This is a genomic window from Blastococcus sp. CT_GayMR16 (genome assembly GCF_004570875.1).
Taxonomy (GTDB): Bacteria; Actinomycetota; Actinomycetes; order Mycobacteriales; family Geodermatophilaceae; genus Blastococcus_B.
In genome coordinates, this window is record NZ_SPQK01000012.1 from 1 (window position 1) to 54,130 (window position 54,130).

The 54,130-nt window shown below is 73.1% G+C and carries 62 protein-coding genes (1 of these 62 cut by a window edge); 31 read left to right on the plus strand and 31 right to left on the minus strand.

Annotated elements, in window-relative coordinates; genetic code table 11:
• On the plus strand, positions 1 to 784 hold a 784-nt coding region (locus E4P38_RS13590), incomplete at its 5' end, for an ATP-binding cassette domain-containing protein (RefSeq protein WP_135132352.1).
• 16 nt (positions 785 to 800) lie between these two features.
• On the opposite strand, the gene E4P38_RS13595 is transcribed toward E4P38_RS13590, so the two are convergent.
• A complete protein-coding gene (locus E4P38_RS13595) occupies positions 801 to 1,235 on the minus strand; it encodes a response regulator transcription factor (RefSeq protein ID WP_135132353.1) in 435 nt (144 codons plus the stop codon).
• A gap of 153 nt (positions 1,236 to 1,388) precedes the next feature.
• Here E4P38_RS13595 and E4P38_RS13600 point away from each other — a divergent pair, with 153 nt between their 5' ends.
• The 8 genes from E4P38_RS13600 (at position 1,389) to E4P38_RS13630 (ending at position 7,302) form a co-directional block, all read left to right on the plus strand.
• On the plus strand, positions 1,389 to 1,685 hold the full coding sequence (locus tag E4P38_RS13600) for a hypothetical protein (RefSeq protein WP_135132354.1): 297 nt from the start codon (positions 1,389 to 1,391) through the stop codon (positions 1,683 to 1,685).
• Complete coding sequence (locus E4P38_RS13605; protein WP_245161029.1) at positions 1,682 to 1,978, plus strand: SDR family oxidoreductase; 297 nt, start codon at positions 1,682 to 1,684, stop codon at positions 1,976 to 1,978. Before E4P38_RS13600 ends, E4P38_RS13605 begins: the two co-directional genes overlap by 4 nt.
• Before the next feature lie 10 nt (positions 1,979 to 1,988).
• Entirely contained in the window at positions 1,989 to 2,615 is a 627-nt protein-coding gene (locus tag E4P38_RS13610; protein WP_209309096.1) for an SDR family NAD(P)-dependent oxidoreductase, read from the plus strand.
• A 52-nt stretch (positions 2,616 to 2,667) separates the two neighbouring features.
• A complete protein-coding gene (locus E4P38_RS23875) occupies positions 2,668 to 2,817 on the plus strand; it encodes an SDR family oxidoreductase (RefSeq protein ID WP_280791084.1) in 150 nt (49 codons plus the stop codon).
• A 78-nt stretch (positions 2,818 to 2,895) separates the two neighbouring features.
• Positions 2,896 to 4,110, plus strand: coding sequence for an amidohydrolase family protein (locus tag E4P38_RS13615; protein WP_135132356.1), 1,215 nt, complete (start codon positions 2,896 to 2,898; stop codon positions 4,108 to 4,110).
• Positions 4,107 to 4,352, plus strand: a complete 246-nt coding sequence (locus E4P38_RS13620) for a hypothetical protein (RefSeq protein ID WP_135132357.1) — start codon at positions 4,107 to 4,109, stop codon at positions 4,350 to 4,352. The genes E4P38_RS13615 and E4P38_RS13620 overlap by 4 nt, the downstream gene beginning before the upstream one ends.
• Before the next feature lie 50 nt (positions 4,353 to 4,402).
• Complete coding sequence (locus E4P38_RS13625) at positions 4,403 to 6,709, plus strand: CoA transferase (protein ID WP_135132358.1); 2,307 nt, start codon at positions 4,403 to 4,405, stop codon at positions 6,707 to 6,709.
• A gap of 32 nt (positions 6,710 to 6,741) precedes the next feature.
• Positions 6,742 to 7,302 (plus strand): dihydrofolate reductase family protein, encoded by a 561-nt coding sequence (locus E4P38_RS13630; protein ID WP_135132359.1) that lies wholly within the window; start codon positions 6,742 to 6,744, stop codon positions 7,300 to 7,302.
• A gap of 9 nt (positions 7,303 to 7,311) precedes the next feature.
• Here the strand turns inward: E4P38_RS13630 and E4P38_RS13635 are convergent, their stop codons facing one another.
• Positions 7,312 to 7,944, minus strand: coding sequence for a hypothetical protein (locus E4P38_RS13635; protein WP_135132360.1), 633 nt, complete (start codon positions 7,942 to 7,944; stop codon positions 7,312 to 7,314).
• A gap of 34 nt (positions 7,945 to 7,978) precedes the next feature.
• Between E4P38_RS13635 and E4P38_RS13640 the strand changes: the two genes are divergently transcribed.
• Complete coding sequence (locus E4P38_RS13640) at positions 7,979 to 8,215, plus strand: hypothetical protein (RefSeq protein WP_209309098.1); 237 nt, start codon at positions 7,979 to 7,981, stop codon at positions 8,213 to 8,215.
• A 12-nt stretch (positions 8,216 to 8,227) separates the two neighbouring features.
• Here E4P38_RS13640 and E4P38_RS13645 read toward each other — a convergent pair whose 3' ends face one another.
• Both E4P38_RS13645 and E4P38_RS13650 read right to left on the minus strand, forming a co-directional pair.
• Positions 8,228 to 8,623 (minus strand): universal stress protein, encoded by a 396-nt coding sequence (locus E4P38_RS13645; protein ID WP_135132362.1) that lies wholly within the window; start codon positions 8,621 to 8,623, stop codon positions 8,228 to 8,230.
• Between the two features lie 43 nt (positions 8,624 to 8,666).
• On the minus strand, positions 8,667 to 11,327 hold the full coding sequence (locus tag E4P38_RS13650; protein WP_135132363.1) for a hypothetical protein: 2,661 nt from the start codon (positions 11,325 to 11,327) through the stop codon (positions 8,667 to 8,669).
• 161 nt (positions 11,328 to 11,488) lie between these two features.
• On the opposite strand from E4P38_RS13650, the gene E4P38_RS13655 reads away from it, so the two are divergent.
• Complete coding sequence (locus tag E4P38_RS13655; protein ID WP_135132364.1) at positions 11,489 to 12,241, plus strand: gamma-glutamyl-gamma-aminobutyrate hydrolase family protein; 753 nt, start codon at positions 11,489 to 11,491, stop codon at positions 12,239 to 12,241.
• Here the strand turns inward: E4P38_RS13655 and E4P38_RS13660 are convergent.
• Positions 12,184 to 13,719, minus strand: coding sequence for an amino acid permease (locus E4P38_RS13660; RefSeq protein ID WP_135132365.1), 1,536 nt, complete (start codon positions 13,717 to 13,719; stop codon positions 12,184 to 12,186). The two genes, E4P38_RS13655 and E4P38_RS13660, sit on opposite strands and share 58 nt — an antisense overlap.
• Before the next feature lie 201 nt (positions 13,720 to 13,920).
• On the opposite strand from E4P38_RS13660, the gene E4P38_RS13665 reads away from it, so the two are divergent.
• From E4P38_RS13665 to E4P38_RS13675, 3 genes are read left to right on the plus strand one after another with little or no spacing between them, the layout of a single operon-like run.
• Positions 13,921 to 15,294, plus strand: a complete 1,374-nt coding sequence (locus tag E4P38_RS13665; protein WP_245161014.1) for a glutamine synthetase family protein — start codon at positions 13,921 to 13,923, stop codon at positions 15,292 to 15,294.
• Positions 15,295 to 15,299: 5 nt separating this feature from the next.
• Positions 15,300 to 16,679 (plus strand): aldehyde dehydrogenase family protein, encoded by a 1,380-nt coding sequence (locus E4P38_RS13670; RefSeq protein ID WP_135132366.1) that lies wholly within the window; start codon positions 15,300 to 15,302, stop codon positions 16,677 to 16,679.
• A gap of 32 nt (positions 16,680 to 16,711) precedes the next feature.
• A complete protein-coding gene (locus E4P38_RS13675) occupies positions 16,712 to 17,479 on the plus strand; it encodes a 3-oxoacyl-ACP reductase (RefSeq protein ID WP_209309107.1) in 768 nt (255 codons plus the stop codon).
• A gap of 4 nt (positions 17,480 to 17,483) precedes the next feature.
• Here the strand turns inward: E4P38_RS13675 and E4P38_RS13680 are convergent, their stop codons facing one another.
• The 3 genes from E4P38_RS13680 to E4P38_RS13690 form a co-directional block, all read right to left on the minus strand.
• Entirely contained in the window at positions 17,484 to 18,836 is a 1,353-nt protein-coding gene (locus E4P38_RS13680) for an MFS transporter (RefSeq protein WP_209309099.1), read from the minus strand.
• Between the two features lie 176 nt (positions 18,837 to 19,012).
• Positions 19,013 to 19,912, minus strand: a complete 900-nt coding sequence (locus tag E4P38_RS13685) for an SDR family NAD(P)-dependent oxidoreductase (protein ID WP_135132367.1) — start codon at positions 19,910 to 19,912, stop codon at positions 19,013 to 19,015.
• A gap of 102 nt (positions 19,913 to 20,014) precedes the next feature.
• Entirely contained in the window at positions 20,015 to 20,428 is a 414-nt protein-coding gene (locus tag E4P38_RS13690; RefSeq protein ID WP_135132368.1) for a hypothetical protein, read from the minus strand.
• Between the two features lie 145 nt (positions 20,429 to 20,573).
• Between E4P38_RS13690 and E4P38_RS13695 the strand changes: the two genes are divergently transcribed.
• From E4P38_RS13695 to E4P38_RS13720, 6 genes are all read left to right on the plus strand, one after another.
• Positions 20,574 to 21,206 (plus strand): hypothetical protein, encoded by a 633-nt coding sequence (locus tag E4P38_RS13695; protein ID WP_135132369.1) that lies wholly within the window; start codon positions 20,574 to 20,576, stop codon positions 21,204 to 21,206.
• A gap of 84 nt (positions 21,207 to 21,290) precedes the next feature.
• Positions 21,291 to 21,560 carry a DUF2277 domain-containing protein gene (locus E4P38_RS13700; protein WP_135132370.1) on the plus strand — a complete coding sequence of 90 codons (270 nt, stop codon included), beginning with the start codon at positions 21,291 to 21,293 and terminating at the stop codon, positions 21,558 to 21,560.
• Between the two features lie 92 nt (positions 21,561 to 21,652).
• Complete coding sequence (locus tag E4P38_RS13705; RefSeq protein WP_135132371.1) at positions 21,653 to 22,231, plus strand: hypothetical protein; 579 nt, start codon at positions 21,653 to 21,655, stop codon at positions 22,229 to 22,231.
• Entirely contained in the window at positions 22,228 to 22,701 is a 474-nt protein-coding gene (locus E4P38_RS13710; RefSeq protein WP_135132372.1) for a PGPGW domain-containing protein, read from the plus strand. The genes E4P38_RS13705 and E4P38_RS13710 overlap by 4 nt, the downstream gene beginning before the upstream one ends.
• A gap of 103 nt (positions 22,702 to 22,804) precedes the next feature.
• The gene (locus E4P38_RS13715; RefSeq protein ID WP_135132373.1) at positions 22,805 to 23,317 is read left to right on the plus strand and encodes a DUF6328 family protein; all 513 of its coding nucleotides are present in this window, start codon (positions 22,805 to 22,807) and stop codon (positions 23,315 to 23,317) included.
• Positions 23,318 to 23,359: 42 nt separating this feature from the next.
• Complete coding sequence (locus E4P38_RS13720; protein ID WP_135132374.1) at positions 23,360 to 24,799, plus strand: glycosyltransferase family 39 protein; 1,440 nt, start codon at positions 23,360 to 23,362, stop codon at positions 24,797 to 24,799.
• A 2-nt stretch (positions 24,800 to 24,801) separates the two neighbouring features.
• On the opposite strand, the gene E4P38_RS13725 is transcribed toward E4P38_RS13720, so the two are convergent.
• The 6 genes from E4P38_RS13725 to E4P38_RS13750 all read right to left on the minus strand — a co-directional run bounded on the left by E4P38_RS13725 (position 24,802) and on the right by E4P38_RS13750 (position 30,862).
• A complete protein-coding gene (locus E4P38_RS13725) occupies positions 24,802 to 25,479 on the minus strand; it encodes a glycosyltransferase (protein ID WP_245161016.1) in 678 nt (225 codons plus the stop codon).
• Entirely contained in the window at positions 25,476 to 26,327 is an 852-nt protein-coding gene (locus tag E4P38_RS13730; RefSeq protein ID WP_135132375.1) for an NAD(P)-dependent oxidoreductase, read from the minus strand. The genes E4P38_RS13725 and E4P38_RS13730 overlap by 4 nt, the downstream gene beginning before the upstream one ends.
• Positions 26,324 to 27,118 (minus strand): aldolase, encoded by a 795-nt coding sequence (locus E4P38_RS13735; RefSeq protein WP_135132376.1) that lies wholly within the window; start codon positions 27,116 to 27,118, stop codon positions 26,324 to 26,326. Before E4P38_RS13735 ends, E4P38_RS13730 begins: the two co-directional genes overlap by 4 nt.
• Positions 27,119 to 27,174: 56 nt before the next feature.
• Positions 27,175 to 28,257 carry an ABC transporter ATP-binding protein gene (locus tag E4P38_RS13740; RefSeq protein WP_135132377.1) on the minus strand — a complete coding sequence of 361 codons (1,083 nt, stop codon included), beginning with the start codon at positions 28,255 to 28,257 and terminating at the stop codon, positions 27,175 to 27,177.
• Entirely contained in the window at positions 28,254 to 29,756 is a 1,503-nt protein-coding gene (locus E4P38_RS13745) for an iron ABC transporter permease (RefSeq protein WP_135132378.1), read from the minus strand. Before E4P38_RS13745 ends, E4P38_RS13740 begins: the two co-directional genes overlap by 4 nt.
• A 92-nt stretch (positions 29,757 to 29,848) precedes the next feature.
• Entirely contained in the window at positions 29,849 to 30,862 is a 1,014-nt protein-coding gene (locus E4P38_RS13750; RefSeq protein WP_135132379.1) for an iron ABC transporter substrate-binding protein, read from the minus strand.
• A 104-nt stretch (positions 30,863 to 30,966) separates the two neighbouring features.
• Between E4P38_RS13750 and E4P38_RS13755 the strand changes: the two genes are divergently transcribed.
• Positions 30,967 to 31,422, plus strand: a complete 456-nt coding sequence (locus tag E4P38_RS13755) for a GNAT family N-acetyltransferase (protein ID WP_209309100.1) — start codon at positions 30,967 to 30,969, stop codon at positions 31,420 to 31,422.
• Here E4P38_RS13755 and E4P38_RS13760 read toward each other — a convergent pair.
• Positions 31,412 to 32,626: a hypothetical protein gene (locus E4P38_RS13760; protein ID WP_135132380.1), complete on the minus strand. Its 1,215-nt coding sequence runs from the start codon at positions 32,624 to 32,626 to the stop codon at positions 31,412 to 31,414. The two genes, E4P38_RS13755 and E4P38_RS13760, sit on opposite strands and share 11 nt — an antisense overlap.
• 96 nt (positions 32,627 to 32,722) lie before the next feature.
• Between E4P38_RS13760 and E4P38_RS13765 the strand changes: the two genes are divergently transcribed.
• From E4P38_RS13765 to E4P38_RS13785, 5 genes are all read left to right on the plus strand, one after another.
• The gene (locus tag E4P38_RS13765) at positions 32,723 to 33,025 is read left to right on the plus strand and encodes a hypothetical protein (protein ID WP_135132381.1); all 303 of its coding nucleotides are present in this window, start codon (positions 32,723 to 32,725) and stop codon (positions 33,023 to 33,025) included.
• A gap of 164 nt (positions 33,026 to 33,189) precedes the next feature.
• Complete coding sequence (locus tag E4P38_RS13770) at positions 33,190 to 33,618, plus strand: MarR family transcriptional regulator (RefSeq protein ID WP_135132382.1); 429 nt, start codon at positions 33,190 to 33,192, stop codon at positions 33,616 to 33,618.
• 53 nt (positions 33,619 to 33,671) lie between these two features.
• On the plus strand, positions 33,672 to 34,295 hold the full coding sequence (locus E4P38_RS13775) for a TetR/AcrR family transcriptional regulator (RefSeq protein ID WP_280791085.1): 624 nt from the start codon (positions 33,672 to 33,674) through the stop codon (positions 34,293 to 34,295).
• A 9-nt stretch (positions 34,296 to 34,304) separates the two neighbouring features.
• Positions 34,305 to 34,805 (plus strand): SRPBCC family protein, encoded by a 501-nt coding sequence (locus E4P38_RS13780; RefSeq protein WP_135132384.1) that lies wholly within the window; start codon positions 34,305 to 34,307, stop codon positions 34,803 to 34,805.
• Between the two features lie 49 nt (positions 34,806 to 34,854).
• A complete protein-coding gene (locus E4P38_RS13785) occupies positions 34,855 to 35,238 on the plus strand; it encodes a hypothetical protein (RefSeq protein WP_135132385.1) in 384 nt (127 codons plus the stop codon).
• Between the two features lie 3 nt (positions 35,239 to 35,241).
• Here E4P38_RS13785 and E4P38_RS13790 read toward each other — a convergent pair whose 3' ends face one another.
• The 3 genes from E4P38_RS13790 to E4P38_RS13800 all read right to left on the minus strand — a co-directional run bounded on the left by E4P38_RS13790 (position 35,242) and on the right by E4P38_RS13800 (position 37,596).
• Entirely contained in the window at positions 35,242 to 36,534 is a 1,293-nt protein-coding gene (locus E4P38_RS13790) for an RNA polymerase sigma factor (RefSeq protein ID WP_135132386.1), read from the minus strand.
• Entirely contained in the window at positions 36,534 to 36,959 is a 426-nt protein-coding gene (locus E4P38_RS13795) for a YciI family protein (protein ID WP_135132387.1), read from the minus strand. Before E4P38_RS13795 ends, E4P38_RS13790 begins: the two co-directional genes overlap by 1 nt.
• A gap of 199 nt (positions 36,960 to 37,158) precedes the next feature.
• Entirely contained in the window at positions 37,159 to 37,596 is a 438-nt protein-coding gene (locus tag E4P38_RS13800) for a hypothetical protein (protein WP_135132388.1), read from the minus strand.
• Positions 37,597 to 37,787: 191 nt separating this feature from the next.
• Between E4P38_RS13800 and E4P38_RS13805 the strand changes: the two genes are divergently transcribed.
• The gene (locus tag E4P38_RS13805; RefSeq protein WP_135132389.1) at positions 37,788 to 38,171 is read left to right on the plus strand and encodes a PaaI family thioesterase; all 384 of its coding nucleotides are present in this window, start codon (positions 37,788 to 37,790) and stop codon (positions 38,169 to 38,171) included.
• Between the two features lie 526 nt (positions 38,172 to 38,697).
• Positions 38,698 to 38,979, plus strand: coding sequence for a DUF427 domain-containing protein (locus tag E4P38_RS13810; protein WP_135132390.1), 282 nt, complete (start codon positions 38,698 to 38,700; stop codon positions 38,977 to 38,979).
• A 12-nt stretch (positions 38,980 to 38,991) separates the two neighbouring features.
• On the opposite strand, the gene E4P38_RS13815 is transcribed toward E4P38_RS13810, so the two are convergent.
• From E4P38_RS13815 to E4P38_RS13825, 3 genes are all read right to left on the minus strand, one after another.
• A complete protein-coding gene (locus E4P38_RS13815; protein WP_135132391.1) occupies positions 38,992 to 39,396 on the minus strand; it encodes a hypothetical protein in 405 nt (134 codons plus the stop codon).
• 196 nt (positions 39,397 to 39,592) lie between these two features.
• Positions 39,593 to 40,564 (minus strand): ferritin-like domain-containing protein, encoded by a 972-nt coding sequence (locus E4P38_RS13820; protein ID WP_135132392.1) that lies wholly within the window; start codon positions 40,562 to 40,564, stop codon positions 39,593 to 39,595.
• Between the two features lie 67 nt (positions 40,565 to 40,631).
• On the minus strand, positions 40,632 to 41,390 hold the full coding sequence (locus tag E4P38_RS13825) for a TetR/AcrR family transcriptional regulator (RefSeq protein ID WP_209309101.1): 759 nt from the start codon (positions 41,388 to 41,390) through the stop codon (positions 40,632 to 40,634).
• A gap of 114 nt (positions 41,391 to 41,504) precedes the next feature.
• Here E4P38_RS13825 and E4P38_RS13830 point away from each other — a divergent pair, with 114 nt between their 5' ends.
• Complete coding sequence (locus E4P38_RS13830; RefSeq protein WP_135132393.1) at positions 41,505 to 43,697, plus strand: MMPL family transporter; 2,193 nt, start codon at positions 41,505 to 41,507, stop codon at positions 43,695 to 43,697.
• Positions 43,698 to 43,706: 9 nt separating this feature from the next.
• On the opposite strand, the gene E4P38_RS13835 is transcribed toward E4P38_RS13830, so the two are convergent.
• The 3 genes from E4P38_RS13835 to E4P38_RS13845 all read right to left on the minus strand — a co-directional run bounded on the left by E4P38_RS13835 (position 43,707) and on the right by E4P38_RS13845 (position 45,149).
• Positions 43,707 to 43,919: a hypothetical protein gene (locus tag E4P38_RS13835; protein WP_135132394.1), complete on the minus strand. Its 213-nt coding sequence runs from the start codon at positions 43,917 to 43,919 to the stop codon at positions 43,707 to 43,709.
• Between the two features lie 116 nt (positions 43,920 to 44,035).
• Entirely contained in the window at positions 44,036 to 44,506 is a 471-nt protein-coding gene (locus E4P38_RS13840) for an NUDIX domain-containing protein (RefSeq protein WP_135132395.1), read from the minus strand.
• 43 nt (positions 44,507 to 44,549) lie between these two features.
• Positions 44,550 to 45,149 (minus strand): DUF4234 domain-containing protein, encoded by a 600-nt coding sequence (locus E4P38_RS13845; protein WP_245161017.1) that lies wholly within the window; start codon positions 45,147 to 45,149, stop codon positions 44,550 to 44,552.
• A gap of 195 nt (positions 45,150 to 45,344) precedes the next feature.
• Here E4P38_RS13845 and E4P38_RS22935 point away from each other — a divergent pair, with 195 nt between their 5' ends.
• Positions 45,345 to 45,521, plus strand: a complete 177-nt coding sequence (locus E4P38_RS22935) for a hypothetical protein (RefSeq protein ID WP_167760554.1) — start codon at positions 45,345 to 45,347, stop codon at positions 45,519 to 45,521.
• A 3-nt stretch (positions 45,522 to 45,524) separates the two neighbouring features.
• Here the strand turns inward: E4P38_RS22935 and E4P38_RS13850 are convergent, their stop codons facing one another.
• The 7 genes from E4P38_RS13850 to E4P38_RS13885 form a co-directional block, all read right to left on the minus strand.
• The gene (locus tag E4P38_RS13850) at positions 45,525 to 46,310 is read right to left on the minus strand and encodes an enoyl-CoA hydratase/isomerase family protein (RefSeq protein ID WP_135132396.1); all 786 of its coding nucleotides are present in this window, start codon (positions 46,308 to 46,310) and stop codon (positions 45,525 to 45,527) included.
• Positions 46,311 to 46,333: 23 nt separating this feature from the next.
• Positions 46,334 to 46,801 (minus strand): DUF1707 domain-containing protein, encoded by a 468-nt coding sequence (locus tag E4P38_RS13855; protein WP_135132397.1) that lies wholly within the window; start codon positions 46,799 to 46,801, stop codon positions 46,334 to 46,336.
• A complete protein-coding gene (locus E4P38_RS23570) occupies positions 46,802 to 47,422 on the minus strand; it encodes a DUF1707 domain-containing protein (RefSeq protein WP_245161018.1) in 621 nt (206 codons plus the stop codon). It abuts the gene before it with no gap.
• A 55-nt stretch (positions 47,423 to 47,477) separates the two neighbouring features.
• A complete protein-coding gene (locus E4P38_RS13870) occupies positions 47,478 to 48,770 on the minus strand; it encodes an exonuclease domain-containing protein (protein ID WP_167760555.1) in 1,293 nt (430 codons plus the stop codon).
• Positions 48,771 to 48,876: 106 nt separating this feature from the next.
• Complete coding sequence (locus E4P38_RS13875; RefSeq protein WP_135132399.1) at positions 48,877 to 49,653, minus strand: DUF6884 domain-containing protein; 777 nt, start codon at positions 49,651 to 49,653, stop codon at positions 48,877 to 48,879.
• A 115-nt stretch (positions 49,654 to 49,768) separates the two neighbouring features.
• On the minus strand, positions 49,769 to 50,164 hold the full coding sequence (locus E4P38_RS13880; protein WP_135132400.1) for a type II toxin-antitoxin system VapC family toxin: 396 nt from the start codon (positions 50,162 to 50,164) through the stop codon (positions 49,769 to 49,771).
• The gene (locus E4P38_RS13885; protein WP_135132401.1) at positions 50,161 to 50,397 is read right to left on the minus strand and encodes a hypothetical protein; all 237 of its coding nucleotides are present in this window, start codon (positions 50,395 to 50,397) and stop codon (positions 50,161 to 50,163) included. Before E4P38_RS13885 ends, E4P38_RS13880 begins: the two co-directional genes overlap by 4 nt.
• A 187-nt stretch (positions 50,398 to 50,584) precedes the next feature.
• On the opposite strand from E4P38_RS13885, the gene E4P38_RS13890 reads away from it, so the two are divergent.
• Positions 50,585 to 54,130, plus strand: partial view of a DUF4011 domain-containing protein gene (locus tag E4P38_RS13890; RefSeq protein ID WP_135132402.1) — the 5' portion only. It continues 2,385 nt past the right edge of the window; 3,546 of the gene's 5,931 nt are visible here — the first part of the coding sequence; its start codon is at positions 50,585 to 50,587; its stop codon lies beyond the right edge, outside the window.

Consider the following 54,130-nt stretch of genomic DNA (forward strand, 5'->3'; position numbering starts at 1 on the left):
ACTCCAGCGGCGGGGTGCGCTGGCCGACGCGCAGAGCCGCCTCGACGCGGTCCTGACCGCTCCCGTGCCGGCCGACCCGGTGGAACCGCGGACGGCGCCGGCGCCGGTCACCCGCCTGGACACCGACGGCCTCACGGCCGGCTGGCCGGGCCACGCCGACGTGCTCCGCGGCCTCACGACCAGGGCGGGGGCCGGATCCGGCTGGTTGGTGGTGCGCGGGCCCTCGGGCTCGGGCAAGTCGACGTTCCTCGCCGTCCTGATGGCGTCGCTGCGGCCGCGGGCCGGGACCTACGCCCTGGACGACGTGCCGACCCAGCAGCTCACCGGGGACGACCTCCGGGCGCGGCTGGCCTGGCTGCCGCAGGAGGCACACGTGTTCGCGTCGACGATCCGGGCGAACCTCGCGCTCGCTGCCCCGCGGGGGGAGCTGACGGGTCCGGCCGGCCAGGCGCGGATGTGCGCCGCCCTGGTCGCGGCCGGGCTCGGCGGCCTCCTCGCCGCGCTGCCCGACGGCCTGGACACGCCGGTCGGCGCCGCGGGCACGTCGCTCTCGGGCGGGGAACGCCGCCGGCTGGCCGCCGCCCGCGCGCTCCTGGCCGACCGGGACGTCGTCCTCCTCGACGAGCCGACCGCCCATCTCGATCCCCCGACGGCCGAGGCACTGGTGCGCGACCTGCGCACCGCACTCGCCGGCCGGCTCGTCGTCTGCGTGACCCACGACGACCTGGACCGGCCCGGCGACACCGTCGTCCGCCTCGGCACTCCGGCCGTCCGCGTGGCCTAGCCGACGCCGGGAACGCTCAGAAGCAGTAGGGACAGCAGTCGCAGCCGGAGACGACCGTGCGGAGGCAGTCCAGCAGGGCGTTCGCCCGCGTGCCCTTCGGCACGAGCGCGTCGGCGCCGGCCGCCTGGACTGCGGTCCGGGCGCCCGCGCCTTCCCCGGTCAGCATGACGATCCGGGGCTCGCGCCGGACGGCGCGCAGTGCCTCGGTGGCCGCGAGACCGTTCATCCCCGGCATGGCGAGGTCCATGAGGACCACGTCGGGGTGCAGGCGTGCCGAGGCCTCGACGACCTGCGAGCCGTCCTCGCACTCGCCGACCACCGTGAGGCCGTCCTCGTCGGACAACAGCTCCGCCAAGGTCGTGCGGACCAGCGGATGGTCGTCGACGACGAGCACCCGGATGTCGCCCGATGCTCGGGTGACCGGCTGCCCGCACGCACAGCTGCGGGTCATCGTGCTGCCTCCTCACCGCTGGTGGTTCAACGGATCGAAGGAGTATGCAGGCAACGGCGACGCCCCAGGAGCCGATCGGCCCGCAGCGCTATGTTGCGCGGAACCGCGTCACCGCCACCCGGTGGCCGGCGCCCGGACGAGGAGCGGCAGCCCATGGATCTCGGTCTCGGCGGACGTACCGTCCTGCTCGTCGGCGAGGACGATCCCGTGCGGGCCGCGCTGGCCGCCGTCTTCTCCGAGGAGGGCGGCCGGGTACTCACCACCGGCATGGCGCCCGGTGACGACTCCCGGGCGCGGGCACTCCAGGAGCCGATCGACGTCGTCGTCGTGCTCGAGGCGAGCCCGGACCCCCGGCCGGTCGACTGGCTCGTCGATCCCGAGGCCGTCGACCGGGCGTGGGATCCCGTCGTCGGGGCGGTCGGCCTTACCAGGAGGTCGTGGCGTCGATGAGCGGGCGCGGGTTCGGCCGGCTGATCTACGTCGGCAGCGCCAACTCCCGCGACGTGCAGGAGCTCGGCTCGGACCTCGGGCTCGTCGCGGGCCTGGGGATGCGGGCACTGCACAAGGTGGTGGCCGACGAGTGCGGCGCCGACGGCATCACGACGACCGCGGTCCTGCGCGGACGCATTGCCACCGACGAGGACGTCGCCGCGTGTGCGGTCTGGCTCGCCTCCGACGTCGCCGGCTATCTGACCGGCGTCACCATCAGCATCGACGGCGGCCTCGCGTCGCCGGTCTTCTGAGGAGCGGGGAATGGATCTCGGGATCCGCGGCCGGGTGGCGGTCGTGTCCGGCGGCAGCCGGGGCATCGGCGCCGCGACCGCCCGGGCGCTGGCGGCCGAGGGGTGCCGCGTGGCGATCACCTCCCGGAGTGCCGAGGACATCGAGAAGACCGCGGCGACGATCGCTGCCGAGACCGGCAGCGAGGTGCTGGGGGTGAGCGGTGACATGACGGTGGAGGACGACGTCGTCCGCGTCGTCCGCACCGCGGTCGAGCACTTCGGTCCCGTCGACATCGCCGTCAGCAACGTGATCGGCCACGTCATCGACGCGGAGAAGGAGGGCAGCGGTCCGGGAGCCGGGCGTTTCGCCACCATGCCCGCATCGGCGTTCCGGGAGGAGTACGACCGACTGCTGCGCTCGGCCTGGCTGCTGGGCCGCGAGGTCGTGCCGGACATGCGGCGGCGGCGCTGGGGCCGGCTGGTGAACATCGGCTCCGGGGTGGCCCGCGAGCCGGCGACCCACCTGCCGCACGTGCTGCCCAACACGGTGCAGGCGCCCGTCGCCGGGCTCCTGCGCGCCTACGCGCACCGGCTGGCCCCGTACGGCGTCACCGCCAACAACGCGCTCACCGGCTCGATCCTCACCGAGCGGAACTAGGCGTACTGGACCTGGCTCGCCAAGGACACCGGCCGCCCCCCGGGACGAGCTCCTGGCCGAGGTGACTGCGGGGATCCCGCTGCGGCGCATGGGCCAGCCGCGCGAGCAGGCGGGGGTCATCGCGTTCCTGTGCTCCGAGCAGGCGCGGCACATCACCGGCCAGTCGATCCCGATCGACGGGGGCATCCACCGGCACCTCTGAGGCCCTTGTCCCTCGGGTGTGATCCACGTTACGGTCTGGCTTCCGGTAAGCCTTGCCTCCCACGAGAGCTGGTGCGCAGTGCCCCTGCAGCCCTGGATGAAGCTCCTCTCCACCGACGACCACGTCATCGAGCATCCGAAGGTCTGGTCCGACCGCCTCCCCGCGAAGTACCAGGACGCGGGTCCGCGGATCATCGAGAAGGACGCCAAGGACGCGAACCTGGGCATCACGGTCGGTGGGAACACCCTGGGCGGCACGCTCACCGCCGCCGCCGCCGCCAAGAAGGTCCAGCTGTGGTCGTACGAGGGCCGCGAGTACCCGAACATCGCCCTCAACGCGGTCGCCGGCCGGGACAGGGCCGACTACGGCGTCGACCCGGTCCGCTTCGACGAGATGCTGCCCGGTTGCTACGACCCGGTGGCGCGTCTCGCCGACATGGACATCGACGGTGTCTGGGCCGCGCTGTGCTTCCCGAGCTTCGCCCGGTTCGCCTGCACGGTGTTCCTGGACGGCAAGGACAAGGACCTGGCGCTGCTGGGCGTCCAGGCCTACAACGACTTCATCCTCGACGAGTGGTGCGCGACCGACCCGGACCGCTACATCCCCCTGGTCGGTCTCCCGTTGTGGGACGAGGAGCTCTGCATCCAGGAACTCCAGCGGACCGCAGCCAAGGGCGCCAAGGCGGCCATGTTCCCGGAGATGCCGCACAACCTCGGGCTGCCCGGCTTCTACAGCGACGGCTGGGACCGCTTCTTCTCCGCCGTGGAGGAGACCGACATGCCGCTGGCCATGCACTTCGGCAGCGGCGGGAGCGCTCCCACCATGGCGCCCGGCGCCCCCCTCGCCACCATGATCACGATGTTCTCGACCAACTCGATGGGCACCCTGACCGATCTCATGTTCTCCCCGGTCTTCCACCGGCACCCGAGCCTGAAGGTGGGTCTGTCGGAGGGCGGCATCGGCTGGATCCCCTACATCATCGAGCGAGCCGACTACGTGTGGGAGCGTCACCGCTTCTACCAGAACGTGGACCAGACCACGCGGCCCTCCGACCTGTACCGCCGGCACATCCACGGGTGCTTCATCAGCGACGAGCACGGCGTCGCCAGCCGGCATGCGATCGGCATCGACAACATCACCTGGGAGTCGGACTACCCGCACTCGGACTCGAACTGGCCGCACAGCCGGAAGATGGCCGAGGAGGTCTTCCGGGACGTCCCGGACGACGAGGTGCACAGGATGGCCGAGCTCAACGTGCGTCGCCTCTACAACTTCCCCGACACCAGCGCGTGAGCTCCCCCCTGGCCGGGGACGGCGCACCCGGGGGCCTGTTCCCGGAGAACCGGCCCGACATCCCGACCGACGACTGGGACGACCAGGACCTGCTGACCAAGGACGAGGCGGCGCTGCGCCTGGAGCACAGCGCCGCCCTGCTCCGCGGTCAGCTCGCCGAGACCTCCGACCCCACGGCAGTCGCGGACCTGGAGGAGCAGATCGCGCGCATCGAGCGCGTGCTGGCCAACATCCGTCGCTGACCCCTGTCCACCGATCGCGCACCGCTGCGCGGGAGGAGCCTCGCTGCCCCATGTCCGTCCTCGACGGTGTCCGGATCCTGGATCTCACCTGGGGGGTCGCCGGACCTGCCGGCGTCCTCCTGCTCGCCGAGCACGGCGCCGACGTCGTCAAGATCGAACCCCCGGGTGGCGACCCCTACCGCGACTATCCGGGCTACCGGGTCTGGAACCGCAGCCGTCGCTCGGTCGCCCTCGACCTGAAGTCCGCCGAGGGCAAGGCCCAGTTCCTGGAGCTGGTGAGCACGGCCGACGTGCTCGTGGAGAGCTTCAGCCCCGGAGTCATGGCCCGGCTCGGGCTGGACTACGACTCGCTGTCGGCACAGTTCCCGCACCTCGTCTACTGCGCGGTGCCGGCCTATCCGTCCGACAGCCGCCACGCCGGACGGCCGGGGTGGGACGCCCTCGTGCAGGCGCGGTCGGGCATGCAGTACGAGCAGCAGGCCTGGCGGCCCGGCCCGGCCTTCCTCGCCGCCCCGCTGCCGAGCGTCGCGGCCATGTACATGGTGCCGACGGCGATCCTCGCCGCCCTGCACGCCCGGGAGGAGACCGGGCGCGGTCAGCGGGTGGAGACGTCGCTGTACCAGGGCGTGCTGGCGTTCACGACCATGCTCTGGGCCAACACCGAGTTCCACAACGACACGTACCAGTCGCTGATGACCAAGACCTATCCGCCGGGCGTGCACCAGCCCGAGGTCATCATGACCGCCAGCGGATGGATCCAGTCGCTGGCCTTCTCGACCCAGAAGAAGGGCGCGACGATCAACGCCGTCTTCGGGCTGCCCCCGGACCTGCCGCCGGCGCAGATCTACCCGGAGCTGAACCGCATCTACCAGGACTGGAAGCGGGAGGACCTGCTCGACGTCCTGCAGGGTGAGCTCTTCCAGACCGCGGAGCTGATCCCCACGCGGGAGGCGTTCGCCCATCCGCAGGTCGTGTTCAACGAGATGGCCGTGCAGGTCGACGACCCCGAGGTCGGGCCGACCATCCAGGCCGGGATGCCGTTCCGGCTCACCCTGAACCCGCCCGACGCCCCCCGGCCGCGGCCTGCGGTCGGCCAGCACAACGCCGAGGTGTTCGCCGAGACCCGCGCCACGCCGTCCGTCGAGCCGCGGAACCCCGGTCTCCGCTCCCCGCTCGAGGGCATCCGCGTCCTCGACTTCGGCCGGGCCTTCGCCGGGCCGTTCGCCCCGATGCTGCTCGCACAGCTCGGCGCCGACGTCATCAAGGTCGCCACCCCGCAGGCCGATCCCCAGCAGCAGCTGCTGCAGACGAGCACCGTCCTGCTGGGCTGCGAGCAGGGCAAGCGCTCCCTCCTGGTCGACGTGAAGACCGAGGAGGGCGCCGCGATCGTCCGCAAGCTGGTCGCCCGGTCCGACGTCGTCCACCACAACATGGTCACCGGCGTCGCCGCGCGCCTCGGCATCGACTACGACAGCCTGCGGGCGATCAAGCCGGACATCATCTCGTGCAACACCTACATGTACGGGCCCGAGGGCCCGCTGTCCCATCTGGGCGGGAACGACTCGCTCTCCCAGGCGCTCACCGGCTGGGAATGGGACCAGGGCCCCGCCGACGAGGGCAACACCCCGCTCTACAACCGCTTCGGCCACACCGACACGACGAACGCCATGGCGTCCGTCGTCGCCGTCCTCCTGGCGCTGGCGCACCGCGATCGCACCGGTGAAGGCCAGGAGGTGTGGACGTCGCTGCTGAACGCCGCCCTGTACGCGAAGTCCGACGTCTACCTGACCGAGGACGGCGCGGCGTCGGAGCCGCCCCGGATGAACAAGAGCCAGACCGGGACCGGCGCCCTCTACCGCCTCTACGAGACCGCCGAGGGATGGATCCAGGTCGCGGGGGTCAGGGAGCACCACTGGACCGCCTTCTGCGGCGTCGTCGGCCGGCCGGAGCTCGAGACCGACGCTCGCTTCGGCACCGCCGTGTCGCGGCAGGAGAACCGCCTCGAGCTGGAGGCACTGGTCGAGCCGATCTTCCGGACCCAGACAGCCCTGCAGTGGCGGCGACGACTCGACGCCGCGGGCGTGCCGGCGGAGATCTCGGTGGACACCGTCGACGGCGAGAGCGTGCTCTTCGACGAGGAGAACGTGCGGCTGGGCGTGGTGGCCGACCTCCGGCACCCGACCGCCGGGCGCCTGCGTCAGGCCGGGACGTTCATGCGGTTCAGCGACACCCCGAGCGGCGTGCAGCGGCCCCCGTGGACGCCGGGCCAGCACACGCTGGAGATCGCCCGCTGGCTCGGCTACGAGGAGTCCGCGATCGAGGACTACGTCGCGCGCGGCATCCTCGCCACCGGCTGAAACCGTCCCCCCGCTGCGGCAGGGTGTCGCACATGACTGGGTCCTTCACCGCGTCGGTCTTCCTCGGCATGAGCGTCGACGGGTTCATCGCCCGCCTGGACGGTGATCTCTCGTGGCTCACCGGTGGCGAGGAGGCGGGCGGCCCACCCGACGACGGCGTCGGGGGTGACTTCGGGTTCGCCGAGTTCGTGTCCGGCATCGACGCGCTGGTCATGGGCCGCGCCACCTACGAGGTCATCGCCCCGATGGACGAGTGGCCCTACCTGGGCAAGCCGATCCACGTGCTGAGCACGACGCTGGCAGCAGGCGGCGATCCGCGCATCACCGTGCACCGTTCCTTCGAGGAGGCGCTGGCGGCCGTGGACGCGGCCGGCTACCGGCGGGTGTACGTCGACGGGGGCCGCACGGTGCACCAGTTCCTCGCCGCGGGCCTGGTCGCCGACCTGACCCTCTCCCGCGTGCCGGTGCTGATCGGTACCGGCCACACGCCGTTCGGCGAGCTGCCGGCGGACGTGCCGCTCGAGCACGTCCGGACGCGGACGTTCCCGGGCGGCATGGTGCAGACCACCTACCGGGTCCTCCCCCGGAGCTGACCCGCGGGATCAGTCGGCGAGCGGGACGTCCACCGGGATCTCGGGCCCGAGGCGCGCCCCCTGGAGGAGCTCGAGGTCGTCGCCGGACCAGAAGCTGCCCGGGTCGTAGGCGTTGAGCGGCCGATCGCCGGGCAGCAGCTCCATCGCCGTGTAGGTGGCGGCCACGAGCTCGGCGCAGAAGACCGTCTCCGCGGCCGTGCTGCGCCGCAGCCGGCCGTTGACCCAGCCGCGGACCAGCCCGCGCGTGGTCGGGAAGGGCTTGCCGTCCAGGCGCGCGATGGTCCGCAGGACGGCGTCCTCCATCTCCGGGGTCACCCCGCCGTCCTCGGTCGGACCGACCAGCTGCCGCAGCCAGGCGCGCTGCCCGTACCGGCGGCGCCAGGTGACGACGGCGTCGTTCAGGTCGTGCAGCTGGACGCCGCGCTGGTGCTCACCGGTCCACGCGTCGGGCAGCGATCGCCCGAGCTCGGCGTGCCACAGCAGCGGCGGCATGTCCTCGAGGACGACGGCCATGCCCACGTGGTTGACCGGGGCGTTGGTGACGGCGCGGATCGCGCGGTCGGCGAGCGAGGGGCCGCGGAAGACCCACACGTCACCGGTGCGCGTGAGTTCGACCGCCTTGTCCAGTGCGAGCTCGGCCATGTGCAGCAGGTTACGGCGGGCTAGGTTTCCTCCCGTGCGCCTCTGGAAGCTCCTGGGACTGGCCGGCCTCACCGGCGTAGCGGCGACCGGTGTCGTGCTGGCGCGCCACGAGCGGCAGCGCCGTGCCTACACGCCGGACGACGTCCGCGCCCGGCTGCACGAGCGGCACGCCGGCTTGGCGGCCGTTCCCGAGCCGGCGCCCCCGACGGCGGCCGAGCTCACCGCCGGCCGAGGGCACCGGCTCGCCCGGGTGCTCCGCCGCCGGGCCTGAACCCGCCGGCGACTAGGACGCCTTGACCGCCAGCACCGGGCAGTTGGCGTCGAGCAGGATCTGCTGCGCCTGACTGCCGAACAGCAGCTTGCCCGTGGGCGAGCGACGCCGGAGGCCGATGACGATCATGCTCGCGCCCAGCCGGTCGGCGGCGTCGACGAGCTCCTCCGACGCCTCCGGGCCACGGACCAGCTGCTCGATCTCGTAGGGGACACCGCTCTGGTCGAGCAGGGCCCGAATCTTGTCGAGGTCGCTCTCCGACGCGTACCGGGAGTCGGTGGTGACGTCGCCGCTGCGCGCGCGGTTGATGACGTGCACGATCTCCTTGCGGTGCCGGGCCTCACTGATGGCGGCGGTCAGCGCCGCCTCGCCCTCTGGGGTGGGCACGTAGCCCACGACGATGGTCATGCGGACATCATCACCTACCGCGGCGGGCACCCGAGCGCGACGCTCACGATCGGGGCGGTGCCGCCGGGGTCGGCACCGCTGTCGGCCGGACGGTCAGCAGCTCCCCGAGTTCCGCCGCGGTCGGCGGCCGAAGCTCCCGCTTCTTCGCCGACGCGAGCACGCGGCCCGGCAGGGCAGGAACGGGCGGGTCTCCGGTCGTCTCCGCACAGGCCGCAGCGAGGTCGCGTTCAGACCGGATGCCGACGTCGAGCAGCAGGCACAGCTCGCGGGTGTCCAGCCAGCGACTGCGCCCGGGCCACTGCTCCGCGAGGCAGGCGAACTCCCGCCACCGACCGACGACCGTGCCCGAGACCTTGAGCGCCGCCGCCAGTGCCTGTCCGCCGTCGTCGGTCACCGCGAGGACGTCGCGAGGACCGTGGATGCCGAGCGCGGCCAGGACCTGACCCTGGTCGCCGAACGGGGCGAGCGAGGTGAAGTCGGGGTCCGGCTTCCCGACGAGGGCCCAGAAGCGCGTCGACCGCGCACCGGCCACCTCGGGGTCCCGCAGCGAGGCGAAGGCCGGGTCCTGCCGCGCGAGCGCCTTGTACCGCCCCATGCCGGTCGCCAGGACCAGCTGCCTCAGGGCCGCGTCCCAGGCCGCCGGGTCCGTCGCCCCGCCGACCGCGAGGGTGCACGCCTGGTCGTAGTGGAAGAACAGGGACGCCGGCGCCGACGTCACCGGGACCTCGACGGGCGGCGACGTGGTGCGGGGCGGGCAGGCATCGAGCCCGTTCCGGAGCGGCGGGATGACGTCCCTGATCTCGGTGACGAAGGACGTCCGGCCGACGACGTCCGGCGGGCTGGCCAGCAGCGCCTCCAGGTCGGCGAGCGAGCCGGCGGACCGCCACCAGGACGCCTGCCAGTCCTTCTGCTCCGCGAGCTGCTGCAGGCACACGTTCAGCCAGGCCGCCGTCAGCGTGTGCGTGAGCCGCAGGCGCAGCGCGAAGTAACCCTGCTCGTCCCCGACGCACAGCCGGTCCACCTGCACCTTGAGCGTGCGCAGCCGGCGGGCGTCGTCCGCCATGTCCTCCGACGTGACGGCGTCGTCGCCGAGGGCCTGCAGATAGGCCGCCCAGGCGAGGGTGTTGAGGGGGTCACGCTGCACGGCGTAGGCCAGCAGCTCGCGCCGGACCTCCGCGTCCTCGCCGGGCTTCCGCGGTCGCGTGGCCACCACCTGCGCGGCGACGCTCTCCCAGCGCGACGCGCCGCACAGCCCGGACCTGAGCGTGGTGTGCCGCTCGGCCAGCAGGGTGAGGATGACGGCCGCCGCGGCAGTGAGCAGTCCCTCGTCGTCCTGGGACGGCGTCCCGAGGGCCGCGGCCGGCGTGGACCCCGCGGAACGGTGCGCCGCCGGCCGGAACCGGGTGCCGTCGACGATCACGGTGTCGGCCACCTGCCCGTTTCGCGTGACGGTGACGACGAGGCGGCCGGGGTCACCGCCCTCCACCGTCGCCCGCCACGGCACCGACGGGAGCACCAGGTTCAGCGCCGAGCTCAGGGCGGAGGCCAGCTTCCCCGCGGGCAACGAGGAGAGCGCCGTGCTCGGCAGGTCGGTGACGTCCACCTGCTGCGGGGACTTGAGACCACGCGGTGGTGCCGTGCCGAGCTCCTGGAGCTGGCCGAGGATGAACGCCGTCCCCGCGGGGTCCGCCGTCTCACCGTTCTTGACCTGGACCTGCAACCGCAGGGCGTGCCCCCGGCCGCACGCGTGCAGGGCCACACCCAGCAGCACGACCGACAGGGTCAGCACCAGGATCCAGGCGTCGGAGGGCAGCAGGAGGCCGACGCCGATCAGGACGAGGCACGCGGCCACGACGGCGACGAGGCCGCGGGTCCGCGCGACGAACCCGTGCGCCTTCGGCACGACCGTGGACAGGGCCCGCCCCGACCAGAGCGCCGCGCTGGCGCCGGCCAGCAGAGCGATCAGGATGAAGCCGCGGAACCAGCCGAGCCCGCCGTCCAGCCTCGGCGCCCAGGACAGGGCTCCGGTCCACTCGAGGGCGACGAGGGTCAGCAGGGCCAGGCCAGCCCACCAGGCCGTCCGCCGCGCGGGCTCGGGCCACGCCGTCGCGGCCGCCGGAGCCGCGACGGGGGTCAGCAGCCGGGCGCCCACCAGGAGCACGGCGAGCACCGCGAGCACCGCGAGCACGGCCAGCAGCGCCCGGCCGGCCGGCTCCAGCCAGTGGTCATAGACGTCGTCGAACCTCGACGCGGCGGACTCGGCCGCGGTCGGGCCGTCCGGGGGCTCGGCGTCCCGCCCGGCGAGGGCGGTGGCGTTGTCCGCGTCGAGGGCGAGCGCGCGCCCGAAACAGGCACCGGCACGCGGGGCGCCCTCGGTGCGCATCCGCACGGCGGAGTCCGCGATCCGTTCCGCCTCGGCCCGGGCGGCCTGCACGTAGGCGAGCCCGGCCCCGGCGCGGGCGTCGGGGTCCTCGCCGTCCAGGGCGATGTCGAAGAGGCGCTCGGCGGCATCGAGCCGGCCGACGGCGGCGAGGTCGGTGGCCTCCTCGATGAGGTCGTCCCGGGGACCGCGGTCGTCGCCGGGCAGCTGCGGGAGATCGCCCTGCGCCGCGCAGATCGACGGGGCGGCCGCGGCAGGTGTCCCGGTGGCGACGAGCACGCCGGCCAGCACGGCGAGCACGAGCGACAGGTGACGACGGCTCACAGCGCCTCCCCTGCGGCCCGGCGAGGAGGCGGACGCTAGACCCCGCGGTTCCGCTGGGACAGAGGTCGGGACGCGGCTGAGCCGAGGACGGCGCCCGCCGTCGGCCGGCAAGCCCGGGGCAGACTGACCCGCAGGAACCACGACGGGGGGCGGGAGGTCCGATGCGGCCGTTGATCGGCATCAGCACGTACCGCGAGCAGGCGACGTGGGGGTTCTGGGACGTGCCGGCCGTGCTGCTCCCGGCCGCGTACGCCGACGCCGTCGCCGCGGCCGGTGGTGAGCCGGTCCTGCTCCCGACCGGATCGGTCAGCGGCGACGTCGTCGCGCGGCTCGACGGGCTGGTGCTGGCCGGCGGAGCAGACGTCGATCCCGCCCGCTACGGAGAGGAGACCGGGCCGCACACCGCGACGCGCCCCGAGCGGGATGCCTCCGAGATCGCGCTGCTCGAGGCGGCCCTGGAGCGCGACCTGCCGCTGCTCGCGGTCTGCCGGGGCATGCAGCTGCTGAACGCCGTTCTCGGCGGCACCCTCCTGCAGCACCTGCCCGACGTCCCGGGCACCGAGCCGCACCAACTGGGTCTGGGCCGGTACGCCGAGCGCACGGTCCGCACGGCCTCCGGCAGCCGGCTCGGCACGCTCCTCGGGCCGGCGGCGACGGTCAACTGCCACCACCACCAGGCGCTGGACCGCATCGCGCCCGCCCTCACTGCCTCGGCGTGGGCGGAGGACGGCGTCGTCGAGGGCGTCGAGGACGCGGCCCGCCGCTTCTGCCTCGCTGTCCAATGGCATCCCGAGGAGGGCGAGGACCTCCGCCTGTTCAAGGAACTGGTCGCTGCGTCCTCGGATCCGGAGCCGCGTCAGGTGGACTCGGAGCGCGCCTTCGGGTCGAGGTCGTCGACGTCCACCGCGCCGTAGCCCTCGGCCTGCGGATCGCCGTGCAGCCCGCCGCTCATCGCGTACTCCTCCTCCGGTGAGAGCACCAGACGGTGCCGGCCGAAGGCCGCGAAGACGACGAGCGCGACGACGTAGATGACCGCGATGGCGATGATCGCCTCCCGGTAGTCCTCGTTGAGCATGACGCCGACGAAGATCAGCGCCGCGATCGCGCCGGCGAACACGGCGCCGCCGACGCCGAACGGGCTGCGGTAGGGCCGGCTGGCGGTGGGGAACTTCCGGCGCAGCAGCACGAACGACACCATCTGCAGGAGATAGGCGAGGACCGCCCCCCAGACGGCGATGTTGAGGACGATCGCACCGGCCGTGTCGCCGCCGGTGTCGACGAGGACGAGCGCGACGATGCCGATGACCGCGCCGACGACGAGGGCGATCCACGGCGTCTTGCGCGTGCCGGTCAGCGACAGGACCTTCGGGTAGTAGCCGGCCCGGCTGAGCGAGAAGATGTTGCGCCCGTAGGCGTACATGATCCCCTGCAGCGAGGCGAACAGGCCGATCAGCGCGAACAGCGACAGGATCGCCGCGACGTCGCTGTTGGGCAGGATCGCCCGGAACCCGTCGAGCAGCGGCTCACCCGAGTCGCCGATCGCCGCGGCGCCGACGACGGCCGGGTTGAGCAGCAGCACCAGGCCGCCGCTGACGATCAGCGTGGCCAGGCCCCACATGCCGGCCCGCGGGATGTCGCGGGCCGGCATGTGCGACTCCTCGGCGGCGAGCGGGAGCTCCTCGATGCCCAGGTAGAGCCACATCGCGAACGGCATCGCCAGTACGACCTGCCACCAGCCGTGCGGCAGGAAGGTGCTGTTGCCGGCGTCGGGCTCGATGTCGAAGAGCGAGCCGAAGTCCAGGGCGTTCGAGAACAGGGCCATGACGGCGAACAGCGCGATGACGGCCAGCGAGAGGACGGCGACGACGACGGCGAACCGGAAGGACACCTCCGCGCCGGCGATGTTCAGGAGCAGGAAGACCGCGTAGAGGATCACCCACCACACCCAGCCCGGCAGGGACAGGCCGAAGAGCTCGTCGGTGATGCTGTCGGCGTACGAAGCGGAGAAGTAGACGATCACCGCCGTCGTCGCCACGTACTCGATCGTCTCGGCGAGGCCGGTGACGAACCCGCCCCACGGGCCCATCGCCGATCGGGCGAACGAGTAGGCGCCGCCGGTGTGCGGCATGGCCGCCGACATCTCGCCGATGCTGCCGATCATCGTGACGTACATGAGGGTCACGATCACCGTGGCGATGAGGAACCCACCCCAGCCTGCGCCGCCGATGCCGAAGTTCCAGCCCGAGAAGTCACCGGAGATGACCGCGGCGACCCCGAGCCCCCAGAGTCCCCAGAAGCCGGCGGTCCGGGTCAGCCCCCGCTTGTCGAAGTAGCCGTCTGCCGCGTGGGTGTACGTGACGCCCGAGGCGCCGCGGGACTGGGGTGCGGACATGCGCGTCCTCCTGAGGACCGGTGAGGCGGGTCAGGGTGGGGGGTGTTCCACCGCAGGTCAAGAGGCTGCCGCGTCGGTGCGCCTGCTGTTGCAGGACTGTTCCCTGGACGTCACCTGATCGGGGGCCGGTGAGGGAAACGGGCAGGTGACGCCGACGGTCATGGGTTGTGGGGCGGAACGACCGGCCCCTAGGGTCCGGCCGTGTCCGAACCCCACCGCCCCGCGCTGACCGTCGAGGATCTCCGTCGTCAGGTCGAGTCGGGCGAGATCGACACCGTCCTCGTCGCGTTCACCGACATGCAGGGCCGGCTGCAGGGCAAGCGCCTGCACGCCCGGTACTTCCTCGACGTCGTCCTGGAGCACGCCACCGAGGGGTGCAACTACCTGCTCGCCGTCGACGTCGAGATGAACACCGTCGAGGGCTACGCGATGTCGTCGTGGTCCAGCGGCTACGGCGACTTCGTGATGCAGCCGGATCTCGCCACGCTGCGGCGCGTGCCCTGGAACCCCGGCACGGCGATGGTGCTGGCCGACCTCCGCTGGGAGGACGGCAGCCCGGTGGTCGCCTCGCCGCGCCAGGTGCTCGCCCGGCAGACGGCCCGCCTCGCCGAGGCCGGGATGACCGCCCACGTCGGCACCGAACTCGAGTTCCTGGTCTTCAAGAACACCTACGAGCAGGCCTGGGACGCCGGCTACCGCGACCTGACGCCCGCCAACCAGTACAACGTCGACTACTCCGTGCTGGGCACCGCGCGGGTCGAGCCGCTGCTGCGGCGCATCCGGAACGACATGACCGGAGCCGGACTGGTCGTCGAGTCGGCCAAGGGCGAGTGCAACCTGGGCCAGCACGAGATCGCCTTCCTGTACGACGAGGCGTCCCGGGCCTGCGACGGCCACGTCATCTACAAGAACGGGGCCAAGGAGATCGCCGCGCAGGAGGGCATGGCGCTCACCTTCATGGCGAAGTTCGACGCGCGCGAGGGCAACTCGTGCCACGTCCACTGCAGCTTCCGGGGCTCGGACGGCGGGCTCGTCCTGGCCGACGACGGTGCCCCCCACGGCCTCTCCGACGTCGGCCGGTCGTTCGCCGCCGGGCAGCTCCGGTACATGCGCGAGCTCACCCTCCTGCTCGCGCCCAACATCAACTCCTACAAGCGGTACGTCGAGGGCTCCTTCGCCCCGACGGCCCTGCGCTGGGGGCGGGACAACCGCACCTGCGCCTTCCGCCTGGTCGGCCACGGTGCGTCGCTGCGGCTGGAGAACCGGATCCCCGGCGGCGACGTCAACCCCTACCTCGCGACGGCGGCGATCGTCGCGGCCGGCCTCGCCGGCATCGAGGAGCGGCTGGAGCTGGGGCCGGCGTTCGAGGGGAACGCCTACGAGGACCCGGACGCCGAGCACGTGCCGACGAGCCTGGCCGAGGCCCTGGACCTGTGGCGCGGCAGCGATTTCGCCCGCCGTACATTCGGCGACGACGTGGTGGACCACTACGCCAACATGGCCGTCGTCGAGCTGGCGGCCTTCGGGCGGGCGGTCACCGACTGGGAGCGTTTCCGGGGGTTCGAGCGGTTGTGAGCAGAATGACGTCCTCTGACGGGACGTCCTACGACGTCGTCGACCCGGCCACGGAGCAGGTCGTCACGACCGTCCCCCTCGCGGGCGTTCCCGAGACCGACGCCGCCGTGGCACGGGCGCGACGGGCGTTCGACACCTGGCGGCACGTCGCCCCGGCCGACCGCGGCCGTCTCCTCCGCCGGTTCGCCGAGGTCGTCGACGCGCACGTCGAGGAACTGGCCCGGCTGGAGGTGCGCAACTCCGGCCACACCATCGGCAACGCGCGCTGGGAGGCCGGGAACGTCCGCGACGTCCTCACCTACTACAGCGCTGCGCCGGAACGGCTCTTCGGCCGGCAGATCCCGGTGGCCGGCGGCGTCGACATCACCTTCCACGAACCCCTCGGGGTCGTCGGCGTCATCGTCCCGTGGAACTTCCCGATGCCCATCGCCGGCTGGGCGTTCGCCCCGGCGCTGGCCGCGGGGAACACCGTGGTGCTCAAGCCGGCGGAGCTCACGCCGCTGACCGCGATCCGGCTGGGCGAGCTGGCGCTCGAGGCGGGACTGCCCGAGGACGTCTTCACCGTCCTGCCCGGCAAGGGCTCGGTCGTGGGCCGGCGCCTCGTCGAGCACCCGGACGTCCGCAAGATCGTCTTCACCGGTTCCACCGAGGTGGGCAAGGGCGTGATGGCCGGCTGCGCCGCTCAGGTCAAGCGGGTGACCCTCGAGCTCGGCGGCAAGAGCGCCAACGTCGTCTTCGCCGACGCCGACCTCGAGAAGGCGGCGGCGAGCGCGCCGTCGGCCGTCTTCGACAACGCGGGCCAGGACTGCTGCGCGCGGTCCCGGATCCTGGTGCAGCGCTCGGCCTACGACCGCTTCATGGAACTGCTGGAGCCGGCCGTGACGGGGTTCCGCGTCGAGGACCCGTCCCTGGACACGGCGCAGATGGGCCCGCTGATCAGCCGCGCCCAGTGGGACCGCGTCGCCTCCTACGTGCCGGACGGCGCGCCCGTGGCCTTCCGCGGCACCGCTCCCGACGGGCCCGGGTTCTGGTTCCCCCCGACGGTCCTCGCGCCGGTCGACCCCCGGGACCGGGCGGTCACCGAGGAGATCTTCGGGCCCGTCGTCGCGGTCGTCCCGTTCGAGGACGAGGACGACGCCGTCCGGATCGCCAACCAGGGCGAGTACGGACTGTCCGGCTCCATCTGGACCCGGGACCTGGGCCGGGCGCTGCGCGTCTCCCGCGGGATCGAGGCCGGGAACCTCTCGGTCAACAGCAACTCGTCGGTGCGCTACTCGACGCCGTTCGGCGGCTTCAAGCAGTCGGGGCTGGGCCGCGAGCTCGGGCCGGACGCGCTGCACTCGTTCACCGACGAGAAGAACGTGTTCCTGGCGACGGAAGGCTGAGGGTGTCCGAGCAGAGGGTGTCCGAGCAGGCAGTGGTGCGGCGGTTGGTCGACCGCGTGGCGGTCGTGACCGGCGGGGCCAGCGGCATCGGGCTGGCGACGGCCCGTCGATTCGCCTCGGAGGGTGCGCACGTCGTCGTCGGCGACGTCGACCCGCAGAGCGGCACGGCCGCGGCCGAGGAGGTCGGGGGCCTGTTCGTCCAGGTGGACGTCACGTCGCCGGGGGAGGTGACCGCGCTGTTCGACGCCGCGGTCGAGACCTACGGCGGGCTGGACATCGCGTTCAACAACGCCGGCATCTCGCCCCCGGACGACGACTCGATCCTGGTCACCGGACTCGACGCCTGGCGCCGGGTCCAGGAGGTGAACCTGACGTCGGTCTACCTCTGCTGCAAGGCCGCGATCCCGCACATGCAGGCGCGGGGGCGCGGCTCGATCATCAACACCGCGTCGTTCGTGGCCCGCATGGGGGCGGCGACCTCGCAGATCTCCTACACGGCATCGAAGGGCGGCGTGCTGGCGATGTCGCGCGAGCTCGGGGTCCAGTTCGCGCGGGAGGGCATCCGGGTCAACGCGCTGTCGCCGGGACCGGTGAACACACCCCTGCTGCAGGAACTGTTCGCGAAGGACCCGGAGCGGGCCGCTCGCCGGCTGGTGCACATCCCGATGGGCAGGTTCGCCGAGCCCGCGGAGATCGCCGCCGCCGTCGCCTTCCTCGCCTCGGACGACTCCTCGTTCATCACGGCGTCGGAGTTCCTGGTCGACGGCGGGATCAGCGGGGCCTACGTCACGCCGCTCTGAACCGTCAGCGGGCCAGCAGCACCTCGAGGTCGCGGACGTAGACGGCGGTGCCGTGCCCGAAGCCGGACACCACCGGCTGGATCCGGCCGCCCACGGTCGCGACGGCGCGGTCGAGCAGGGTGCGCGGGCGTGGCAGCCGGACCCGCTCGCCCGAGACGGTGAGCACGAGGACGGCGGCGACGACCGCCAGCACCGCCACCGAGGCCAGCGCGACGGGCAGTCCCGCGAGCTCGGCGAGCAGTCCGATCGCGGGCGGGCCACCGAGCAGGCCCGTGTAGCCCACCGTGGTGGCCAACGCGATGCCCCGCGCACCGCCGAGCAGCCCGGCTCGCGCGATCGCCAGCGGGAAGACGTTGGCCAGCCCGAGGCCTACGAGGGCGAAGCCGCCGAGCGCGACCGCCAGGGAGCCGGTCGTCACCGCGGCGACGGCGCCCGACGCGGCCAGCAGAGCGCCGCCCACGAGCAGCCGCCGCTCCCCCAGCGCCAGCAGCAGGCGTCCGCCGAGCAGCCGACCGCAGGCCATGGCGAGGGCGAACCCGGCGTACCCCGCGGCCGCGACGGTGGCCGGGGCACCGAGGTGCTCCCGCAGCAGCAACGCTCCCCAGTCGGTCAGTGCCCCCTCGCCGAACGCGGTGCAGCCGGCGATCGCACCGAGGACGACGAGCACCGCGGTCGGCCTGCGGAACTCCCCGCCGGGCCGCCGCCGCGCCGGCCGGCTCTCGGTGCCACGGCCGGCGCCGACGAGGGCCGGCAGCGCCCAGCCGCTGACGAAGAGTCCGGCCGCCGCGACCAGTGCCAGGTGCGCGCCCACGCCGAGGAGCGCGGCGACGGCACCGCCGAGCAGCGCTCCGCCCAGCCCGCCGATGCTGAAGCCGGCGTGCAACCCGGACAGGATCGGCCGGCCCACGCTCGCCTCCACCTGCACCCCGACGGCGTTGGCCGCGACGTTCACCATGCCGGTCGCGGCACCGAAGACGAACAGCGCGATGCACAACGCCGGGACCGAATAGACCAGGCCCGGCAGGACCGCCGACGCCGACACCGCGACCGCGGCCACGGCGCTGACCGGCCCCGCGCCGAAGCGGGTGCACCAGGCGCCGGTGAAGCGCATGCAGACGAGGGCACCGAGGGACAGGCAGAGCAGCGCGATCCCCAGCGTTCGGTGGTCCGCGCCGACGCGGGTGGCGACGTCGGGCACGCGGGCCGCCCAGCTGCCGAAGACGGCGCCGTCGAGGACGAACAGACCAGTGACGGCGGCCCGGAGGCGCCCGACGGAGGGCGGGGGCACGCGGGCGACCGACCGTACGAGCCCGGCGACGGGCATGCGGGCGCGCGGAAGGACGGAATGGGTGGGCACGGGTACCTCTCAGGGAAGACGCCGGCGCCTCGCGTCTTCGAGAGGTGGCCACGGGGACGGGATGGAGCACACGACCTCGGGCACCCGATCTCCACGGTGACAGCGATCGAGCCATCCCGCTGTCCCACGCGCCCGTTGGGGGGCGTGAGTGTGCCCACTCCCCTCCCGAGCGAGGCTCAGATGCTGCGCCAGCGCCCTTCGGTGGCGTTGCCCTCGGGCTGGGACCGGAACACGTTGCCCTCCGTGGGCGGCACGTCGTCGTTCGCGATGGCGAGCGCCCTGATCATCGGCCCGACGAGGGCGTCGAAGATGCCCGGCACGAGCCGGAAGCCGGCCATGACCAGCGGGTTGAGAAAGCCCGCCTGCACCATGCGCCGGGGGCGGTCCAGCGTCGCCACCACGATCCGCGCCACTCGCTGCGGGGAGTACACCGGCGGCGGCGGCCGACCCGTGCTGCCGATCCACGAGGCAGCCTGGAAGTAGATCGGGGTGTCGACGCCACCCGGCTGGATGCCCGAGATCGAGATCCCCGGCTCGTCGCGGGTCTCCTGCTGGAGCACCCGGATGAGCCCCAGCTGCCCCCACTTGGCCGAGACGTAGCTGCCGAGCAGCGGCGTCGCCACCGAGCCCAGCAGCGAGTTGACGATGGCGAGGTGCCCGGCGCCCTGCTGCCGGAAGACCGGCAGGACGACGCGGGCCACGACCGCCGTGCCGTGCACGGCGGTGTTCACCACCGTCTCGAAGACCTCGCGGGGAACGTCCTCGATCTTGCCGTAGGCCATGACCTGCGCCGCGTGGACGACGGCGTCCAGCCGGCCGAACTGCTGGACGGCCGCATCCACCGCCGCCTGCATCGCGTCCTCGTCGAGGATGTCGGCGGGACACACCAGCACTTCCGCCGCGCCGGCCGCCCGGGCCTCGGCAGCAGCCTCCTCGAGCGTTTCCTCGGCGCGGGCCACGAGGACGAGGCGGGCGCCCCGGCCGGCCAGCTCGATCGCGGTGGCCCGCCCGATGCCGCTGGAGGCACCGGTGATCAGGACGGTCTCGGGGGATCCCGGGTGGGACGGTGTCGGCACGGCTCAGCTCCTCGGGGCGGGACGGGAACGGCCTCGATGATGGAGCTGGGCCGGCCCGCCTCCGCTCGGCGTCCCGTCGGGCCTACCCGGGGCGTCGTGCGGTCATGCCGGTGGTGCGCAACCGATCCGGTCGAGCTCGGCCAGCAGCCACCCGGGACCGGCGACCGCGGTGCCCGGCTGCAGCCGGGAACGCAGGCCACGGTCGGCGGTCACCACGAGCAGCGGGACGCCGTCGACGGCCAGTTCCTCCGCGCTCGCCACGATCGCGTCGTCGCCGCTGCCCGGGGCGCGCACCACCCGGACGCCGTCCGGCGCGGCCGCCTCGCGCGCCTTGCCCTCGACCACCGCGACCACCTCGGTGCAGGTCACCGGGCCGCCGTCCGGGCCGGTCAGGGTCGTCCCCGGCACCGCGGCCAGCCGCCCGAGCAGTCGCTCCGCGGCTCCCGCCCGGTCCCGCCACCAGCCGTCGGGCCGCGAGCCGACGACGTTCGCGGCGTCCACGATCAGCACGCTCATCAGCGCCTCCTCTGCCGTCGCCCTCTGCCGTCGCCCGACCGGGCGAATCGCGATCATCGCCCGTTTGCGCCCCGGTGCACCGGGCATGCAGCACGCCGACTGCTGGGGGATGACCGCAGCCCACCTGCACGAAGGAGGCCCATCCATGGCCGGCACGGATCACACGCAGCACGATCACACGCACAGCGACACAGTCCGCACCGACGGCGCATCCGTCACCCGGGGCGCCGGCCGCGACGCCGTGGCCGCCCAGCACGACCGCTTCGGCGGGATCAAGTGGGGCGCCGCCTTCTTCGGCTGGCTGTCGGCCAACGGCCTCGCCGTCATCCTGGTCGCCCTCCTGTCGGCAGGAGGCCTCGCCCTCGGGCTGGCCCAGGGCGTGGACTCCGCCGACGAGGCAGCCGACCAGGCCAACGAGATCGGCATCGGCGGCGGGATCGCGATCCTCGTCGTCCTCTTCCTGGCCTACCTGGCCGGTGGTTACGTCGCCGGCCGGATGGCCCGCTTCGACGGCGCCCGCCAGGGCCTGGCCGTCTGGCTGGTCGGCCTGATCGTCGTCATCGTGCTGGCCGCCGCGGGCGCCATCCTCGGCTCGAAGTACAACGTGCTGCAGGACCTCAACCTGCCGCGCATCCCGGTCGACGAGGGCACCGCGACGACCGCCGGGATCATCACGCTGGTGGCGATCCTGCTGGTCACGCTGCTGGGCGCCGTCCTGGGCGGCAAGCTCGGCGACCGCTACCACCGCAAGGTGGACCGGGCCGGCTTCGGCGTCTAGCCCGACCCGCACGCACCCGGCCCCGCACAGCCTTCGCTGCGCGGGGCCGTGTCATGGGCGGGCCCGGCTCCTAGGCTGTCTGCCATGTGCCGGAACATCCGCCCGCTCTCCAACTTCGAGCCGCCGGCGACCGACGACGAGGTCCAGGCCGCCGCGCTGCAGTACGTCCGCAAGATCAGCGGCAGCACCAAGCCGTCCCGGGCCAACGCCGAGGCGTTCGACCGGGCCGTCGCCGAGGTTGCCGCAGCCTCGACGCGGCTGCTGGACGCGCTCGTGACCACCGCACCGCCGAAGGACCGGGAGGTCGAAGCGGTCAAGGCCCGTGAACGGGCCGCGCTCCGCTACGGCACGTGACCGGCGCGACCATTTGTATTGCGCACAACCGGCATGACGTCGGGAGTGCGGGGTAGGGCTCATGCACCCCCCGCTCGACCGAGGAGATCGTCATGGCTCGCAACACCCTCTCGCGCACGCTGCACGACCTCGGCCTGTCGGCCTGGTTCGGCGGAACCCTCGCCAACGCGGTCGCGTTGAACGCCGCTGCTGCCGAAGCCGGCAGCGACACGGACACCGGTCGCGTGGCGAACGCGGGCTGGGACCGGTGGACGCCCGTCAACGCCCTCGCCATCGGCGCGCATCTGGTCGGCAGCGTCGGACAGCTCAAGGCGAACAAGCAGCGCGTGGCTCACCAGGACGGCGTCGCCGCGATGTCGACGCTCAAGACGCTGCTCACCGCCGCTGCGCTGGGCGCCACTGCCTACAGCCGGATCCTCGGCCAGAAGGTCTCCGCCGCGGAGAACCCGCCGTCGAAGCGCGGCACCAAGCCCAGCAAGCGCACCAAGGCACTGCAGCCCGATCTCGCCGCCGCCCAGCAGCAGTTGGACACCCTGCAGTGGGTCATCCCCGCACTCACCGGGGCGCTCGTCGCGGTCAGCTCCTACGCCGGGGAGCAGCAGCGCCCCAGCGAGGTGGCTCGCGGCCTCGCCGGTAAGGACGCTGCGGCCTCGGGTGTCGTTCCCACGTGACGGCTCACCATGCACCGACCACCCTGGCCCGCGACGAGAGCCATGGCGGCGGCGCCACGCGCTGCCCTGATTGCACGGACGGCCTCGGCAAGCCCCGGCCGGTGAAGCCGGGCTCGCTGCGCGAGCGCATGCACAGCTCGCCGGGCCTGCTGCTGCCGTGGCGGGTCGCCGTCTTCGTCGCGGGCCTGCTGTTCGTGGTGCTCGGCATCGCGCTGACCGCGCTGCCGGGCCCGCTCACCATCCCGCCGGTTCTCGTCGGGCTCTGGGTCTGGTCGACCGAGTTCGAGTGGGCTGCCCGGTTCTTCGCGGCGTTCAAGCGCAAGGCGCAGGACGCCTGGAACCACGCCAAGCAGCACCCGGTCAGCTCGGCGGCGGTCACCCTCGGCGGCCTGGCGGCCGCCGGCGTCGCCTTCTGGGCGGTGGGGCACTACCAGCTCGTCGACCAGGCGAAGCTGGCTCTCGGCCTCTGAGGAATCCACTCGTCGACGAGTCGACAGGACGACATGTCGACGAGTCCCCTGATCGCGTGCCGCGAGGTGCGACAAGGCCTCCCGCGGGCATATACAAGCCGGTATGGGCGAGCGATCAGGGAGCGGCGACGGCACCGACGGCGAGACACGCCAGGAGCGCGTCAATCGCGAGCTCATGGAGCTGCTCAACGAGCTGCGGGTCGCCCTCCCCGGCGTGCAGTTCCTGCTCGCCTTCCTGCTGATCGTCCCCTTCCAGCAGACCATCGACCGGATCACCGACTTCCAGAAGGGCGTCTACTTCGTCGCGCTGGCGTCCGCCGCGCTCGCCACGGCGCTGCTCATCGCACCGGCCGCCCAGCACCGCGTGCTCTTCCGCCAGCAGGACAAGGAGGGGCTGCTCCGGCGCAGCAACCGGTCCGCCGTCGCCGGGCTCGTGGCGCTCGGGGTGGCCACCTGCGCGGCGCTGCTCCTCGTCGTCAATGTCCTCTTCTCGCTGACCCTGGCATGGGTGACCGCGGGGGCCCTGGCCGCGTTCCTGATCTGGTGGTGGCTCGCCGTGCCGTTCTGGCAGCGCGCCCACAATCCGCAGGCCGTCCCGGACGACACCGACGGGTAGGCGTGCCGGGCACCGGGCGAACGCTCGCCTAGCCTCCGAGGCGTGGCTACAGCGACGACGGAACGGGTCCCCCCGTCCCGGACCGTCGACGCGCCGGTCCTGCACTGGTCGCCAGCCGAGCTGCTCCCGCCGGCACTGGTCCTGCTGCTGGGGATCCTCCTGCTGCTGCCCGGGCACGGCCTCTGGTTCGACGAGCTGTTCACCGCCGAGGTGGCCCGCCTGCCGCTGCGCGATCTCCTCTCCGCCGTCGCCGACGGCCGCGGCACCGCCGGCTACCTGAACGGCGTCCCGCCGTCCTACAACGCGCCGTACTACGTCGTCGTCCACGCCTGGATGTCGCTGCCGTGGCTGGGTGGGGACACCTCCCTGCGCGTCCTCTCGCTCCTGGCGACGGCGGGCGGGCTGGCCCTGGTCACCCGGGCGGTCGGCCGGCTCGGAGGGCGGCCGACCGGGGTGCTGGCCGGGCTGGTGCTGGCGTGCAGCCCCCTGGTGCTGGAGCAGGCCGTCGAGGCGCGCAGCTATGGGCTCGCCGTCCTCGCCACCGGCGGTGCCGTCCTGGGCCTCGTCCGCTGGCTGCAGGAGCCGCCGCGCGGCCTCGTCCTCTTCGGTCTGGCCGGCGCGGGCATGGGGCTCGCCCACTGGTACGCCGTCACCGTCCTTGCCGCGTTCGTCACGGCCGCCCTGCTGCTGCGCGGCCGCCGGGCGCTGCCGGTCCTGCTGACCGGGGCTGTCGCCGCGTTGCCCGCCGTCGGAATGGTCGGGGTCAACCTGCTCAACGGCACCGGGGCGCGCAATGCCGAGCACCTGCACGACACCGCAGGCGGGCTGACCGGTCTCGCGGTCGAGGCGTGGGCCGGGGGCCGGACGCCGCTGCTGTACCTGACCGTGGCGCTCGGGCTGATCGGCGCGCTGCGTGCCCGGGGCACCCGCGTGGTCACCGGGGCGTGGGTGGTCGTGCCACTGTTCCTGCTGGTCCTGGCCGAGTTCGTCCGCCCGGTGTACCTGCCGCGGTACCTTCTCCTCGGGCTGCTCGGCCTCGGGGTGGCCGCCGCGGCGGGGGCGTTCGCACTCCCCCGCGCCGCCCGCGTGCCGGTCGGCGCGCTGCTCGTCGCCTGTTCCTTGCTGGCCAGTGCACCGCTGGCCACGCGGGAGCCGCGGGAACGGGGTGACGACGTCGTGCGGCTGCTCGCCGACCTCCACCGGCCCGGGGAGCCGGTCGTCGCCGCCGACCAGCGCTCCGCAACCGCCCTGGACCACTACGTCCGCATCCTCGAGCCCCGGCTCCGGCCGGACGTGATCCTGCCGCCCGACGATGCGCCGGCCGGCGCCGACCGGGTGTGGATGGTGCGCCGGATCATCGACGGGGCGCCGGAGCCCACGGACGACGACGAGATCCTGCGGGCGGCCGGCCTGACGATGAGCCGCGAGGACGCGTTCCCCGGCGGCAAGACCGACTTCGTGCTGCAGCTCTGGGAACGCTGACCTCAGCGGCGACGACGCGCGGCCCACGCCAGCGAGCGCACCGACTGGCGCAGGCGGGCGCGGCCCGTCCACGCCGACCGGCCCTCCGGCCGCCGGTCGCGCGCCACCGGCACGCTGGCGACCGGCTCCCCCGCTCGGGCCACCGCGAGGACGACGCTCGGCGCGCCTTCCTCCCCCATCGCCGTCAGGACGGCGCGGCGCACTCCTGCCCCCATCGCGAGGAAGGCCCCGGCGTCCGGGGGCAGCCCCGTGAGCCGGGCGGCCAGCAGCCGGTGCAGGTCACCCGTCCGGCGCCGCAACCAGGACTCATAGGCACCGCGCCGGCCCGCGAACACGGCCGCGACGTCCCCCTGGGCCAGCCGGTCGAGCAGCAGGGGCACCGCCTCCGGAGGGTCCTGGAGATCGGCGTCCAGGCAGACCCAGGCCTCGGCGGCCGGAACGTCTGCGAGCCCGCGGGCGAGGGCGGCGTGCTGGCCGACGTTGACGTCGAGGCGGGTGACCGAGATGCGCGGATCCCCGGCGGCGAGGGCGGCCGCCACCGCGGCACTGTCGTCGGGCGACGCGTCGATGACCAGCCGCAGGCGCCAGTCCCGGCCGGTCAGCGCGGCGGCCAGCCGCTCGGCGAGGGGCCGCAGGGTGGCCGCGTTGCCGTAGACCGGCACGACGACGGCAACTCTCACGACCCCGCCCAGGTCCTCGCAAGCCCCTCGGCCAGGTCCACCGTCGGCGTCCAGCCGAGCAGCTCCCCGGCGGCGGTGGGATCGCACACCCAGTCGGCGGTGTCCCACTCGCGGCCCGGATGGAGGCCCGCGGCCGTGGCGATCGGCCGGCCGGTCACCCGCTCGGCCGTGGCGACGAGCTCCTCGGTGCTGGTCTGCACGCCGGTGCCGACGTTGACCACGACGCCGGGAGGCAGGCCGTCGTCCCGGGCGGCGCGCACGCACGCCTCGACGACGTCGCCCACCCACACCCAGTCGCGCCGGCTGAGCTGGGCCGGCAGCGGCACGGTCGCTCCCGTGCGCGCGGCGTCGAGCACCACGGGCACCAGCCGGGTCGGATGGTCGCCCGGCCCGTACACCTGGAACGCCCGCAGCACGGCCGCGCGGACCCCCCGCTCGGCCGCGGCCGCCTGCAGCAGCAGCGAGCCCGCGGCCTTGGTGGCGCCGAAGAAGCCGCGCGGCTCCAGAGCCGCGTCCTCCGCGAGGGGTGCGGGCGAGGCCGCGTACTCCGTCGAGGACCCGAGGCGGACCACGGTCCGGCAGCGGTCGGGCAGGGCGTCCACGAGCCAGGGGCTGGTGTTGACGGCGACCGTGGCGGCGCGCTCGGTGAGCGTCGCCTTCGCCCGCCCGGCGGCCAGGGAGAACACCACGTCCGGGTCAGCGGCCCGCACCGCGGCGGCCGACGCGACCGGGTCCGCGAGGTCGACCTGGGCCCGGGTCAGCCCTCCGACGTCCCAGCCGTCAGCGACCAGCCGGGCGACCAGGTGCCGCCCGACGAAGCCGCCCGCGCCGGTGACGAGCGCTCTCACGCGGGCAGCGCCGCGGGCAGCCGTTCCCGTCCGGTCACGGCCGCGACGAACCGGTCTCGACGGCCGGCCGCCCCGATCGGCTCCGCACGCCGCAGGGAAGCAAGGGACTGCAGCAGCCGCGGCACCTCGGTGGCGGGGTCCCGGCCGGCCATGTCGGCCGTGAACGACCGGCGCAGGAAAGTGAAGTCGGCGCCCAACCGCACGAGCTCGGCGGCCAGGAGATCGCTCGGCACGGGCGACCCGCCGCCGGGCAGCGTCAGGCCGCCGACGCCGAAGGGCTGGGCCACCTCGGCGCGGACGGCGTCCACCGACCCGTCGACCAGCGGCCGGAAGAGCTCGTCGGACCCACGGTCGATGCGCAGGTCGTTGAGCCCCACGTAGATGCGCGACAGCGGACGGCTGGCCAGGACGGCGGCGCGCTCGACGGCGTCCTGGGTCTCTATCAGGATGCCGAGCCCGCACCGCCCGGCGACCAGGTCCAGCGTCCGGTCGACCTCGTCGGTCGTGCGGACCATCGGCAGCAGCAGTTCGTCGGCGCCGCGCGCGATCGCCTCGTCCACTTCGGCGCCGGTCCAGGGCCCGGAGCCGTTGATCCGGCACAGCAGCCGCCCGTCGGTGGCGGCGCGCATGCGGGTGAGGTCCTCGGCGGTGTCGGCGTTGATCTGGGTGCCCTCGCCGAGCTGCCGGCGTTCCTTGCCGCGGCGTTCCCAGTCCACGACGATCCCGGCCGCGCCGGCGTCGACCACCGCGGAGCCCCAGCGGGGGTCGACGGTGAAGAGGAACAGTTCCACGCCCGCAGCTTAGGCTTCCCTAACCGGAAACCTGGAAGCCCCCTGGGAGCGGGCCGTCAGGCCGAGCGGGCCGCTGCCGGCTGCGCGGTGAGGTCCTGCGGGAAGGCGAGCGCCGCGCCCAGAACCGAGACCGACACGTCTTCCCCTGCCGACGGCAGGTCCGCGCCCTCGAGCCGCGCGCTGACCAAGCGGCCGTCGGGCAGGTCCAGCCAGACGCGGGAGTCGTGGCCGTAGAAGTCCACGGCCCGCACGCGGGCGACGGGCAGGTCCGGCCGTGGCGCGGACAGCCGGAGCTGCTCCGGGCGCAGCAGCACTCTCGCGCTGCCGTCCGGGACGGCGGCGTCGCCGGCCGGCTCGAGGGGCAGGGCGCCGAGGACACAGTGCGCCACCCCGGCCCGGACGTCGGCGTCGAGCACGACGGCCTCGCCGACGAACGTCGCGACGTCGAGGTCGGTCGGCCGCCGGTAGAGCGTGCGCGGGTCGGTGAGCTGCACCAGCCGCCCCCCGCGGAGCACGGCGACCTGGTCGGCCATCGACAGCGCCTCGGCCTGGTCGTGGGTGACCAGCACCGCGGTCGCGCCGATCGCCCGCAGCGCTGCCGCGACGGCTACCCGGGTCTCCTCGCGCAGCCCGGCGTCGAGTGAGGAGAACGGCTCGTCGAGCAGCACCAGGGAGGGCCCGGGCGCCAGAGCCCGGGCGAGGGCCACCCGCTGCTGCTGCCCACCGGAGAGCTGGTGCGGGGGCCGGTCGGCCAGATCGGCATCGAGGCCGACGAGCGCCAGGAGCTCGCGGACCCGTCCGCCGTCGCGCCGCTGCTGCCGGGGCAGGCCGAAGCTGATGTTTCCGGCGACGGTCAGGTGCGGGAACAGCCCGCCCTCCTGCGGCACGAACCCGATCCCGCGCCGGCGGGCGGCCACGCTGCGCCCGGCGCCGGTGACCACCCGGTCGCCCACGACGACGGTGCCGGAGTCGGGGTCGTCGAAGCCGGCGATCAGCCGCAGGAGGGTCGTCTTGCCGCAGCCCGAGGGGCCGAGCAGTGCGGTGAGGCTGCCGGCCGGCACGTGCAGGTCCACCCCGGTCAGGACCGGGGTGCCGGGAGTGAAGGACTTGGTCAGGTCCGTCACTGTCAGTGAGCTCATGGGGTCAGACCTCGTCGGGGGTCGCGGGACAGCAGCACGGTAGCGGGCGCTGACAGCAGCACCATGACCACGGCATACGGGGCGGCAGCGCCGTACTCCAGCGCGCTGCTCGCCGACCAGAACGCGGTGGCCAGCGTGGTCGTTCCCGTGGGCGCGAGCAGCAGGGTCGCGGTCAGCTCGGTGACGACGGCGAGGAAGACGAGCGCGGCCCCGGCGCCGATCCCCGGGGCGAGCAGCGGGAGGGTGACCCGCCGGAGCCGGTCGGGCGCCGAGGAACCCAGCGAGGCGGCGACGTCGTCGTAGAGCGGCGTGGACTGCTCGACCGCGGCGCGCACGGTCACGATCGCCCGGGGCAGGAACAGGATCGCGTAGGCGGCCAGCAGCACCGGCACGGTCTGGTAGAGCCACGGCGTCGCCCGGATGCTGATCGTCACGAGCGCGAGGGCGACGACGATGCCAGGTACGGCGCTGCCGAGGTAGGTGCTGCGCTCGAGCAGGGTGGAGAGCCGGCCGCGGGCCCGGACGGCCAGCCACCCGGTGGGCAGCGCCATCGCCGTCGTGGCGACCGCAGCGGTACCGGCCAGCGCGAGCGTCGTGCCGGTCGTGGCCGCCAGGCTGTTCCAGTCGAGGGCGGTCGACGCCCCCCGGGCCATCCACCAGCCCAGGCTGGCGAGCGGCACGAGCAGCGCCAGACCGACGAGCGCTCCGAGCCCGGCCAGGGCGGGGACGGTCAGTGCCCGCAGGGCCACCGGACGGCCGGGCCGCGCGGCACCGCGGCCGCTGCGTGCATAGCCCCGCCGCCCGCGCAGCCGGAGTTCGGCCAGCAGCAGCGCCAGGCAGAGCAGCACGAGGACGCCGGCCAGCATCGTCGCGCCGGGGCCATTGAAGGTGGCCCGGTACTGGTCGTAGATCGCGGTGGTGAAGGTCGGGTATCGCAGCATCTGCAGCGCGCCGAACTCGGCCATCAGGTGCAGGGCGACCAGCAGGCTGCCGCCGAGGAACGCGACGCGCAGCTGCGGCAGGTGCACCCGGAAGAACACCGCCCAGCTGGACAGCCCGAGACCGCGGGCGGTCTCCTCCAGCGCCGGGTCCAGCCCGCGGAAGGCCGCGGCCACAGGCAGGTACACGAACGGGAAGTAGGACAGCGTCACGACGAGCAGGGCGCCGGCGTAGGTGTCCAGGCCCGGCAGGAGCGAGATCCACGCGTAGCTGTTGACGAACGCCGGGACCGCGAGCGGGGCCACCAGCAGGACGTGCCACACCCGCCGCGCCGGCACCGAGGACCGTTCGACCAGCCAGGCCGCGCCCACCCCGAGGACGCCGCAGCACAGCACCGTGCCCAGCACCAGGCGCGCGGTGTTCCAGAGCAGCTCGGCGACCCGCGGCCGGAACACCAGCTCGCGCACCCCGGACCAGCCGACGTCGACGGTGTAGACCGCGATGTAGCCCAGCGGGAGGAGCGCCAGCGCGGCCACGCAGACCGCCAGGGCCACCGTCACCGGCGAGCGCCGCAGCCGCCGTCCACCCGTCGACGTGCGCCGTCGCCGGTCCGCAGGGGGCGGCGCACCGGTGCCCGGGACGGCGACGGTGGTCAGAGCAGCCCCACGTCCTGCATCAGCTCGGTGACCGTCGTCGAGCTGAGCGAACCGGGGTCGACGACGGGGGCGCCGAGCCCGTCCAGCGGCGGCAGCGCGTCCGCCGAGGCGACCCCGGTGCCGACGGCGTACTCGAGCGCGTCGCTCTCGGCGAGACGCCGCTGCGCCTCCGGGCTGGTGAGGAACTCGACGAGGCGCTGGGCCTCCTCGGGCTGGTCGGAGGAGGCGAGGACGCCGGCGCCGGAGACACTGACGAAGGCGCCCGGGTCCTGGTTGCCGAAGAAGTGCAGCCGCGCGTCGTCCCCGACGAGGCCACCCTCGGCCTGGTCGCGGTACCAGTAGTAGTGGTACATCACGCCGACGTCGACCTCGCTCTCGTCGACGGCCTTCATCACCGCGGTGTTGCTGGCGTAGACCTCGGCGTTGCTCTCCAGGCCGGTCAGCCACGCGCGGGTGGCGTCCTCACCCTCGAGCGCGAGGACGGCGCTGACGATGGCCTGGAAGTCCGCGCCCCCGGCCGCGATCCCCACCCGGCCCGCCCACTCGGGGTTCGCGAGGTCGAGGATCGACGCGGGCAGCTCGGCCTCGGCGACGTCCTGGGGGTTGTAGGCCAGCACGGTGGAACGGGCGGCGAAGCCGACCCAGGTGCCCGACGACGGCCGGTACTGCTCGCCGACCTGGTCGAGGGTCGCCTGGTCCAGCGGCTCGAGGAGCCCGGCGTCGTCCACCACGTCGATGGCCGGGCTGTTCTCGGTCAGGAACACGTCGGCCGGGGAGGCGTCGTCCTCTTGGACGATCTGGTTGGCGAGCTCTGAGTCGTTGGCGTCGCGGAACTCCAGCTCGATCCCCGTCTCCTCGGTGAACTCGGTGAGCATCGCCCGGACCAGGCTCTCGTGCTGCGCGCTGTACACGGTCAGCGTCGCCTGGTCCGCCGAGCCGCACGCCGCGAGCACGGTGCCGGCGGCGAGGGTGGCGGCGATGCCTGCGGTCGCCCGCACGAGCCTGGTCACGCGTCGTTCTCCTTCAGCTAGGCAAGGCACACCTAATCACGACGACGGGTGACCACGGCGACCGCCCGCCGCGCGGCTCCCCGGACGTGAGCTACAACAAGTCGGTGACCTCTCCTTCGCTCCACCTGCGCACGGCTGCGTTCGCCGACCTCACCCCGTTCGAGGTGTACGACCTGTGCCGGCTGCGGGTGGACGTCTTCGTCGTCGAGCAGGAGTGCCCGTACCCGGAGCTGGACGGCCGGGACGTCGAGCCGGCGACCGTGCACCTGTGGCTGGAGTCCGACGGCGAGGTCGCCGCGACCATCCGGGTCCTGGACGACGGGGCGAGCCGGGCGATCGGGCGGGTGGCGACCGCCGCGGGCTTCCGCGGGCAGGGGCTGGCCGCGCGGCTGATGGCGGAGGGCATCGCGCTCTGCGGCGACGTCCCGATCACGCTCGGCGCGCAGGCCCACCTCGAGGGCTGGTACGAGCGCTTCGGCTTCCGCCGCAGCGGCCCCGGCTACATCGAGGACGGCATCCCCCACGTGCCCATGCGGCGCGAGCCGGCTCTCAGCGCGTGACGCCGGTGTGCCCGAGGGAGTACCGCCCCGGCTGGGGCCAGACGCAGAGCCCGTGCGGCCCGTCGCCCACCGGGATGCGCGCGAGCAGGCTCCCGTCGGCCGTGGAGATCACGTAGACCTCCCTGTTGTAGCGGCCGGACAGCCACAGCTGGGTGCCGTCCGCCGTCACGCCGCCCATGTCCGGGCTGCCGCCCGGGACCGGCCAGGTCGCCTTCACCTCGCCCGTGACGGGATCCAGGACGCTGACGGTGCCGGCGATCCGGCTGGTCACGTAGAGCACGGCGGCGTCGCGGCTGGGGTAGATGCCGTGCGTCCCGGCGCCCAGGGGGATCTGTCCGATGACCTGGGTCGCGGCCCCGTCGAGCACCCAGAGGCCGCCCTGGTCGGAGTCGGCGATGTAGAAGCGCTGGCCGTCGGGCGAGAGCTTGATGTCCTGCGGTCCCATGTGGGTGTTGCGGACGGGCATGTCGATGATCCGCAGCAGCGTCCTGGAGGCGACGTCGACGACGGCAACCCGGCCGGCGAACTCGCAGGTGAACACCGCCGTCCGCCCGTCGGCGGTGAAGTCGGCGTGGTCGATGCCGCCGCACTCGGGGATCGCCAGCTGTCCCTGCTCGGCCCAGGTGTGCGGGTCGTAGAACACGAGCATCCTGCGGGCCTCGGCGACGGAGACGGCCGAGCTCCCGTCGGGCCAGAAGTACATGTTGTACGGGTCGATCACCGGGATCCGGTCACCGTGCGCCCCGGTCTTCGGGTCGATCGGCGTGATCGTGTTCCCGATGTCGTCGGTCGCGTAGAGCATCTGCATGTCGTAGGAGGGGACGACGTGCTGGACCTCGATCCCGGCCTCGAACCGGTCGATCTCCTGGAAGGTGGCGGGGTCGATGACCCGGACCTCGCCGGACCCGCTGTGCGGCACGTAGACCAGCGGCCGGGCCGCCGCGGCGGCGGGGCTGAGCTCACCCGCGCCGGCCTCGGAGTACAGGTTGGCGGGGTCGACCACGGCCGGCATGCCCGGCAGCACGTCGACGGCGGGAGTGGTCGGCGCGGCACTGGTCGTCGGGCTCGGGCTCGGGGACGACGCCGACGCCGCGGAGTGGCTCGCGTGGGGCTCCGCCTCGCCGCCGTCCGCGGCCGACGTGCATCCGGTGAGCACGGCCAGCGCGAGCGGCACGGCCGCGAACCGGGAACGCCTGCCTGCCATGCCGGCCCCCTCGCCGTCGACCGCCCGGGACCCGGTCACCCTGCCAGCCCGGTAGCCACCGCGGGCCGTCCTCCTGCGTCGCGGGAGGATCTGCCCATGGACGACCGCGCGCTCCTCCGGACGACGGCCGACCGCCTCGACCGGCTCGCCGCCCGCACCACGGCGGGCGACTGGCGGACCGGCGGACTGCTGGCCAGCCGCCCCGAGGTGATCGCCCACAGCCATGGCGCCACCGAGCACGTGGCCGAGGCCCGGGCCGGCTCGGCCGGGTGGATCATCGCCCTGTCCCCCGCCGTCGGCCCGCCGCTGGCCGCCTGGCTGCGCGCAGCGGCCGAGGCACCGGCGGTCGAGCCCGCGGCGACGGCGGTGGCGCGGGTCCTGCTGGAGCGGCTGCCCTGACTCAGGCGGCGCGGATCCGGCCGCACGGTGCCCAGAAGGCCACCGATGCGCCGATATGGGTGGTGAGCAGGAGCTTCCGCCAGCGCGGAGCGAGGCGGCGGGTGGCGGTACCGGCCATGCCGACGACGATAGACGTCTAACGTTTCGACGTCTATCGTTCTCTCGTGCGCCCCGTTGAGATCCCGATCGGACTCCTGGTCAGCTCCACCGCCAAGGTGCTGAGCAGGGAGTTCGACGCCGCGCTGGCCGCCGTCGGTGGCTCGCGGCCCACCTGGCTGGTGCTCCTGTCACTGAAGACCGCGGGGCACCGCACCCAGGGCGAACTGGCCGACGCCGTGGGCATCCGCCAGCCCACGCTCAGCCATCACCTGGACGGGCTCGAGCGCGAGGGCCTGGTCCGCCGTGAACGGACGGCGGACAACCGCCGGGTCCAGCGCGTCACTGTGACGGAAGCCGGCGAGGCACTCTTCCTCCGCCTGCGCCGGGCCGCGGGGGCGTTCGACGGCCGGCTGCGCGCGGGGCTGGACGAGACGGAGGTCGCCGAGCTGCGACGGCTGCTCGCCCAGCTCGCGGAGAACGCCCCGCCCGACTGACGCCGGCACCTCTTGACGACACGAGCGTCCGGCTACACCCTCTAGCCGTGGCTATGAGTCCAAGCCAGACGTCGTCACGAGTCACCCGGCGGCGCGCAGCGGTTCGCGACGAGGCCCTCGCGCATGCCGTCGTCCTCATGACCTCCGAGGGCGTCGGCGCGCTCAGCGTCTCCGAGGTCGCCCGGCGCATGGGTATCCGGGGGCCTTCGCTCTACAAGTACTTCCCTTCGCGGCACGCCATGTACGACGCGTTGTTCGCCCGCGGCCTGGCCGAGCAGCTGGCAGCGGTACGCCGTGCCGTCGACAGCCTGCCGCCCGGGGCGCCGCGGATCCGGACCGGTGGTGCGGCGGTCGTCCGCTGGGCGGTCGCCAACCCCGCCCTCGCCCAGCTGCTGCACTGGCGGCCCGTACCGGGCTTCGAGCCCTCCCCCGAGATCTTCGCGACGAGCGTCGACGACGCCTCGGACGTGCGCGCCGAGTTCACCGCGGCCGTGAGCCTGGGTCAGCTCAGCGCCGCCGCCGACAGCGACGACGCCGTCCGTCTCTACACCGTCGTCCTCTCCGGTCTCATCACCCAGCAACTGGCCAACGAGCCCGGCGCGGCCTTCGACCAGGGCGTCTTCAGCCGGCTCACCGAGACAGCGCTCGAGTTGTTCCTCTCCGCCTACGCACCCTGAGGAGTCGCCATGCAGACGCTCGACCGTGACGAGGTCAGCACCGTCGTCGCCGCTCCGCCGGAGGACGTCTACGCACTCGTGGCGGACGTGACCCGGACGCCGGAGTTCAGCCCGGAGGTGGTCAGCTGCCGATGGATCGGTGGCGCCACCGGTCCCGCCGTCGGCGCGCGGTTCGAAGCCGTCAACCAGAATGAGAGCGGCCGGACGTGGAAGAACAGCCCCGTGGTCACCGTCGCGGAGCCCGGCCGGGAGTTCGCGTTCGCCCGCACCGAGCCGTTCGCCGGCACCATCGCCTGGCACTACCGCTTCGAGCCGGCCGATGGCGGCACGCGCGTCGTCGAGGGCTACGAGGTGGAACGGCCGATCAGCCGGATCGGGTGGTTCGTCATCGAGCGGATCTTCCGCGGCGGGAACCGTCGGGAGGCACTGCACACGGGGATGCGCAGCACGCTCGAGCGCCTGCGGGTCACCGCCGAGACCCGTGTGGCGGAGAACGCCCCGCCCGACTGACGCGCGCGATCTCCCCGTCCCTCGCCGTTCCCGACTAGAACCACTCCCCATGGATGCCGAGGACCGGCCGCCCACCCGGGTGGCCTACGCCCACGACGCCGTCCTGGTGCTGGATCCGGGCGGTGACGACCGCGCGCCGGGAGCGGCGATCACCGTCGCGCTCTGCGGGAGTTGGTCGCACGAGCCGCCGTGCCCGCTGGCGCCGCACCACACGCACGCGCACCGGGCGGGCCCCATGGTCACGCTGCGGCTGCTGTTCGCCGCCGATCCGCAGGACGAGGCGCTGGTGCGGCAGTTGGTCGACGAGACGCTGGCCCGCGGCTGGGCGGACGGCCCGGACGGGCACCGCACCGCCTGGCAGCTGGTCACGGCCACCCCGTCCCGGCTGCGTCTCGAGGAGGAGGACCACGGACGCCGGCTGGTGCGGAACTGAGCCTCAGCCGCCGAGGTGACGCCCCGACAGCACGGCGCATGCCGCAGCCCGATCGCGCAGCAGGGCCTGCTCCCGCTCGTTGCGGGTCAACGCGGCCGCGCGCTCGAACTCCAGCCGCGCCTCCTCGTGCCGGCCCAGCTGCACGAGCAGGTCACCCCGGACGCTCGGCAGCAGGTGGTAGCCCTGCAGCGCCGGGACGTCGGTCAGCGCGTCGACCAGCTCCAACCCAGCTGCCGGCCCGTAGGCCCGGGACACCGCGACGGCGCGGTTGAGCTCCACCACCGGGGACGGCGCCAGCTCGGCGAGCGCCTCGTAGAGCGCGGCGATCTGCGGCCAGTCGGTGGCCTCGGCCGTGCCGGCGCGGGCGTGGCAGGCGGCGATCGCGGCCTGGAGTCCGTACGGGCCCAGCGCGCTGCCCCTGCGCTCGGCCTTGTCGAGAGCAGCGAGACCGCGGCCGATCAGCACCCGGTCCCAGCGGCCGCGGTCCTGGTCGGGAAGCAGCACCGGTTCCCCCGTCGCACTGATCCGCGCACGCAGCCGCGAGGCCTGGATCTCCATGAGGGCGACCAGCCCGTGCACCTCCGACTCTGCCGGCGTCAGCGCGGCGAGGATGCGGCCCAGCCGCAGCGCCTCCTGGCAGAGGGCCGGCCGCACCCAGTCCTGCCCCGAGGTGGCCGAGTAGCCCTCGTTGAAGACCAGGTAGATGACCTCGAGGACCGAGGACAGGCGCGCGGTGAACTCCGGCCCGGGCGGCAGCTCGAACGGCACTTTGGCCGCGGTGAGGGTGCGCTTGGCCCGGACGATCCGCTGGGCCACGGTCGACTCGGCGACCAGGAAGGCGCGGGCGATCTCGTCGGTGGTGAGGCCGCCGATCAGCCGGAGCGTGAGTGCGACGCGGGCCTCGCGGGAGAGCACCGGGTGGCAGGAGATGAAGACCAGCCGCAGGACGTCGTCCTCCACGACCTCGTCCAGCGCCGCCGCCCAGTCCGGCTCGTCGGCCACGACGATCTCCCGGCCGAGCTCGGCCGTCTTGCGCTCGAGCCGCTCGGAGCGGCGGAAGACGTCGATCGCCCGGTGCTTCGCGGTGGCCATGAGCCAGGCACCGGGCTTGTCGGGGACGCCGGTCTCCGGCCAGCGCTCGAGCGCTGCGACGAGGGCGTCCTGGGCGAGCTCCTCGGCCAGTCCGACGTCCCCGGTGACGCGCGTGAGCGCGCCGATCAGCTTCGCGGACTCCATCCGCCAGACGGCGTCGACGACACGGTGGGTCGCCGAGGCCGTGAGGGTCAGATCGGTCATCAGGACCCGTGCTGGGCCGCCGACGTGGCGCGCAGCCGGTCCTCCTGCTCGCGGAGCTCCGGGGTCAGGGCGTCGCCGAAGTCGTCGGCGGTGGCGACCTGCCGAACCTCGACCTCGCCGTCCCGGAAGGGCGCCTTCCGCACCCACTCGAGGACCTCCTCGCGCGAGGAGACCTCGAGGATCCAGAAGCCGGCGACCAGTTCCTTCGTCTCCGCGAACGGCCCGTCGACGACGGTCGAGCTCCCGTCCTTGTCGAACCGGACGCGGGCGCCCTTCGAGCTGGCGAGCAGCCCCTCACCGGCCAGCATGACGCCGGCCCTGACGAGCTCCTCGTTGAAGGCGCCCATCTCGGCGAGCTCCTGCTCGGTCGGCAGGACGCCGTTCTCGGTGTCCTCGTTGCCCTTGACGATCACCATGTAACGCATCGGAGTCTCCCTCTCGTGCCGGGAACGGGGGCCGGCCCATCCGGCCGGCTCGGCCCCGCTCTACTGACACGTCGAACGAGCCTCACCCGGATCGACACCGCCGCACAAGATTCTTTTCGGCCGATCTCGCCGGCCCCGGAACGCGCGAGTGCCCCGCCGGCGAACCAGCGGGGCACTCGTCGTGCAGGTCAGGACGACGTCAGAGCGACGCCGCGCAGTAGACCGTGCCCTTGTCGGTGATCAGGCCGGACGAGGACCACAGGGCGGCCTCGGCGGTCGCGAACTCCGAGCAGCTGGCCGGGTCGGCCATGAACTCGTCCTCGGTCTTCTTCTCGTCCTCGATGCCGACGATCTTGAGCTCCGCGTCGGAGGAGTCGCAGTCGACGACCGAGAAGTCGTTGTCGCTCTTCATCTGGACGCAGTCGTTGACCTTGGGGTCGCCGATGCCGAAGCCACCGGTGAGCGTGTACGCGCCACCGATCCCGACGACGGCGACAGCGCCGGCGACCGAGGCCCACTTCTTGACGTTGCTCTTCTTCTCGGGCTGCGGTGCCTGCCCGTCGGTCTGCGGTGCCCAGGCGTCCTGGGGGGTGCCGGGCTGGCCCGGTGCGGCGTGGTCGGAACCGGGGTAGGTCATGGCTGCTCCTGTGAACTCGCTGAATGTCGTGCGATCCCCGAGAGCTTCACTGACCGGGTTACTGACCTGGGTGTTCCACACGTCGCCGGCGGCGTCGAACCGGTAACGAACGGTTGCGTACGACCCGGCGGCCCCACTCGTCCCAGGTGGCGGGTCCGAGTGGACACCCGGGCGGCGGGTAGGGACCGGCGATGAGCGACGAGACGGAACCGGGTGGGTTCGCCGGGCGGCTGGGCGTGCGGGTCGAGAAGGTCACCGACGGCACCGCCCACCTGGGGTTCGAGGCGACCGACGACCACCTCAACCCCGCCGGGACGGTGCACGGCGGCGTCCTGGCAACCCTGGTGGACACGGCCATGGGGACGGCGGTCCGCAGCGCCACCGACGACGGCGACGTTCCCGCGACGAGCCAGCTGACCGTCACCTACCTGCGGCCGGGGAAGCCCGGGCGCCTGGAGGTCACAGCCCGCGTCCGCACCCGCGGCGAGCACCTCACGGTGTGTGAGGCCGACATCGAGCAGGACGGCCGCAGCCTCGTGCACGCGGTCGCAACCTTCGCCCTCCTGCACGACTGACCTCCCGCACGTCACCCGAGCGGGTGGGGAGATCGGCGGGGTCGTCCGGCCACCACCCGCCGAGGCAGAACCCGCAGGTACCGCAAAGTCGCAGGTCAGTGGCTGCTCGACCGGCCCGTGCCGTCCGACGGCAGGGCGCGACCGCCGGAGTGGCGCGGGTCACGGAACAGCGACGAAAGCCGCCAGGGCTGGCGCAGCTGAGTAGCGTCAGCGGGGTACATCTCTCATTTCCAGGAGGCACCCCGTCGCCACGACGCATGGACGCTGCGCAGAAGCCCATCTGGGCTGCCCCTGCCGGGGCGACCAGGCCATCCACGAGGAGCGGTCCAAGGAGATCGCCGAGGCCCGGGCCCACGCCCAGGAGACCGTGGACTGCCCCGAGTGCGGCGCCACGACCACCCCGCTGAACATCGTCACCTGGGGCCACTGCCGCGCGTGCCGGACGGCGCAGTCGCGGGAGATGTACCCGCTCCGCTGGTAGACCGCTCCCCCGCGACGGCTTGCGTCGGAGGGGGACGATGAACGCATGACCACTGCGACCTGGAACGGCGTCGTCATCGCCGAGTCCGATGACATCGTCACCGTCGAGGGCAACGCGTACTTCCCGCGCGAGGCCGTGCGCGAGGACGTCCTGCGGCCCTCCGACCACCACACCGTCTGCCCCTGGAAGGGCACCGCCTCCTACTTCGACCTCGAGGTCGAGGGGCAGGTCAACAAGGACGCGGTCTGGTTCTACCCCACGCCCAAGGACGCCGCGAAGGAGATCCAGGGCCGGGTCGCGTTCTGGCGGGGCGTCCAGGTCCGCTGAGCCGATCGGCGGTCAGCGGGCGGGACGGGCGCCGGCCAGTTCGCGCGCGGCAGCCGCGGCCTCGTCGTCCAGCCGCTCGGCGATGGCGTCGTTGAAGGACTCCCACGCGAACTCCGGCGGGACCCCGAGGGCCTCGGCGATCTGCTCCCAGCTCGCGCCTCCGCGCAGGGCGGCGCGGATCCCGATCAGCTGGCTGTCGTGGGCCTTGCGGGAGACCACCTCACCGAGGGCGAGCAGCTCGAGCGCCTCGTAGGTGTCCAGCGAGGTGTCCCGGAACGAGGCCCACCCGTTCTCGTCGTCGTCGCGGACGGTGTTGAGGGTGGTGTCACCGTTGTCGCGGCGGCTCAGGAAGTCCAGACGGGTCGCGGCCGTGGTCAGCGTGAACTCCGGCTCGAGGGCCTCGGGGGTGATGCTCATGCCGGGAGCCTTCCCCGCCCGCGTCGGCGCGCCAAACTCCCGCACCGTGTGACGGCCGCGACGCGCGCGTCAGACGCGGGGCGCGACGCAGCACGCACGGAGGGCCCACACCCCGAGTGGGATGTGGGCCCTCCGAGTGGCCCCGTCCCGAGGCTCACCCCGAGCGTGCGAGGGGTGAGAAGGACGGGGTCCTTTATCAGGAATTGACGCCCACGGCCTCCTTGGCCAGGTCGGCCAGCTGGGTCTGCGCGGCGCTGGCCACGTTCGACCGGTTCTTGTGGGTCTCCTCGTAGTTGATGACCACGCGGATGTCGTGCGGGGTCTTCAGGCCCTTGATGGCCTTGATCGCCTCGGCGACGGTGAGCTCGTCGTACTTCTTGATGGGCAGCTCGTCGGCGGAGACGTCGCCGAGCTCCTCGCGGGTGGACTTGGCGGCCTTGGCGACGTCCTTGTTGCCCTCGCGAGTGGCGACCTGCTCGGCGCGCTTCAGCGAGGCGCCGCGACCGGCGGCCAGGGTCTCGCGGACGGCGTCGGTCAGGGCGGAGGCCCGCTCGGTGACGGCGTTGAACCGCTCGGAGGTCTGCTCGCCGGCCTGCTTGACGGTGTCGACGGTGTTGTTGACCGTGTTGGCCCAGAAGCGGACCGGGGCGTTGACGGCGCGGGCGACGCCGCCGGCGACCTTCTGCACCGGGGTGGCGACGAGCGCAGCGGGGCCGCCCATGGCCTCCTCGGCGAGCACGACGGTGAGCCACTCGACGGTGGCCTCGTGGGCGGTGATCAGCTTCTCGGCGAGCTGGCGGACCTTGGTCTCGCCGGCCTGGTCGGCGAGCACCTTGACGTAGGTGGCGCGGTCACGCAGCTGGTGCTCGAGCTGCAGGTCGGTCAGCAGGGCCTCCTCGAAGGGGGCGGCCTGCTCGAAGGTGGCCTTGAGGATCGCGGAGAGGCGACCGATCGCGGGGGTCACGACGTCCGGGACGCCACCGAGCGAACGGAGCTGCTCGGTGATCTCGAGGCTGCGCTTGGCAGCGTTGTCGGCGTTCTGCGTCAGCTCACGACGGACCGCGTCGGTGCGAGCCTGCGAGATCCGCGTCCGTGCGACCTGCTCCTCGGTCTGCGTGAGCAGGACGAGTGCGCGCAACTGGTTGATGATCTTTGTGTTGTGGGACATGACTTCTCCATGCCCAGCGAACGCCGAGTGCTAACTCCAGCAAGCGGATTGCTAGCAGTGAAACAGGTCACGCACGTTCGAGCTCGGCGTACGCGTCGGCCACCCCGAGCACCCGGGCGAGGCCGTGCAGCTCGGCCTCGAACATGGGCTCGGCATCGTTGAGCGCGAACTTCAGGTGCCCGAAGATCTCCATGCAGACCAGGCCGTAGAGCCGGATCCAGCAGGACAGGAACACCTGCATGACCCCCAGCGGCAGCTGCACCGGGAACTTCGCGCACCAGGCGTGCAGCTGCTCCTGCAGCGGCGGCTCGATCTCGTCGTCGGCCGGGATCGGGAAACGCCGCTCCATGTAGATCTCCGCGACCAGGACGGCGAACACCGCACCGAACCGCGCCGCGGCGAGCTCCGCCGGGCTGTCGTCGTGGCCCGGCATGCCGTGGGCCGGCACGACGCCGTCGCCGGCGCTGCCGAACAGGAGCCCGAACTCGGCGTGGTGCGTGGTGGCCCAGCGCCGGAACTCGCGGCTGCAGGCGAGCAGCTGGATCGGCGCGGTCGCCGGGCGGGCGGCGTCCCGCGCGGCTTCGAGGACGGTGACGAGCTCGTCGTAGAGGTCGGCGACGACGTTCTCGACCAGGTCCTCGCGGCTGCTGAAGTAGCGGTAGAGCGCCGGCGCGGTCATGCCCATCTCGCGGGCCACCGCGCGCAGCGCCAGCCCGTCGACCCCCTGGTCGACGAGCACCTGCCGCGCGGTCTCCTTGATCTCACGCACCGTGTCGGCGCGCGCCCGGTCGCGGCGACTCACCGGTTCCACAGGCAGTTCCGCCATCTGATCCTTGCCTTCCAGCGCGCCGTGTCTTGACATCAGTAAACGGTGTATGCAGAGTAAGCGCCGTTAGCTAACACCATTCACATCCGCACCGACGTTAGCACTGGAGACCCCATGTTCGAGGCCCTCGGCCGAGTGATCTACCGCCGGCGCCGCTGGGTGGTGGCGCTGACACTGGCCTTCGTCGCCTTCGCCGGAGTCTGGGGTACCGGCGTCTTCGGCGCGATGACCGGCGGCGGGTTCGAGGATCCAGACAGTGACAGCTCCCGCGCTTCCGAGGTGGCCGCGCGCGAGCTCGGCCGGGACTCCTCCGACGTCGTCGTCCTCTACCGCAGTGCGGACCTGACCGTCGACGACCCCGGCTACCGGAGCTCGGTGGACGGCTCCCTGCGCGCGCTGCCCGACGGCCTCGTCGACCGGACGACGACGTTCTGGAGCAGCGGCTCGCCGGCGCTGGTCAGCACCGACCGCCAGTCGACCTTCGCCGTCCTGCAGCTCACCGACGGCGAGGACGAGGAGGCCATCGCGCAGATCCGCGACGACCTGAGCGCCCCCGGGCTCGAGACGCAGATCGGCGGCAACGCCGTCATCAACACCGACATCAACGACCGGGTCAGCAGCGACATCGCCCGCGCCGAGTCCATCTCGCTGCCGATCCTCACGGTGCTGCTCGTGATCATCTTCGGCAGCTTCGCCGCGGCGAGCCTGCCCCTGGCGATCGGCATCACGGCGATCCTCGGCGCCTTCACCGCGCTGCGCGGCTTCTCGATGTTCACCGACGTCTCGATCTTCGCCGTCAACATCGTCACGATCATCGGCCTGGGCCTGGCCATCGACTACGGCCTGTTCATGGTCAGCCGGTTCCGCGAGGAGATCCGCCGCCAGCCGGACGTCGAGACCGCCCTGGCGCGGACGATGGCGACCGCGGGGCGCACCGTGGCGGTCTCCGGCATCACGGTCGCGATCTCGCTGGCCGGGCTGCTCATCTTCCCGCAGGTCTTCCTGCGCTCGATGGGCTTCGGCGGGATGAGCGCCGTCCTCGTGGCGATGCTCGCCGCCCTGACGCTGCTCCCCGCCCTGCTGGCGATGCTCGGCCCGAAGGTCGATGCGCTCTCGGTCCGGCCGTGGCTGCGGCGCGTCTTCCGGCGCCCGGTCGGAGCACCCCCGACCGAGGACAGCGGCGTCTGGTTCCGCATCGCGCACGGCGTGATGCGCCGGCCGGTTCTCGTCACCCTCGTCACGGTGGCGGTCCTCGTCGGGCTGGCCCTGCCCTTCCTGCGGGTGGAGTTCGGCGGCATCGACGAGCGGGCGCTGCCCGCCGGCACGGAGAGCCGGGTGGTCGCCGAGACGATCAGGACCTACTTCCCGGCCGACCCCTCCGGCCCGATCGAGGCGGTCGTGACGCTCCCGGACGCGGTCGACTCCCCCGCGGGCGGCGCCGCGCTGCAGTCCTACGTGGACGCGGTCGCCGACGTCCCCGGGGTGGACGGCGCCACCGTGACCGGCGCGGCGGGCGAGACCGCGCGGGTGGCCATCGCCTACGCCGGCGACCCCATGGCCGAGGAGGCCCGGGCGCTGGTGAACGCGGTCCGCGACGTGCCGGCCCCGCCCGGTGGCGAGGTGCTGGTCGGCGGGCAGAGCGCGGTGCTCACCGATCTGCTGGAAAGCCTCGGTGCCTTGCTGCCGTGGATGGCGCTGATCGTCGTCAGCACCACCTTCGTGCTGCTGTTCCTGGCCTTCGGCTCGATCGTCCTGCCGGTCAAGGCCCTGGTGATGAACGTGCTGTCCATCGGCGCCTCGTTCGGCGCGCTGGTGTGGATCTTCCAGGACGGCCACCTGTCGGGCTTCCTGGACTTCACGCCGACGGGCTTCGTGGAGGCGACCCAGCCGATCCTGGTGCTGGCGATCATCTTCGGGCTGTCGATGGACTACGAGGTCTTCCTGATGTCGAGGATCCGCGAGCAGTACGACCTGACCGGCGACAACACGACGGCGGTCGCAACCGGTCTGCAGCGGACCGGCGGCATCATCACCAGCGCGGCCCTGCTGCTGCTCGTGGTGATCGCGGCGTTCTCGCTGTCGGGGATCACCTTCATCAAGATGATCGGCGTCGCGATGCTGATCGCGGTCGTGGTCGACGCGACGATCGTCCGGATCCTGCTGGTGCCGGCCACGATGCGGCTGCTCGGCAACGCGAACTGGTACGCACCCGGTCCGCTGCGGCGGCTCTACGCCCGGTACGGCATCCGGGAGTCCGACGGCGAGCAGTCCGCCGAGCCGACGCGGGAGCTCGCCGGCGCCCGCTGAACCCCGAGGTCAGACGGTCGCGGGGGTCTGCTCCGAGGGGACCGGGGGGCGCGGGCGCACGCGGAAACGCAGGACCGGCTGGGTGTCGTCGTTCTCCAGAGGACGCGGGGCCAGCCGGATCCGGCGTGCCGGGAGCTGGGACGGCGGCATGAGCTTCCCGCAGCCGACGCAGTACCGGCCTCGCTGCTCGACGGCGTTGCAGTGCGCGCACGACGACGACATGGTGCCTCCTCGAACTGGTGCATCCCCGCGATCGGGTCCGGGCGGACCTTCCCAGGTCAGGACGACGGATCTGGACGGTTCCCGTTGCGTGGGACGAGCCGTAACCGGACCGTCACCTAACCCTCGGGCCCGAGGCGCTCCATCAGCCGGTCGAGGAAGCCGACCTGCCCCTCTCCCAGCTTGGTGCGGGCGTCGTCGAGGGCGACCCACGCCGCCCGGTCGATCTCGGGGAACTCCTGCATCCGGCCCGAGCGCGGCGGCCACTCCAGCTCGAAGGTGTTGCTGACCGCGGCCGAGGCGTCGAGATCGCCCTCCGCCGCCCAGACCGTGAGCACCTTGCTGCTGGTCGTGCGGAGTTCGCCGAGCGGCACGAAGTCCGCCGCGGGAACCGGCGTCCCCAATTCCTCCTCGAACTCGCGGCAGGCGACGGTGAAGGGGTCCTCTCCCGGCCCGTACTCGCCCTTCGGGATCGACCAGCCGCCGTCGTCCTTCCGCGCCCAGAACGGGCCACCCATGTGCCCGATCAGCACCTCTCGGCCGGCCGCGCCCATGCGGTGCAGCAGGATCCCGGCGCTCGTGCGCGGCAACCGTCCCCCGTCCTCGTCGGTACAGCGACTGTAAGAGCCCAGCTCAGACGAGCGTCGTCCCGCGGGCGCCGAGGCTCTGCCAGTACTCGTTGAGCGCGTTGTTCGTCCGGATGAACCAGATGAAGGGCCCGACGAGGATCAACATGCCGGGGAAGAACCACAGCCCGGTGACGGCGCTGACCGGCGGCTCCTGCCCCCGGCGCGAGTACAGCTGACCCACCTCGTGACTCAGCAGGTACGGGTTCACGAAGCCGACGAAGATCGCGAGCACCAGCGCCAGGACGCCGCCGAGGCCCTCACCGCTGTGCCGCTTCATCTCCTCGTGGGTCTGGAAGTAGTAGACGAAGCCCCAGATCCCGAGGGTGACGAAGAACAGCAGGATGATCATCCCAGTGGGGCGGATCTGCCCGATCGGGCCCTGCGGCTGGGCGTACTGCGCGTAGGCCGGCGCGCCCGGCATGGGCTGGCCCCCGTAGCCCGGCTGGCCGTAGCCGTACGGCGGCGGCTCCTGCCCGTACTGCTCCTGGCCGTACTGGGGCTGTCCGTACTGGGGCTGTCCGTACTGGGGCTGCTGGCCGTAGGGCGGCTGCTGCGGCTGCTCCGGGTAGGACTGCGGCGTAGCTGGCTTCTCCGGCGTGGTCATGGCCGTGCTCCCTGTCGTCGGTGCCGTCATCGCGGCTCGAAACGGAACCTAGGGGATCAGATGCTGCACCCTCGGCAGCGTCCGTCGGGCGTTCTGCCGCGTCATGCGGCGTGCCCCCCGGATTCCGCCAGCCCCCTGGGGTTCACTGCCCGTCGGCTGCACATCGGTGCAGCCGCTGTACCGAGAGGGAACCCCGTGCGCATCTCGCTGTTCGGCCTGATCTACCTGGCCATCGGGGTCGTCGTCGCCCTGACCAACGGCTACAACAGCGTCGCCGGAGTGTCGGAGATCCTGTCGCTGATCATCGCCGTCGTGCTGTGGCCGGCCGTGCTGTTCGGCGTCGACCTGCACCTGCCGCCGATCGCGACCTGAGGCTCAGCGCCCCGTCCACTCCGGTGGGCGCTTCTCCAGGTAGGCGGCGATGCCCTCGGCCCGGTCCTCGCTCAGGTACGGGTTGGGCCCGACGTCCAGGCGCAGCGCCTGCCACAGCGGAAGCTCCAGGCCCTTGACCGCGGTCTCCTTCATGCGGCGCACGCTGATCGGGGCGTTGGACGCGATCCGCTCGGCCAACTGCAGCGCCGTCCCGAGGACGTCGTCGGTGATCCGGTTGACCAGGCCCCACCGCTCGGCGAACTCGCTGGTCACGTAGTCGCCGGTCAGCAGCATCTCCATCGCGATCCCCATCGGGACGCGCTTGGGCAGCACCACGGAGCCGAAGTTGGCGCCCATGCCGATCTGCGCCTCCGGCAGACCCAGCGTGATCCCGGGCGCGGCGACGCGGAGGTCGCAGGCGAGCGCGAGCTCGAAACCGCCGGCGACGGCGGCGCCGTTCAGCGCGGCCACGATCGGCACCGGGGTCTCGGTGACCACTTCGAAGACGTTGCGGCCGGGCCGGTTCATCGGCGGCCGGAAGCGCTCCCCCCGCTCGTCGGCCGCGCGGATCTCCTTGAGGTCGAACCCGGCACAGAAGGCGGGGCCGTTCCCGGTGAGGACGACGGCGCGGACGCCGTCCGCGACGCAGCCGAGGAACTGCTCGACGAGGTCGGCCTGGAGCGCGGTCGAGAGCGCGTTGCGGCGCTCGGGCCGGTCGAGGGTGAGGACGCGGATGTGCCCGCGGTCCTCGACGATCAGTCCGGACTCGAGCCGCTGCGGGTTCCCCATGGGCCGATCATCGCCCAGCGGGCCTACTTGTTGGAGCGGACGGCCTGGACGACGGCTGTCCCGCCGAGGAGCGCCACGCCCGGCACGAACAGCCACATCGGCCAGAAGTATTCGGGCTCGCCGTTGCCGAGGCTCACCAGCAGCCAGACCGTCAGGTTGATCGCGACGACCATTCCCCAGATGCCCCAGAGGATCTTCAGCGCCAGCGGGAGACCGGCGGCGCCCGAGCGGACGGCGACCGGCCGGACCGGCTTCGTCGGCGGCACCGGCCGGGCCGCGGCCACGGGCACCGACGGGGCGGCGGCGTGCACGGGGAGGTCGGTGAAGAGCTGGTCGAGGTCGCGGTAGGTGACCGCCGAATAGGCCAGCGCCAGCCGGTTGTCGTACTCGAGGAGGTCCAGCCGGCCCTCACCCAGGGCGGCCCGCAGTCGGTCGGCGGCGGCCTGCCGCTCGGCGTCGGAGACCCGAACCAGCTCGCGATCTGAACTCATCTAGCGAGCGCCCTCGCTGCGCCAGTACCGGTTGAGCGCGTTGTTGGTCAGCACGAACCAGACGAGCGGGCCGACCAGCAGGAAGATGCCGGGGAAGAACCAGAGCCCGGTGAGGGCACTCACCGGCTGCCGCTGTCCGCGGCGCTGGTAGAGGCCGCCGACCTCATGGCTGAGCAGGTACGGCGAGGCCATGTAGGCGAACAGGCTCACCACGAGCGCCATCACGCCACCGATGCCGTCGCCGGTGTGCCGCTTCATCTCGTCGTGGCTCTGGAAGAGGTAGACGAACGCCCAGATGCCGAACGTGACGACGAACAGCAGGATCTGCAGCGCGGTCCCCCGCACCTGCCCCACCGGACCGCGCCCCGAGGACATCGGGACGAAGCGGGGTGGCGGGTAGACCGGGTACTGGGGCTGCGGCGGCGCCAGGGTCGCCGGCCGGGGCAGATCGGCGAACAACCGGTCGAGGTCGCCGTAGGTCACCGCGCCGTAGGCGCCGGCCAGCCGGGTGTCGTACTCGAGCAGATCCAGCCGGCCGTCCTGGAAGGCAGTCCCGAGCGAGAAGGCCGCGGCCTGCCGCTCGGCATCGGACACCCGCAACCGCTCGCGTTCCTCGGCCATCGCCACTCCTCACGCCGGCTCGATCGTCGCACGCCGGCGGGTGTTGCGAAACGGATCAGACCGAGAGCGACGCGAGTTCCGGGCAGCCGGCGCGGTCGTGCCCGGGACGGCGGCAGTGGGTGCAGAGCCGGACGTCGCGGGGTGCCGGCATCGCCCGGGACGCCACGAGGTCCTGGGGCGAGGTCGGACGCAGCTCGTCGAAGTACGTCGAGAGGCCCAGCGCGCTCGCCGCCGTCCGGAGCTGGCGGATCTGCCCGGTCGTGAGGATCACGTCGGAGAGTGCGGCGGCGCGCAGGTGCTCGACGAGCCGGCCGTGCAGGGCGTCCACCTGGGCGGCGCCGAGCCCGGCCGAGGCGCCGAGGCGGGTCAGCGTCTGGGCCTCGCCGCCGAGCAGCCGGCTGTCGGCGAGCGCCTCGGTGACCGTGTCGAGGTAGCGCTGGGCGTCGATCTCCCCGGCGGCCGCGGTGGGCAGCCGGCGCCGCGCCATCAGGGATGCCATCCACCCGTCGGTGCTCTCGCGCACCTCGACGGGCCGGGTCGTGGGCGGGAGGTCGATGTCGAGCTCGGGCATCGGCCGCAGTCCGCAGAGGTAGCGCAGGGGCTGACCGTGGACGGCGAGCATCTGCGGCAGGAGGGCCGCGATCGTGCGGACGGCGGCGAGCGCCGCCGTCGTGTCGAGGGTGGTCCGCCCGGCGTGCCGCGACAGCGTGCGCAGCGTGTGATCGGGGGTGCGCAGCGTCCGGCGGGCCAGCCAGGCCGAGCAGAGCGCGGGGGCGAGGGGCAGCTGCACGCCGGCGCGGGCGAACTCGGCCGCCAGGAAGCGCTCGACGAAGGCGCCGTCGTGCATCACGACGACCGCGCCGTCCATCCGGTCGAGGATCTCGCCGGCGATGTCGGCGAAGGTCGGCGCGCCGCGGACCTCGCTGGTGGAGATGCCGTGGACGAAGACCGGGCCGACGTCGCGGCCGGGGTCGACCAGGGTCGCGTACTCGTCGTGGACCCGGCCGCTGTCGTCGACGCGGGCGATCGCGATCTCCACGATCCGGTCGCCCTTGGCCGGGGAGAAGCCGGTGGTGGCGACGTGGACGACCGCGAAGGGGGCGTCCACCTCGAAGCCCGGGCCGTCGCCGCCGTATTGGAACAGCGGGCCGCGCACGCCCGGTTCGGCGACCGCGATCCGGACCTCGGGACGGCGGGGCTCGGCCGGGACTGACCCGCGCGCGCTAGGGGCGTTCCTGCGGGCCGCGGCAGCCGCCCGCTTCCGGCGGCCGAGCACGACCGACACGAGCAGGCCCAGCAGCAGCACGGCACCGGCCAGTGCCACGAGTGCCGTCACGAGCCCGGTCATGCGTCCTCCGTCGTCTCCGGGCGGTCGCACGAGACCGCCGCGCAGGTGGCATCGGCAGATCCCGCCCATCCCGGCACCGGTCCGGCGCACGAGTCACTTCCGTCTCTCAGGACGCGGAGCCGTGCCGTCCGACGAGGTTCCGGAGGCGCTCGAGTGCGGCCCGCACCGGTGCGTCGACCGGGCCGGCCCTCTCCTCGGCCGGGCCCGAGTCGCGCCAGGTGCCCGGCAGCGGGATGTCCAGGACGGCGCCCCGACGGGCGAGCGGCTGCCGCAGCGGCTGGGCGAAGTCGACGCCGCCGTGCACCTCGACGGTGACCCCGTCCAGCTGGAGGCGGTCGGCGAGCTGGGCGACCACCCACTCGCCCCACGCGGTGCGGTAGGCGGCCGGCTGGTCGTCGATCTGGATCTCGAAGGGGCTGATGACGTCGGCGGGGTCGAGCAGCCCGTGCTTGGCGCTGAGCACGAACCACGGCAGCCGGGAGTGGACGGCGTGCTCGCGGGCCCGGGCGAAGCCGTCGCTGCGGAAGATCTGACCGGCCGCGCCGGACTCGCTCGCCGTGGCCCCCGAGGAGCCGACCAGGACCACCCGGCCCGAACGGACGACGGCGCCGGGCGACGTCCCGCCGTCCACCTCGCGGTAGCGCACGTACTGACCGCGGCCCACCCGGTTCAGCAGCGGCTCGCGGTCGGCGAACGGGTTGTGCCCGGTGTGGGTGGCGTTGGCGGTGGCGAACTGGATGTGGGCGGCGATCGAGGAGACGCCGACGTCCGGACGGCGGGCGCTGACCCAGTTGATGAGGGCGGCGCGGCTGAACGGCTCGGGCAGGGTCGCGGCCCCGTCCGCGACCAGCTCCCAGATCGTGGGCAGGCCGGCTGTGCTCATCGATGGCGCTCCTCGGCATGGGCGACGCGTTCTGCACGCTAACGCCGCAGGGAGGGCTCCGGTAACGGTCGGACCCGAAGAGCACGCCATCGGGCGTACGAGCGTCCCGGCCGCGTCAGGACGGGAGGAGGAAGTCGCAGGCGGGGCCGCTCGCCCGCGCGAGCCGGCGATCGAGGGTCATGACAGGGACGTCGAGCGCCTCGGCCAGGGCGACATATCCGGCGTCGTAGGGGGTCACGGATGGATGGAGCTCCCAGACCCGGGCCGCAAGGGGCTCGAACGGAAAGACGCTGACCTGCAGCTGGACGAGGTCGTCGTGGGCGAGCGCAGCGACGTCACGGCCCAGCCACCCGGACAGCACCGAGCGGCGGAGCACGTTCGAGACCTCGACGAACATGTGGGAGGGCGCGGCGAGATCAGTCTGCGCGACCTGCGCCCGAGCCCAGTCCCCGTCAGCACCGCGGTCGGTCAGTGCGGCGGCAACGGCGGAGGCGTCGATCACGATGGTCACGTGCGGTCGGCGTCCCGCGCGGCCAGGATCTGCTCCGCCGTCAGATGTGAATCCGTCGTCTCCACCCGTGACCGGACACGAGCCCAGAACAGGTCGGGACTCGGCTTCGCCACCAGCTGCACCAGCTGCAGGCGCAGGTACTCCTGCAGTGATTGACCCGCGCGGGCCGCACGGGCTGCCAGCTCGTCGCGGATTTCGTCGGGCACATCCCGAATGGTTACGGACACCGGCATGCTGTGATTCTAGCAGCGACGCCTGCGATATGCATGCGTCAGATCGGAGGTTACTGGATTTCGTCACACCTTCCGGACCGAACAGTCCCCTGTGATTCCGGGCAACGAACCGCCGCATCCGTCACACCCGCCCCTTCCGTCGGGGAGCATGACGGGACCGATCCGTCCGACCCGGTTAACTGGTGACATGGAGAGCACTGCCGACATCCACGTGGGCGACGTCGTCGCCCCGCGGGTGGCGGTCTCCATCGAGATCACGTCCACGCCTGTCCTCAGCTACGCACTCGCGCACAACCGGGTTCCCGTGGTGTCGCGGCTGGCCATCACGAACTTCGGCGGCCCGGTGCGGGCCGCCACGGTGCGACTGAGCGTCCGCGACGCCGAGGGTCCGATCGCCCGAACCGTCGAGCTGCTGGCCGACCTCGACGAGGGCCGGACGACGGTGCTCACCGACCTCGGCCTGGTGATGGACCCCGCCGCGATGCTGCACGTCGAGGAGCAGCGCCCCGGCGTCATCGACGTCGAGGTGCTCTCCGAGGGCGAGGTGCTCGGCGAGGGCAGCCGCGTCGTCCAGGTGCTCGCCGCCCAGCAGTGGCTGGCCACTCCCCTGCCGCTGGCGCTGGAGATGCTCGCCGCCTACGTCATGCCCAACCACCCGGCGGTGACCGCCCTGGTGAGCGAGGCTGCCGGGCAGCTGGAGAAGAAAACCGGCAGCGGCGCCCTGGTCGGCTACTCGGCGACGCCCGAGCGGGTCGACGAGGTCGTGCAGGCGATTGCCGAGGTCATGCACGGCCGCGGCATCCGCTACAGCGAGCCGCCGCTGTCCTGGTCCGACCTCGGCCAGCAGGTCCGCTCGCCGGGCGACGTCCTCACCTGGCGGGTCGGCACCCCGCTCGACACCGTCGTCGTCCTGGCGGCCGCCCTGGAGCAGGCCGGCATCCGGCCGCTGCTGTGGCTGGCCGGTGGAATCGGCGGGGGGGAGGGGGAGTCACACGCCTTCCTCGGCTACTGGCGGGAGGAGCGCAGCGCCGAGAGCGCCGCGACCACCGACGCCGCTCCCCTGGTCAACCTCGTCGACCTCGGCCTGATCGGCCTGGTCGAGACCACGCTGCTCACGTCCATGGGCGAGGCCGGCGCCGACCTGCACCGCCCGGCCTACACCGGCTGGCTGACCGGCGAGCTCGATCGGATCCTCGGCGTCACCGACGTGCACCGCGCCCGCCGCGACGGGATCTTCCCGCTGCCGGCGCGAGCCCGGGACGAGAGCGGCGTCCTGCAGGTCGTGGAGTACCGCCCCGCCCTGCACAGCGCACCGGCGAAGGTCGAACCGGCGGCACCGGCGCCGTCGAGCAGGCCCGAGGCCCCGGCGCGGGTGCAGCAGTGGAAGAACTCGCTGCTCGACCTCAGCCTGCGCAACCGGCTGATCAACTACACCGAGCGGTCCGGACTGGCGCTGGCCATCCCGGGCACCAGCCTCGGCACGCTGGAGAACTTCGTCCACGACGGGACGCCGATCACGCTGCTGCCGGCCGACCAGCTGGCCGCCGTCCAGAAGGAACGCGGCATCGCCACCGCCCGCGAGCTGCCCGAGGAGCAGCTCGCCGAGCTGCTGGTCGACCGCCGTGAGGTGCACGCCGACGTCACCACCGGCGGCTACCTGCCCCGGCTGCGCGGCCTCGCTTACAAGGCGAAGACCGTGCAGGAGGAGACCGGCGCCAACAACCTCTACCTGGCGCTCGGCAGCCTGGTCTGGGAGCTCGACGGCCGCCCGCTGCGCTCGCCGCTCGTGCTCATCCCGGTCACGCTCACCCCTCTCGGCCGCACGGGTCAGTACCGGCTCAGTCTCGACGAGTCCGGCGCGAGCACCCCGAACTACTGCCTGCTGGAGAAGCTGCGCCAGCTGCACGGCCTCGTCGTGCCGACGCTGACCGAGAACGCCGACGGGGTCCTCGACCTCGAAGGCGCTCTCGAGGCGGTGCGGATCGCGCTGGTCGGGCACGGGCTGCCCTACCGGGTCGAGGCGACGGCGGACCTGGCGATCCTGCAGTTCGCCAAGTTCCGGCTCTGGAAGGACCTCGACGAGCACTGGGCCGACTTCGCGGAGAACCCGCTGGTCGCCCACCTGGTGCACGAGCCGACCGAGGCCTTTCCCGACCCGGCCCGCGACGCCGGCGGCTTCGTCGACCTCGACGAGCTCGCCGCGCAGCTGCCCGTCCCGGCCGACGCCTCGCAGCTGCGGGCGATCGCCGAGGCCGGCGCCGGCCGCACGTTCGTGCTCGAGGGCCCGCCCGGCACCGGCAAGTCGCAGACCATCACCAACCTGCTCACCCGGGCGGTCGCCGACGGCAAGCGGGTCCTGTTCGTCGCCGAGAAGCGCGCCGCCCTGGACGTCGTCGCGCGCCGCCTGGACGCCGTCGGCATGGGCATGTTCGCCCTCGACCTGCACGACAAGGGCTCGCGCGCCTCGATGGTGCGGGCGCAGATCCGGCTGGCCCTGGAGCACGCGGTCGCCGTCGACGAGCAGGGCCTGGCCGCCGACGAGGAGACGCTGCGCTCGTCCCGCCGGATGCTCGCCCGCTACGCCGACCGGCTGCACGAGGACAACGCCGTCGGCCTGTCGCTGTACTCGGCACGCACCTCCGAGCTGGCCGCCGGCACGGACGTCGAGCCGCTGCCGGTGCCCGAGCCGTTCGTCGCCAACGCCCCCGCCGACGTGCTGCGCGCGGTGCGGGTCGAGCTCGCGCTGCTGCCCGACATCGCCGACCTGACCCGGCCGTCGCTGCGGCACCCGTGGGCGTTCGTCGACTCCCCCGACATCGACCTGCCGTCGACCCAGGCGGCCGCGGTGTCGGTGGATGCGGCGGTCCGCGCGGCGTCGGCGATCCCGGAGCTGTCGGGGGTGCTGCGCCGGGCCAGGACCACCGACGAGCTCGACGCGCTCGCCCACGTGCTGAGCGGGCCGGGCAATGGCATGGACGTGGGCCTCGACATCATCGACGAGACGTTCACCGAGCTCTGGACGGCGGCGACGTCGGCGGTGCTGGGTGAGATCGCGGCGTTCACCGCGTTCCGCCACCCCGGCCTGGACGTGTGCACCCCGCAGGTGCTGACGCTGCCGCTGGCCGAGATCTACGTGGCCGCGCAGACCGCCGCGGCGTCGTCCTGGTGGGGTCGCCGCCGCAAGCTGATCGCGGTGCGTGAGCAGCTCGCGCCGCACTTCCGCGCCGCCGCGAAGGTGAAGCCGGCCGAGGTGCCCGCGCTGGTCGAGAACCTGTGGCGGGTGCAGACCGCGGTGCAGGCGATCGCGGTGCGGGCCGACTCGATCCCGGGCCTGACCGTGCCGGCCGGGTGGAACCCGTTCGTCGACGTCGACCTGCTCGACACCCAGGTGCAGTGGCTGCGGCGGGCCGGTGCGGCCGTCGACGGGTCCTCGCCCTTCCACGTGGCGCTGCGCAAACTCATCGTCGCCGGGCTGCCGTCCGGGCCCGCCGCGCACGACGCGGTGGCGCGCCTGCGGGACGGCGTCATCGCGCTGCTCGACGTCTGCTCGAGCTCCCCCGACCAGCTCGCCGCCTGGGCCGGCGACGACGGCTTCGTGCTGCGCTGGTCGATGACCCGCCCCGAGCGCGGTGTGACTCCGCCCGAGTCCGGCGGGGTCCCCAGCCCGGTGCTGATGTCGCTGCGCCGGTGGATCACGTTCCTCGACACCCTCGAGCCGCTGCGCTACGCGGGG

What these genes read in the sequence shown, in the direction of transcription:
- E4P38_RS13595 (WP_135132353.1), bottom strand. Translation starts at nt 1,235, where the DNA reads ATGACCCGCAGCTGTGCGTGCGGGCAGCCGGTCACCCGAGCATCGGGC.
- E4P38_RS13600 (WP_135132354.1), top strand. Translation starts at nt 1,389, where the DNA reads ATGGATCTCGGTCTCGGCGGACGTACCGTCCTGCTCGTCGGCGAGGAC.
- E4P38_RS13605 (WP_245161029.1), top strand. Translation starts at nt 1,682, where the DNA reads ATGAGCGGGCGCGGGTTCGGCCGGCTGATCTACGTCGGCAGCGCCAAC.
- E4P38_RS13610 (WP_209309096.1), top strand. Translation starts at nt 1,989, where the DNA reads ATGGATCTCGGGATCCGCGGCCGGGTGGCGGTCGTGTCCGGCGGCAGC.
- E4P38_RS13625 (WP_135132358.1), top strand. Translation starts at nt 4,403, where the DNA reads ATGTCCGTCCTCGACGGTGTCCGGATCCTGGATCTCACCTGGGGGGTC.
- E4P38_RS13630 (WP_135132359.1), top strand. Translation starts at nt 6,742, where the DNA reads ATGACTGGGTCCTTCACCGCGTCGGTCTTCCTCGGCATGAGCGTCGAC.
- E4P38_RS13635 (WP_135132360.1), bottom strand. Translation starts at nt 7,944, where the DNA reads ATGGCCGAGCTCGCACTGGACAAGGCGGTCGAACTCACGCGCACCGGT.
- E4P38_RS13645 (WP_135132362.1), bottom strand. Translation starts at nt 8,623, where the DNA reads ATGACCATCGTCGTGGGCTACGTGCCCACCCCAGAGGGCGAGGCGGCG.
- E4P38_RS13655 (WP_135132364.1), top strand. Translation starts at nt 11,489, where the DNA reads ATGCGGCCGTTGATCGGCATCAGCACGTACCGCGAGCAGGCGACGTGG.
- E4P38_RS13660 (WP_135132365.1), bottom strand. Translation starts at nt 13,719, where the DNA reads ATGTCCGCACCCCAGTCCCGCGGCGCCTCGGGCGTCACGTACACCCAC.
- E4P38_RS13670 (WP_135132366.1), top strand. Translation starts at nt 15,300, where the DNA reads ATGACGTCCTCTGACGGGACGTCCTACGACGTCGTCGACCCGGCCACG.
- E4P38_RS13690 (WP_135132368.1), bottom strand. Translation starts at nt 20,428, where the DNA reads ATGAGCGTGCTGATCGTGGACGCCGCGAACGTCGTCGGCTCGCGGCCC.
- E4P38_RS13695 (WP_135132369.1), top strand. Translation starts at nt 20,574, where the DNA reads ATGGCCGGCACGGATCACACGCAGCACGATCACACGCACAGCGACACA.
- E4P38_RS13700 (WP_135132370.1), top strand. Translation starts at nt 21,291, where the DNA reads ATGTGCCGGAACATCCGCCCGCTCTCCAACTTCGAGCCGCCGGCGACC.
- E4P38_RS13705 (WP_135132371.1), top strand. Translation starts at nt 21,653, where the DNA reads ATGGCTCGCAACACCCTCTCGCGCACGCTGCACGACCTCGGCCTGTCG.
- E4P38_RS13715 (WP_135132373.1), top strand. Translation starts at nt 22,805, where the DNA reads ATGGGCGAGCGATCAGGGAGCGGCGACGGCACCGACGGCGAGACACGC.
- E4P38_RS13740 (WP_135132377.1), bottom strand. Translation starts at nt 28,257, where the DNA reads ATGAGCTCACTGACAGTGACGGACCTGACCAAGTCCTTCACTCCCGGC.
- E4P38_RS13760 (WP_135132380.1), bottom strand. Translation starts at nt 32,626, where the DNA reads ATGGCAGGCAGGCGTTCCCGGTTCGCGGCCGTGCCGCTCGCGCTGGCC.
- E4P38_RS13765 (WP_135132381.1), top strand. Translation starts at nt 32,723, where the DNA reads ATGGACGACCGCGCGCTCCTCCGGACGACGGCCGACCGCCTCGACCGG.
- E4P38_RS13775 (WP_280791085.1), top strand. Translation starts at nt 33,672, where the DNA reads ATGAGTCCAAGCCAGACGTCGTCACGAGTCACCCGGCGGCGCGCAGCG.
- E4P38_RS13780 (WP_135132384.1), top strand. Translation starts at nt 34,305, where the DNA reads ATGCAGACGCTCGACCGTGACGAGGTCAGCACCGTCGTCGCCGCTCCG.
- E4P38_RS13785 (WP_135132385.1), top strand. Translation starts at nt 34,855, where the DNA reads ATGGATGCCGAGGACCGGCCGCCCACCCGGGTGGCCTACGCCCACGAC.
- E4P38_RS13790 (WP_135132386.1), bottom strand. Translation starts at nt 36,534, where the DNA reads ATGACCGATCTGACCCTCACGGCCTCGGCGACCCACCGTGTCGTCGAC.
- E4P38_RS13795 (WP_135132387.1), bottom strand. Translation starts at nt 36,959, where the DNA reads ATGCGTTACATGGTGATCGTCAAGGGCAACGAGGACACCGAGAACGGC.
- E4P38_RS13800 (WP_135132388.1), bottom strand. Translation starts at nt 37,596, where the DNA reads ATGACCTACCCCGGTTCCGACCACGCCGCACCGGGCCAGCCCGGCACC.
- E4P38_RS13805 (WP_135132389.1), top strand. Translation starts at nt 37,788, where the DNA reads ATGAGCGACGAGACGGAACCGGGTGGGTTCGCCGGGCGGCTGGGCGTG.
- E4P38_RS13810 (WP_135132390.1), top strand. Translation starts at nt 38,698, where the DNA reads ATGACCACTGCGACCTGGAACGGCGTCGTCATCGCCGAGTCCGATGAC.
- E4P38_RS13815 (WP_135132391.1), bottom strand. Translation starts at nt 39,396, where the DNA reads ATGAGCATCACCCCCGAGGCCCTCGAGCCGGAGTTCACGCTGACCACG.
- E4P38_RS13820 (WP_135132392.1), bottom strand. Translation starts at nt 40,564, where the DNA reads ATGTCCCACAACACAAAGATCATCAACCAGTTGCGCGCACTCGTCCTG.
- E4P38_RS13825 (WP_209309101.1), bottom strand. Translation starts at nt 41,390, where the DNA reads ATGGCGGAACTGCCTGTGGAACCGGTGAGTCGCCGCGACCGGGCGCGC.
- E4P38_RS13830 (WP_135132393.1), top strand. Translation starts at nt 41,505, where the DNA reads ATGTTCGAGGCCCTCGGCCGAGTGATCTACCGCCGGCGCCGCTGGGTG.
- E4P38_RS13835 (WP_135132394.1), bottom strand. Translation starts at nt 43,919, where the DNA reads ATGTCGTCGTCGTGCGCGCACTGCAACGCCGTCGAGCAGCGAGGCCGG.
- E4P38_RS13845 (WP_245161017.1), bottom strand. Translation starts at nt 45,149, where the DNA reads ATGACCACGCCGGAGAAGCCAGCTACGCCGCAGTCCTACCCGGAGCAG.
- E4P38_RS13850 (WP_135132396.1), bottom strand. Translation starts at nt 46,310, where the DNA reads ATGGGGAACCCGCAGCGGCTCGAGTCCGGACTGATCGTCGAGGACCGC.
- E4P38_RS13855 (WP_135132397.1), bottom strand. Translation starts at nt 46,801, where the DNA reads ATGAGTTCAGATCGCGAGCTGGTTCGGGTCTCCGACGCCGAGCGGCAG.
- E4P38_RS23570 (WP_245161018.1), bottom strand. Translation starts at nt 47,422, where the DNA reads ATGGCCGAGGAACGCGAGCGGTTGCGGGTGTCCGATGCCGAGCGGCAG.
- E4P38_RS13870 (WP_167760555.1), bottom strand. Translation starts at nt 48,770, where the DNA reads ATGACCGGGCTCGTGACGGCACTCGTGGCACTGGCCGGTGCCGTGCTG.
- E4P38_RS13875 (WP_135132399.1), bottom strand. Translation starts at nt 49,653, where the DNA reads ATGAGCACAGCCGGCCTGCCCACGATCTGGGAGCTGGTCGCGGACGGG.
- E4P38_RS13885 (WP_135132401.1), bottom strand. Translation starts at nt 50,397, where the DNA reads ATGCCGGTGTCCGTAACCATTCGGGATGTGCCCGACGAAATCCGCGAC.